The organism is Prevotella heparinolytica, assembly GCF_004342845.1.
GTDB lineage: Bacteria > Bacteroidota > Bacteroidia > Bacteroidales > Bacteroidaceae > Bacteroides > Bacteroides heparinolyticus.
On record NZ_SLXB01000013.1, the window covers coordinates 1 to 57671 of the forward strand.

Annotated in this window: 33 protein-coding genes, 1 tRNA gene and 2 pseudogenes (1 of these 36 running past the window's edge); 7 read left to right on the forward strand and 29 right to left on the reverse strand. The window is 46.9% G+C overall.

Annotated elements, in window-relative coordinates; translation table 11 throughout:
- The coding region (locus EV202_RS15160) for a hypothetical protein (RefSeq protein WP_207903435.1) at positions 1-218 on the forward strand (218 nt) is incomplete at its 5' end.
- A gap of 380 nt (positions 219-598) precedes the next feature.
- Here the strand turns inward: EV202_RS15160 and EV202_RS07750 are convergent.
- Both EV202_RS07750 and EV202_RS07755 read right to left on the reverse strand, forming a co-directional pair.
- A complete protein-coding gene (locus EV202_RS07750) occupies positions 599-940 on the reverse strand; it encodes a hypothetical protein (RefSeq protein WP_106068064.1) in 342 nt (113 codons plus the stop codon).
- On the reverse strand, positions 937-1245 hold the full coding sequence (locus EV202_RS07755) for an FtsB family cell division protein (RefSeq protein ID WP_106068063.1): 309 nt from the start codon (positions 1243-1245) through the stop codon (positions 937-939). The genes EV202_RS07750 and EV202_RS07755 overlap by 4 nt, the downstream gene beginning before the upstream one ends.
- Positions 1246-1385: 140 nt before the next feature.
- Here EV202_RS07755 and EV202_RS07760 point away from each other — a divergent pair, with 140 nt between their 5' ends.
- The 4 genes from EV202_RS07760 to EV202_RS07775 all read left to right on the forward strand — a co-directional run bounded on the left by EV202_RS07760 (position 1386) and on the right by EV202_RS07775 (position 7502).
- The gene (locus EV202_RS07760) at positions 1386-3224 is read left to right on the forward strand and encodes a DNA polymerase III subunit gamma/tau (protein WP_131926529.1); all 1839 of its coding nucleotides are present in this window, start codon (positions 1386-1388) and stop codon (positions 3222-3224) included.
- Positions 3225-3542: 318 nt separating this feature from the next.
- The gene (locus EV202_RS07765) at positions 3543-5243 is read left to right on the forward strand and encodes a tetratricopeptide repeat-containing sensor histidine kinase (RefSeq protein ID WP_234878263.1); all 1701 of its coding nucleotides are present in this window, start codon (positions 3543-3545) and stop codon (positions 5241-5243) included.
- On the forward strand, positions 5240-7198 hold the full coding sequence (locus EV202_RS07770) for a sensor histidine kinase (RefSeq protein WP_131926533.1): 1959 nt from the start codon (positions 5240-5242) through the stop codon (positions 7196-7198). The genes EV202_RS07765 and EV202_RS07770 overlap by 4 nt, the downstream gene beginning before the upstream one ends.
- Positions 7199-7331: 133 nt before the next feature.
- Entirely contained in the window at positions 7332-7502 is a 171-nt protein-coding gene (locus EV202_RS07775; RefSeq protein ID WP_106042007.1) for a DUF362 domain-containing protein, read from the forward strand.
- A 72-nt stretch (positions 7503-7574) separates the two neighbouring features.
- On the opposite strand, the gene EV202_RS07780 is transcribed toward EV202_RS07775, so the two are convergent.
- The 4 genes from EV202_RS07780 to EV202_RS07795 form a co-directional block, all read right to left on the reverse strand.
- A complete protein-coding gene (locus EV202_RS07780; protein ID WP_131926535.1) occupies positions 7575-8768 on the reverse strand; it encodes a pyridoxal phosphate-dependent aminotransferase in 1194 nt (397 codons plus the stop codon).
- Between the two features lie 81 nt (positions 8769-8849).
- The gene (locus tag EV202_RS07785; protein ID WP_131926537.1) at positions 8850-10064 is read right to left on the reverse strand and encodes a bifunctional 3,4-dihydroxy-2-butanone-4-phosphate synthase/GTP cyclohydrolase II; all 1215 of its coding nucleotides are present in this window, start codon (positions 10062-10064) and stop codon (positions 8850-8852) included.
- A 14-nt stretch (positions 10065-10078) separates the two neighbouring features.
- A complete protein-coding gene (locus tag EV202_RS07790) occupies positions 10079-11980 on the reverse strand; it encodes an LptF/LptG family permease (protein WP_131926539.1) in 1902 nt (633 codons plus the stop codon).
- Between the two features lie 76 nt (positions 11981-12056).
- Complete coding sequence (locus tag EV202_RS07795; RefSeq protein WP_106070365.1) at positions 12057-12443, reverse strand: START-like domain-containing protein; 387 nt, start codon at positions 12441-12443, stop codon at positions 12057-12059.
- Positions 12444-12698: 255 nt separating this feature from the next.
- Here EV202_RS07795 and EV202_RS07800 point away from each other — a divergent pair.
- Positions 12699-12775 (forward strand) — tRNA-Met (locus tag EV202_RS07800).
- A gap of 53 nt (positions 12776-12828) precedes the next feature.
- On the opposite strand, the pseudogene EV202_RS07805 reads toward EV202_RS07800, so the two are convergent.
- The 20 genes and pseudogenes from EV202_RS07805 to galA all read right to left on the reverse strand — a co-directional run bounded on the left by EV202_RS07805 (position 12829) and on the right by galA (position 51097).
- Positions 12829-16841: pseudogene (locus EV202_RS07805) on the reverse strand (hybrid sensor histidine kinase/response regulator transcription factor).
- A 788-nt stretch (positions 16842-17629) separates the two neighbouring features.
- Positions 17630-20872, reverse strand: coding sequence for a beta-L-arabinofuranosidase domain-containing protein (locus EV202_RS07810; protein ID WP_234878260.1), 3243 nt, complete (start codon positions 20870-20872; stop codon positions 17630-17632).
- A 190-nt stretch (positions 20873-21062) separates the two neighbouring features.
- Entirely contained in the window at positions 21063-22682 is a 1620-nt protein-coding gene (locus tag EV202_RS07815; RefSeq protein WP_106070362.1) for a RagB/SusD family nutrient uptake outer membrane protein, read from the reverse strand.
- A 30-nt stretch (positions 22683-22712) separates the two neighbouring features.
- The gene (locus tag EV202_RS07820; protein ID WP_234878261.1) at positions 22713-25634 is read right to left on the reverse strand and encodes a SusC/RagA family TonB-linked outer membrane protein; all 2922 of its coding nucleotides are present in this window, start codon (positions 25632-25634) and stop codon (positions 22713-22715) included.
- Positions 25635-26766: 1132 nt separating this feature from the next.
- Positions 26767-27951 carry an AGE family epimerase/isomerase gene (locus tag EV202_RS07825; protein WP_106070360.1) on the reverse strand — a complete coding sequence of 395 codons (1185 nt, stop codon included), beginning with the start codon at positions 27949-27951 and terminating at the stop codon, positions 26767-26769.
- A gap of 16 nt (positions 27952-27967) precedes the next feature.
- The gene (locus tag EV202_RS07830; RefSeq protein WP_106070359.1) at positions 27968-29341 is read right to left on the reverse strand and encodes an MFS transporter; all 1374 of its coding nucleotides are present in this window, start codon (positions 29339-29341) and stop codon (positions 27968-27970) included.
- Between the two features lie 132 nt (positions 29342-29473).
- Positions 29474-30652, reverse strand: coding sequence for a glycoside hydrolase family 130 protein (locus tag EV202_RS07835; RefSeq protein WP_131926545.1), 1179 nt, complete (start codon positions 30650-30652; stop codon positions 29474-29476).
- A gap of 49 nt (positions 30653-30701) precedes the next feature.
- On the reverse strand, positions 30702-31817 hold the full coding sequence (locus tag EV202_RS07840) for a glycoside hydrolase family 26 protein (RefSeq protein ID WP_106070631.1): 1116 nt from the start codon (positions 31815-31817) through the stop codon (positions 30702-30704).
- A 351-nt stretch (positions 31818-32168) separates the two neighbouring features.
- Entirely contained in the window at positions 32169-33632 is a 1464-nt protein-coding gene (locus EV202_RS07845; protein WP_106070357.1) for a TolB family protein, read from the reverse strand.
- Positions 33633-33639: 7 nt separating this feature from the next.
- Positions 33640-35394, reverse strand: coding sequence for a DUF6057 family protein (locus EV202_RS07850; protein ID WP_131926547.1), 1755 nt, complete (start codon positions 35392-35394; stop codon positions 33640-33642).
- Positions 35395-35401: 7 nt separating this feature from the next.
- Positions 35402-36010, reverse strand: coding sequence for a DUF4369 domain-containing protein (locus tag EV202_RS07855; RefSeq protein ID WP_234878262.1), 609 nt, complete (start codon positions 36008-36010; stop codon positions 35402-35404).
- 10 nt (positions 36011-36020) lie between these two features.
- A complete protein-coding gene (locus EV202_RS07860; RefSeq protein WP_125239087.1) occupies positions 36021-37142 on the reverse strand; it encodes a Rid family hydrolase in 1122 nt (373 codons plus the stop codon).
- An 815-nt stretch (positions 37143-37957) separates the two neighbouring features.
- Positions 37958-38794 (reverse strand): hypothetical protein, encoded by an 837-nt coding sequence (locus EV202_RS07865; RefSeq protein WP_125239088.1) that lies wholly within the window; start codon positions 38792-38794, stop codon positions 37958-37960.
- Positions 38795-38834: 40 nt separating this feature from the next.
- Positions 38835-40622 carry a RagB/SusD family nutrient uptake outer membrane protein gene (locus tag EV202_RS07870; RefSeq protein WP_131926549.1) on the reverse strand — a complete coding sequence of 596 codons (1788 nt, stop codon included), beginning with the start codon at positions 40620-40622 and terminating at the stop codon, positions 38835-38837.
- A gap of 12 nt (positions 40623-40634) precedes the next feature.
- The gene (locus EV202_RS07875) at positions 40635-43880 is read right to left on the reverse strand and encodes a SusC/RagA family TonB-linked outer membrane protein (protein WP_131926551.1); all 3246 of its coding nucleotides are present in this window, start codon (positions 43878-43880) and stop codon (positions 40635-40637) included.
- A gap of 411 nt (positions 43881-44291) precedes the next feature.
- Positions 44292-44743 (reverse strand): annotated as a pseudogene (locus EV202_RS07880) (cellulase family glycosylhydrolase); the annotation flags it as partial.
- Between the two features lie 52 nt (positions 44744-44795).
- Positions 44796-46172 carry a glycoside hydrolase 5 family protein gene (locus tag EV202_RS07885; protein ID WP_394364516.1) on the reverse strand — a complete coding sequence of 459 codons (1377 nt, stop codon included), beginning with the start codon at positions 46170-46172 and terminating at the stop codon, positions 44796-44798.
- Between the two features lie 80 nt (positions 46173-46252).
- Positions 46253-47533, reverse strand: coding sequence for an acetylxylan esterase (locus EV202_RS07890; protein WP_131926553.1), 1281 nt, complete (start codon positions 47531-47533; stop codon positions 46253-46255).
- A 63-nt stretch (positions 47534-47596) separates the two neighbouring features.
- Positions 47597-48484 carry an AraC family transcriptional regulator gene (locus EV202_RS07895; protein WP_164996267.1) on the reverse strand — a complete coding sequence of 296 codons (888 nt, stop codon included), beginning with the start codon at positions 48482-48484 and terminating at the stop codon, positions 47597-47599.
- A gap of 168 nt (positions 48485-48652) precedes the next feature.
- Positions 48653-51097, reverse strand: coding sequence for a beta-galactosidase GalA (galA, locus tag EV202_RS07900; RefSeq protein ID WP_131926555.1), 2445 nt, complete (start codon positions 51095-51097; stop codon positions 48653-48655).
- A gap of 409 nt (positions 51098-51506) precedes the next feature.
- Here galA and EV202_RS07905 point away from each other — a divergent pair, with 409 nt between their 5' ends.
- Positions 51507-53999: a GH36-type glycosyl hydrolase domain-containing protein gene (locus EV202_RS07905; protein WP_131926557.1), complete on the forward strand. Its 2493-nt coding sequence runs from the start codon at positions 51507-51509 to the stop codon at positions 53997-53999.
- A gap of 16 nt (positions 54000-54015) precedes the next feature.
- Here EV202_RS07905 and EV202_RS07910 read toward each other — a convergent pair whose 3' ends face one another.
- The 3 genes from EV202_RS07910 to EV202_RS07920 form a co-directional block, all read right to left on the reverse strand.
- Positions 54016-54300 (reverse strand): hypothetical protein, encoded by a 285-nt coding sequence (locus tag EV202_RS07910; protein ID WP_131926559.1) that lies wholly within the window; start codon positions 54298-54300, stop codon positions 54016-54018.
- 170 nt (positions 54301-54470) lie between these two features.
- Positions 54471-55007, reverse strand: coding sequence for an HU family DNA-binding protein (locus EV202_RS07915; RefSeq protein WP_131926561.1), 537 nt, complete (start codon positions 55005-55007; stop codon positions 54471-54473).
- Positions 55008-55334: 327 nt separating this feature from the next.
- Positions 55335-57671, reverse strand: partial view of a fimbrillin family protein gene (locus EV202_RS07920; protein WP_131926563.1) — the 3' portion only. Its footprint extends 501 nt past the window's final position; only the last 2337 of its 2838 coding nucleotides appear in the window; its start codon lies beyond the right edge, outside the window; the stop codon is at positions 55335-55337.

A 57671-nucleotide genomic window follows, 5' to 3' on the forward strand; every position in this document is an offset into this window, starting at 1 on the left:
AATATATAAGTGCGCGAGAAGGAAAGGGGGGAAGGGACGGCTTAAGGACGCTCCCCATGCAGGAGGAAGAGGAGGGAACACAAAGAGGCGACGGGATACGGAGAAGATACGGGGGAAAGCACGGAGAAAAAAAAGGGAAGGTGCGGAGGGGAAAAGGACACATGCACAACATGCGCCCATTTTATTTTACAAAAAACGGAGGAAGAAAGACCAGCTGACGACTGAGGCGGACTCACTCCTTGAACGAAAGGGAATCAGTCGGAGACTGAAACGGTTTCACTCAGGGACTGAAACGGTTTCAGTCGCCGACTGATTGTACCCCCGCCGGAAGTACTTCTGACAGGGGTAAAAGAGGGGATAAAAAAGAGAAAGAAAAAGAAATACAGAAGGTAAAAAAAATCACCAATAGAAACAAGAGCGAAGGAAGGAGGGCGGATATTCTCAGCAAGGAATCTGTATTGCTGAAAGAGAAAGGAAACAAATATCGTTTTGCGAAACTAAAAAAAAGAAAATCCGCAATTGAGTCAACTCCGTCAATGGCGAGCAACTTGATATATTCTAAAACTGTTCAGAATTCAGGTAATGTTGAGCACATTCTCTAAAAACCCTCTTTGGCTTCTTCCTGCGGAATCCGTACAGAAGTATAGAGTTCGAGCACGGCAGCGATTGTCAAGGAAACAATCCACTCGTTGCCATGCGTAAAGAACATAAATGCTCCTGTAAGTACCAACAGAAGCGCAGCGAATATTTGCTGTCGCCTCAGGCGCCTCACAACAGGCGTCTTACACTCGGAAGGAGAATTGATTTGCGCCAAAGCCACCATTGTGGCACCCACAGTATATATATAAGGAGAGAGGAACCATCCGGTGACATAAACGGCAGCTCCAACCAGAAGCATAACGGCTCCCACCGTAAAGAGGGCTGATATCAATTGTTTCATTCTTCTATATCTTCTTCAAACACATAAATATCTTCATTGGGCTTCTTCATCAGATACTTCTCGCGAGCAACCCGTTCGATGGCACCGGAATCGACAGCAAGCTCATTAAGACGCTCGGTGTTTTCTTCATATTCCTTACGGTATTTCTCAATCTCATCGCACAAGCGGCTTTCTTCCCTGGCATAACCCAAACGACGCACAATGCTGTTTTCATCCAGAAAACCGATAATCAAAACAAACAATGCAAGCGTAATCAGATACTTGTGTTTGCGGACAAAAGACCAAAGAGAAGCAAGTTTATCCATCGCAACATCTATTTAGCTATTAACAATTCTCGAACGCAGGTTGCCTGCAATGCAACTTCACGACACAAAGATAAGAGGAATAACCGAAAGATTTCTTTTTTTTGTGTACATTTGCACAAAAAGCAAAGAATATCCCGAATATGGAAAACTATATCGTATCTGCCCGGAAATACCGTCCCTCGACCTTTGATTCGGTGGTAGGGCAACACGCACTGACCACCACCCTGAAGAATGCCATCGCCACCGGAAAGCTGGCGCATGCTTACCTCTTTTGCGGTCCGCGTGGCGTGGGAAAAACCACTTGTGCCCGCATCTTTGCCAAAACCATCAACTGCATGAGTCCCACCCCGGACGGAGAGGCATGCAATCAATGCGAGTCGTGCACAGCCTTCAATGAGCAGCGTTCCTACAACATCCATGAACTGGATGCCGCTTCCAATAACTCCGTCGACGACATCCGCCAGCTGGTGGAACAAGTACGCATCCCACCCCAAATCGGCAAATACAAAGTATATATCATCGACGAGGTGCACATGCTTTCCGCTTCGGCTTTCAACGCTTTCCTGAAAACACTGGAAGAGCCGCCACGCCATGCCATCTTCATCCTTGCCACCACCGAAAAGCACAAGATATTGCCGACTATCCTTTCGCGCTGCCAAATCTACGATTTCAACCGGATCGGCGTGGAAGACACCGTAGCCCACTTGGCTTACGTGGCCTCGAAGGAAGGTATTACCGCCGAACCGGAGGCTTTGAATGTCATTGCCCTCAAAGCAGACGGCGGCATGCGCGACGCCCTATCCATCTTCGACCAAGTAGTCAGTTTCACCGGGGGACACATCACCTACAAAAGCGTGATTGAGAACCTCAATGTGCTGGACTACGAATATTACTTCAGGCTGACCGACTTTTTCCTTGAGAACAAAGTAAGCGACGCGCTGTTGCTGCTGAACGACGTCCTAAACAAAGGTTTCGACGGCAGCCACTTCGTCACCGGCCTTTCTTCCCACCTACGTGATTTGCTCGTAAGCAAAGACGCGGCAACATTGCTTTTACTTCAGGTGGGCGCCGGCATCCGCGAGCGTTATCGGGCGCAAGCGCAGAAGTGCCCACTGCCTTTTCTCTATCGTGCCATGAAACTGTGCAACGACTGTGACTTAAGCTATCGCACAAGCAAAAACAAACGCCTGCTGGTAGAACTGACACTGATACAAGCGGCTCAAATCACCACCGAGGAAGATGACTCGTCCAATGGGCGTAGCCCTAAACAAGCAATAAAACCCATATTCACGCAGCCTACCGCTACACAGCAGCCGCAGGCCGCCACTGCTGCAACTCGTCCGCAAACCAGCACGAGTCCGGTTTCCCCAGCTATTGCCCAAAGCGAAAATCCTCGTCCAAGCCCCCCTACCCGGAGTCAGGAAGCCAATGCCGATCCTTCTCATCCCATCCCCACTGCCATACTGATGGCACAAGGAAAAGAAGAAAAGAAGATTCCGGTGATGAAAAGCTCCAATTTGGGCATTTCCATAAAACATACGGCAACGGAAGAAAAACAGGAAAAAACGAACAGCGCCCCTCTTGTGCGCCAATCCCTACAGATAGAAGAAGACTATATCTTCAACGAAAAAGATGTGAACTTTTACTGGCAAGAATATGCCGGACGCATGCCCCAAGAGCAAGTGGCCATAGCCAAGCGCATGCAAAACATGCATGTCACCTTATTAAGCAATACCACCACTTTCGAAGCCGTGGTAGATAATGACATCATAGCCAAGGACTTCACGGCCATGATACCCGCCATCCAAGAGTACATGCGCCTCCGTTTGAAAAACAGGAAAATCACCATGACCGTACGTGTCAGCGCTCCTGCCGAACAAACCCGTGCTTATAGCAGAGTGGAGAAATTTCAAATGATGGCGCAGAAAAACGAAGCATTAGTACAACTAAAAGACGAATTCGGATTAGAATTTTACTAACCTATTTTCTAAGCAAAACGACATAATCGCCGCTTTTCAGAAGAGGAAAAAAATAAAAATATCGCATATAGTTTTATTTTTTATCAAAATTGTTTATTTTTGCCAATAAGAAATAAAAGAATATTTCCTTTGAGGGTAAAAGTAACCATATTAACATTGATAGGGCAAATCCTATTTTTCTTTGTCCAAACAATTTATGCCACAACAAACCCCGGAAAGCTGAAGGTTCTGAGTTTGTTTGTCGAAAAAGAAATACTATACAATGAGTCCACTCCTTTGGATAGTGTCATAGCATGGAGCGAAGACGTTCTTTCCGACATGAGTCCCACAGAGCACAAAGATCTGTATTTCCTGCTGCAACTACAATTGGCAGAAGCATATACCCTGCGCGGAGATATCAGCTTAGCTTCAGACAGAGCACAGCAAATGTATGAAGAAGCTCAGGCATCCAATAACCGGTTTGGCATCGCCATCGCCAATCAGGCTATAGGCAACGCCTATAACACGATAGCCCAATTATGCTCCAAAGCATTGGAATCATATCAAGACGCCTTATACGAACTTTCACAGGCATCGGACATCCCGGTATACAAAATGCGCCTACTGCTAAAGATTTCTCATACCTTGCAGTGCCAAGGACGCATAGAAGAAGCCCGAGAAGTGTTGAAAGAATTGGAAACGATGCTGTCGCAGACGCCTAATTATCCGATAGAATTTTTCTTCAACCTTGTGAAAGCCGACTGTGCCATCTCTCACGGATTATCGGAACAAAGCCATTTGAAAGAAGCTGCTGCATATCTGCACAAGGCAGATTCCATCTACCGGTTATATCCGGAGAAGTTCTACCGTTTTCATCTGGATTGTGTCACTGCCGACTACTATCGCCTCATGGGTAATAAAGATAGAACCTATTGGGATAAAGCCCAAAACATCTATTCCCACCTACAAGACGAATACAAACACAACAAACGCTCCATCTACTATCGCCAAACTGCTTTAGGAAAAATAAACTTGTACTATGCGCAAGGGAAAAACGCCGAAGCCTGCCGCATCTATCAGGAGCTATATCCGCTGATCGACACGCTTGCTTCTCAAAGCTACATCCGACAAATCAATGTCATAAAGGCCAAATACAAGGTAGACAAAGTAAAAATAGCCAGCGAGAAGATGTATAATAAGGCCATAATCAGCATTGTGGGAGGATTCGTTATTCTGGCTGCATTGTTTTCACTCCTCGCCATCCAACTGCACAAACAACGAAAGAAGGTAAAGCTATCTACCCGAAAGTTAGACCTATCGCGCATCAATGCAGAGAATGCCATACGAACCAAAAGCATGTTCCTCTCGAACATGAGCCATGAAATACGCACGCCCCTCAATGCCCTGTCCGGTTTCTCCGGTTTGCTGACCGAAGAAAGCCTGGACGCGGAAACTCGTCTTCAGTGCAACGAAATCATTCAGCAAAATTCCGAATTGCTGCTGAAACTCATCGGCGATGTCATCGATCTGTCGAGTCTGGAATTCGGCAAACTACAATTCAGCATTGCCAAACACGATGTCGTAAGCATTTGCAACAATGTGATAGACACAGTGAACAAGGTAAAGCAGACACAAGCCGATGTCTTGTTCATTACAAAACTGGAATCCATGGAGATAGAAACCGATAAATCGCGCCTGCAACAAGTACTAATCAACCTGCTGATAAACGCCACCAAGTTTACCCGGCAAGGCAGCATCACGCTGGAACTGAAGAAGGAAACCGATGAGATGTTGCTGTTCTCTGTGGCAGACACCGGTTGCGGCATTCCAAAAGAAAAACAGAGGAATATCTTCCGGCGCTTTGAGAAAGTGAACGAAACCGATCAGGGAAGCGGCCTGGGACTCTCCATAAGCCAACTCATCATAGAACACATGGGCGGAAGTATCTGGATTGATACCGATTATACCGAAGGGGCAAAATTTTGTTTCACACATCCCATCAATCAATCTGAAACAAACGGAAAGGAGGCAGGAAAATGAAACGGCTCTTTCTTATATTGCAAATGTTGTATTGGCTGTTGTCACCATTATTATATGCAGGAAATCACCAATCGCATACCAAAGACAGCTTGCTGCGTATCTATCTTTCCACCCCACCTGACTCTACCAGACTGCAAGTTTTGTATCGGCTGGTCGTATTAGAACAGCTGTCTCCCACTTTCCTATACTATGGAGACAAGCTGCTGAAAGAAGCTGCCGCACAGAAAGACTCGTATTACCGACAGAAAGCTGTCTTTGCGCACATCGCTTATTATTATAACCAATTAGACCGGAAACACGCAGAACAATGGATGCTCCGATTGGAGAAACTGGCCGAAGAAGAGAACTCATACGATTTTTATTTCAAAGGAAAGAAAATGATGATAGAGTTCGACCTCTTCAACCAACAAATAGAGTCGGCTTATGTAGAAGCCGAAGAGATGCTCCGGAAAGCCACAGAAATCAATAGTATCAAAGGACAGCGCGAAGCCCATCTCGCATTGCTTGGCGTATACTTCGACACAAACCGGTACAAGGACGGGGTAGCCGCATTGAATAAAGCCCTCGAATTAGGTACTGACAACATAAGCCTCGCAGACAAGAAAGACCTGCTGGTGAAAGCTGTGCTGGTTTACTCACTCCTTCGCGACAATGACCAGCTCTTGAACTATACAGACCAATTAAAAGCCGTAGTAGATGCCATGCAAAAAGACGGCGGTCACAGTATTGCCAATGGCCTCAGAAATGTCAATTTATTAATTGAGGTAGAGTATGCCTATTATTTTATACGTAGCGGTCAAGCAACAAAAGCATGGAAACATTTGCAATCGGCAGAAAAATACCTGAACTCTAAAACATTCATCCCTTATCAGATGCAGCGTCTCGGTGCCTATGCCGAATATTACCGGCTGATTGGGGAAAATGAGAAAGCATTGAACCATCTGAATGCAGCTATCGACCTTACAACCCCGATTTCGCTCGAAGACGCTTTGAGATATCAACTGCAAAAGGCCGATTTATTAGTGGAAATGACACGAACAGACGAAGCAATATCCCTTTACCAGCAGACTGCAAAGAAGAAAGATTCGTTATTCGCCGTTTTCTCTGCCACACAAACGAAGCAGATTCAAACATCATATAGTATCAACAGACTGATTTGGTATAAAGAGCACCGACAAAGAATCATTAACTATATCTTCCTGTTTGTGTCCATTGTTGTCGTCATAGCACTCTTACTCTATAACCTGCACATGTACAGAAACCGTAAGAAGCTGAAATTCGCAGAAAAAGAAATGCGCAGGCTGGCAGATGTTGCTGAAGAAGCCAATGAAGTGAAAAGCCGCTTCCTTGCCAATATGAGCTACAACATCCGCATTCCTTTGAACAATGTCGTAGGATTCTCCCAATTGCTATCCAATGAAAACGAAATAAGCGAAGAAGAACGAGATGAATATACCGGCATCATCCAAAGTAATGCACATGAACTAATACAATTAGTAAACGACGTGCTGGATCTTTCGCGTCTGGAAGCCGATATGATGAAGTTCCAGCTACAAGAGTGCAACTTACAGGAGTGGTGCAACGACTTACCGGGCAGAGTGCGGATGCAGAGCGAAGGTAACATCCACCTGAATATGCAAGCTGAAACAAATGATGCAAACATACATACAGATGTGAGACGTCTGACCGAAATCATGATGTCCATGTTGCTCTATCCTGTTGATTGCAACGAACAAAGGGATATAGAGATGGATATCATTCATCACACAGAAAACAAATTTGTAGAGTTCCGTATAAAAAACAGTCCATTGGCCGACCCGGTCTTTTCCTCCTCCAAAGTAACTGTAAGACGAAGAATCGGACAGCTATTCTTCGAACACTTTGGCGGAACATGCCTGATAGAGGAAGGAGCGGAAATCAGATGCACATATCCTGCAAATCAAGAAACTGCATAATTCCGCCCCTGCCTGTGTTATTTAGACTGCATACAAATTAGCGGTTTTTAATGAAGAACAGCAACAACCAACGGGGAAAACTGTTACTTTTGTCGAACTAATTAGTACTAATAACAATTTAAATCTAAAAAAAATGGCTTACGTAATTAATGACGATTGTATTGCTTGCGGCACTTGTATTGACGAGTGTCCGGTAGGTGCAATTTCTGAAGGTGATAAGTATTCTATCGATCCTGAAGCATGTACAGAATGCGGAACTTGCGCAGATGTTTGTCCGTCTGAAGCAATTCATCCGGGAGAATAATACACACCTCCTTAAAAAACAGAAGGCTCGGTTTCTTGCGAATCCGAGCCTTTCTATTTTTGCAATAAAACATTATTTCAATTCTGCCAATGCCTCCTTCATTCTACGAATAGCTTCAACTATATTCTCGTCACTGGTGGCATAGCTCATACGGATGCATTCGAGAGCACCGAAAGAAGCACCACCCACACAAGCTACATGAGCCACCTCCAATAGGTACATGGCCAAATCATCCGAGTTATTGATTGTACGTCCACCCGCAGACTTTCCAAAGAACGAATCGCATTTGGGGAACAAATAGAAAGCTCCTTCCGGTACATTCACCTCGAAGCCCGGAACTTCTTTAGCCAGTTTCACTATCAAGTTGCGACGACGCTCAAATGCCTTGCGCATATCTTCTACCGGTGCCTGAGTACCGGTATAAGCGGCTTCGGCAGCTTTCTGAGAAACAGAGCAAGGACCGGAGGTATATTGTCCCTGCAATTTATTACAGGCTTTTACAATCCATTCCGGTCCGGCAATAAAGCCGATACGCCAACCCGTCATGGCATACGCTTTGGAAACACCATTCACAATAACAGTGCGCTCCTTCATTTCCGGAAACTGTGCAATACTTTGATGTTTACCGATGTAGTTGATATGCTCGTAAATCTCATCAGCAATCACGATAACCTGCGGATGCTTTACCAATACGGCAGCCAGCCCTGCCAACTCCTCCTTACTATAAACAGATCCTGTGGGATTGGAAGGAGAACAAAGAATCAAAGCTTTTGTCTTCGGAGTAATGGCAGCCTCCAACTGCGCAGGCGTAATTTTAAAATCCTGATCGATGCCGGCAGTCACAATGACCGGCGTACCTTCGGCCAACTTCACCATTTCGGGATAACTAACCCAATAAGGAGCAGGAACAATCACCTCATCTCCCGGATTCACCAATACCAAAATCGCATTGCAAACCGACTGCTTGGCACCATTAGCACAAGAGATTTGTGCAGCAGTATATTCCAGACCATTTTCTTTTTTCAACTTTTCTACGATTGCATTACGCAAAGCCGGATAGCCCGGAACGGGAGAATAGCGAGAGAAGTTATCGTCTATCGCCTTTTTCGCAGCCTCTTTAATGTGGTCAGGAGTATTGAAATCCGGTTCTCCCACACTCAGGTTGATTACGTCTACGCCTTGAGCCTTCAGCTCCGCGCTCTTTTGAGACATAGCCAGTGTCGCAGATGGCGACAAACTGTTTAAACGATCTGATAATTGGTTCATTTTGTTTCTATTTAATGGTTGTTATGCTAATTCAGCTACAAAATAAGCGTTTTTATTCGACATATTAAAACAAAAAGACAGTTACTTATTAAAATGAAGCGTATGCCCCATACGTTCCTTTTTTGTACGGAGGTAACGTTCGTTATACTTATTCGGAATCGATTCAACAGGAACATTCTCCGTAATTTCCAATCCATAGGCTTCCAAACCGACGCGTTTCACCGGATTATTGGTCAGCAAGCGCATCTTATGCACACCGATCTCACGAAGGATTTGTGCTCCCACTCCATAATCGCGCTCATCGGCCAGATGGCCCAGACAGAGATTGGCATCTACGGTATCCAGTCCATCTTCCTGCAATTTATACGCCTTCATTTTTTCCATCAGACCAATGCCGCGTCCTTCCTGATTCAGATAAACAATCACACCTTTACCGGCTTTCTCTATCATCTCCATTGCTTTATGCAACTGCTCACCGCAATCGCAACGTTTAGAACCAAAAATATCTCCCGTCGCACAAGAAGAATGTACACGCACCAAAACAGGTTCTTCCAACTCCCATGTACCCTTGAACAAAGCTACATGCTCCAAGCCATTTGACTTCTGACGGAAAGGAATCAAACGGAAATGTCCATGCTCAGTAGGCATATCCACCTCCACACCTTTCTCTATAATAGATTCTTGTTTTAAACGATAAGCAATCAAATCGCGAATAGAAATCAGTTTCAAACCAAACTCATCCGCCATCTTACGTAATTCGGGCAAACGCGCCATGGTTCCGTCTTCATTCATAATTTCCATCAGTGCACCAGCCGGATATAGTCCCGCCAGACGAGCCATATCAATAGCAGCCTCAGTGTGTCCGGCACGCCGAAGTACCCCTTTTTCTTGAGCATACAGCGGGTTAATATGCCCGGGACGGCCAAATGTGGCAGGAGTAGAAGCCGGATCGGCCAATGCGCGAATAGTAGCTGCACGATCGGCAGCAGAAACACCGGTAGTACAACCTTCCAGCTTATCAATTGTCACAGTAAAGGGAGTGCCCAGCACCGAAGTATTATCCGACACTTGATGCGGCAGGTCCAGCTCCTTGCAACGTGAAACAGTAATCGGAGCGCAGAGTACGCCACGAGCATGTTTCAGCATAAAGTTCACTTTCTCCGGAGTTATCTTCTCCGCCGCAATTATCAAATCGCCCTCATTTTCACGGTCTTCATCGTCTACTACGACCACAAAATTACCGGCCTTGAAATCTTCAATGGCTTCTTCTATTGTATTCAATTTTACATTTTCCATAATCTATATCTTTTTTATCTATTTTCTCTTTTTTCTATTATCGCAATGACCTCCTCGTTCGTCTTGATAATCCGCTCCATATCCTTATTCAAGCGAATACGGAATATCCAGATACGGAAGTAAAAGAACAAGCCTATCGGGAAAAGCACTCCACAGAGCAAATTCAACCAATAACTACGAAACGGGCGGACATGTGCATGAATAGGAATAATAGGATAGTTGTTCAACTCAGTCAGCAAAGTGATAGATTTCGTATTCGACATTTCATCTATCAAGATTTCCAGCCGTTCGTTAATCTCTTCCATCACCTCATCCCTATTACCGGCCATCCACAACTTAAAATAATTAGGTGCACGCTTCAAAGCTTTCTTCTTGGCATATGCGCGACAATCAGCCGACAATGCCCGTAAGTCTCCGGGGATGCGTACATAATCGGGATCTTGAATGATGACTTCCTTGCGAAACAGATGGCGCACATTACGAATTCCCACTACCTTCTTGAACCAATTTATATAAGCATCTGCGTTCAACACCACAGAATCGCTATTCGCTTTGTAAGTAAGGAATGCCCCCAACGGTGCCAATACAGCCGTACTGGTCCACATTCCCATCCATACAACCCACTTACCGTCACGAGCCATCTTATAGCCCGTGTTATTGATGATATAATAAACAATGAAAATCAATACAGAAACAACTACCGGCATTCCCAACCCTCCTTTACGGATAATTCCTCCAAGAGGAGCACCAATAAAGAAGAAGATAAGGCACGCCAACGAAAGAGTCAGTTTTTCGTGCCAGGAAGTCATGTGCCGACGAAGGTTATTTTCTGTCATCGATATATCGTTGCTTTTAAAACTCCAATCGCTTCCGGCACCTTCGACCCGACCAATAGCTGTAGATATGATCTTCTGTTTCTCTACTAACGTAGCCATATTGAATATACTGTCCACACTGTACTCACCCAAATGAGCTTTTTCTATTTTCAATGTATCTTCCTTAGTCATACCGGTCGTAACCCTATATGTTCCCTGCATCGCCTCTTCGTAATATACACGAGCCAGACTGTCATTCTGAACTTGCATTGAATCAATGTCTATCTGCAGTTTCTTCATGTTCTTACTATTGGAGTAATTGCTCATGATACCGGCATCTACCATATTAAAATCCGAGTCAAACTCAATTATTGCATGTTTCTCACGAAAAGCCTCCCGGCGATAAGGCACATTTCTTTGATCCATGCTCTGCGACTTCAGGTTTTCAAACTGTTCGCCACTATATAAGTGTAAATACAAATGTTTCTTATCAGCAGTCATTTCCAAACGTCCCGAATCAGCTTTTATAATTTGGGCATTCTCAAAGCCCTTTTCAAAGTTATATATAAGGACATCATACAACATACCCGTGTCACGGTTCTTCCGTTTCACATACAGGTTATAACCATCTATTTCATCATAGAATACTCCTTCAGGGATATCAAGTTCAGGCGCTTTCTGCTTCATGGAAATAAGCAAAGTACCTAAATCAGTCTGGGCTTTAGGCCCTATCACATTTTGGAAATAAAAAGACAGACAGCAAATAAATACGATAAAGATGATCAGAGGCCGCATGATTTTCAGCAACGAAATGCCGGCCGCCTTCATGGCAAGCAGCTCAAAGCGTTCTCCAAAATTACCGAAAGTGATAAGAGCAGCCAGCAGAACAGCCAGCGGCAATGAAACAGGAACCAAGGTCAGTGCTGAATAAAAGAAGAACTGTGCCATGACAGTCATCTCCAAGCCTTTCCCGATCAGTTCATCCACATACCTCCACAAAAATTGCATCATGAAGATAAAAAGGCAGATGAAAAAAGTCCCTATAAAGAGTGTGCAGAAACTCTTCAGGACAAATATATCTAACTTTTTTATGCGCAACATTTTACTTGTTTCATGCAATAAGAACACAAAAGTAGCATAAAAAGGGGAGTAGAGGAAATTTTTAATCGAAAGTTAACTAAAAACCGCAAGTTCTACGCAAGGTATCTACTTGAGTCTCCCATAATTCACACAAATCAGCTACCTCGTCCGCAGCCGCAAAGTCGATTATTTCCAAAACAAAATCGTTAGTCAACTCATTATTGGTCATTTTCAGTTCAAAGAACTCGCGCTCATTCTCATCATCCATCCATTGAAAACGAATAAAAGAATAGGCTCGTACAGCCACAATCTCCGCATCTCGTTTTTCCGTCTTTCCCCAAAAGAAGGTGACAGTTTTGTCGTCCGATTGAACCCTATCGGCAAACCAGCCCTCCAAACCGGTAGGAGTACTTATCGCTGCCCAAAGAATGCTTTTAGAAGTTGCATTCAAGAGAAACTCCAAATGTATTTTTTCCCTTTCCATAGTGTATTCGTCTTTGTTATTGCGCCAGCCAAGATAAAAACTTTTTTCTAATTACAAAAAACAAATCCTCTATTTTATTTAGGTTTATCCTCCCTTGTAACTGTAACCAACTGACAATGTTCCACAAAGCTCCTTTAAAAAAGAGTATAATAATATAATCTCTCTCTCCGACGAGAGAAAAGAGATAAAAATCCCACAAAAGTTTTGGCATTTTAAATAAAAGCTCTATCTTTGCACCCGCAATCGAGAAACGATGGCGGGATAGCTCAGCTGGTTAGAGCGCATGATTCATAATCATGAGGTCCCCGGTTCAATCCCGGGTCCCGCTACCAAGTAAGATTTAGACTGTTGGGAGGCTTCCACTCTTGGCGGTCTTTTTTTCTTTTTATCCCTCGTTTGGCGTTATGGTGGGGCAATCAATTACGCCCCCTCCGCTTACAAACTCTCTCGGTTTTATGCCGAACTGTTTCTGAAAACATTTTGCAAAATAAGACGGACATTGAAACCCACCATGTAGCATATTTCACTAATCCGGTATTGATTCTCCATAAGCAATGCTGCCGCTTTCTTAAGCCTTACAATCTGAATCAGTTCATTGGGGGTAACATCTGCCAACGTTTTGATTTTTGCAAACAGCCCGGAACGACTTATGCACAACCGCTCTGCCAAAAAATCGACAGACAACTCCGGATTAGAAAAGTTCTGCTCTATAATCTCATTGATGCGAGTAAGAAATTTGTTATCCATCGTATTGCTCGCAACGCTGGTCAATGGTATCATAGGCATTTTCGAGAATTTGTTACGCAACAAATTACGCAAATCAAGCAGATTCTTGATACAGGCCTCCAGATATTGCACGGAAAAAGGCTTCTCTATATAAGCGTCCGCCCCGCAATCCAAGCCTTCCACCTTAGAGTCCACATCCGTCTTAGCAGTCAACAGAATAAGGGGAATATGGCTTGTGGTTTGATCAGCCCGTATCTTCCGACAAAGCTCTATTCCATCCATACGAGGCATCATCCAGTCGCATACAATCAAAGCCACATCATTCTCTTTCATCTTTTCCAATGCATCCAACCCATCTTCTGCAGTCAAAACAATATATTGCCCGACAAAACTATTCAAGAGAAAATGCCGCATCTCCTCATTATCATCTACAATCAACATCACCGGCCTATCTTTGGGGGCAATCACCTCCGGCAATCTTTCTGAAAGAATATCCTCCGGAATTGCAGGGTTAAGGATATCCGAACTTCCGTTCCCCGCCTCTGTCTTGCTTTGTTCTATAGGGAGCGTCACAATAAAGGAAACCCCTTTGTTTACATTCGATTCCACCTCTATGCAACCATTATGAGCTTCTACAATACTCTTCACGATGCTAAGACCGATGCCTGTGCCCGGCTTATTGTCCGCAGCCTGATAGAAAGGTTTAAAAATCCTCTCTTGCTCTTCCTTGCTGATGCCGATCCCATTATCCGTCACTCTGATGACAAACGTGCGCTGTTCGGGCTGTATCGTGCAAGATAAGAGCACCTTGTCTTCCGTATATTTACTGGCATTAGTCAATAGGTTGCTTATAAGTTTTGTAATCGCTTCGCTATCCACCATAGCCACAAAATCCACATCTGGATATTCCACGTCCAGCCGGACACCATGATGAGAAATAAAAGGTCCAAACCGTTCGCATACAGTTTCCAGCAATTGACGTATGTTTTGCCAAGCAAACCGAATAGTCATACCCTCTTGCTCCACCCTGCGAAAGTCTAACAACTGATTCACTAAGAATAACAATCTTTGGCTGTTACGGTTTATTATGTTCAAATCGTTACGTACTTCCATTGGGATCGGAACGGTTGACTTCATGATTTTCTCCAAAGGTCCTATGATAAGCGAAACCGGAGTACGTATCTCATGAGCTATCATTGTAAAGAACTTGATTTTAGCCTCGTGTACTTCCTTCTCCTTGGTCACTTTCAACCGGTTGATTTCCTCCGTATGTTTCTTCTCTGTCCATTTCAACAGAAAACGTATGAAGAAGGTCAACACGAAACATACTAATATGGAATAGATGATTTTGGCAACCATACTCCAATAAAAGGGCGGATAGATGATTATTTTTAGGGTGGCTTCCTTGTCACTCCAAACCCCATCATTATTAGTCGCCCTTACCCTGAATATATAATCTCCTGCGGGCAGATTAGTATAAGTAGCCTTATTTTGTGCCCCCACATAATTCCATTCCTTGTCAAACCCCTCCAATTTATAGGCATATTGATTCTTCTCCGGTGTGCAATAGCTCAACGAGGCATATAAAAGACTGAAAACATCCTCTTTATAAGAAAGCTCCAATTCCGTCATCGCACTCAAAGCCTTCGGAAGCAACCGGTCTCCTATTCTCATTTCCTTATTAAAGACCTCCAGACCGGTTATAACCACCGGCGGGAGTACTTTGTTAATCTTTATCTGATAAGGATAGAAAGCATTGAAGCCATTCACCGAGCCGATGTAGATTTTCCCATCTGAAGCTTTCAATACCGCATTTGGCAAAAACTGTTCACTCTGCAACCCATCACTGACAGAAAAAACCTGAGTTCCCTCTCCCGGTACATAACGAACCAGCCCTTTGGCAGTAGTCAGCCATAATACTCGCTGTTCCTCCACTATTCCACAAATATTACTGCTGGGAATATTCAAAGGAACAGCCTCAAACGCATCATGTTTCACATCATATCGACATAGACCATTCATCGTTCCAACCCACATATTCCCGTCACCGTCAATCAAGGTACAATTCACCTGATCGCTGAGTAAAGCACCAGAAATGCCGTCGTGTACGTAGTTCTTCCAAGTTTGTCTGTCCGGATTATATCTGAACAACCCTTTCCCTTGTGTAGAGAACCAAATGTCCCCATTCGCATCCTGATCTATATCAATGGTCAATGAACCTAAGTCCATCACTCTTGTAAAATTATCCGTTTTCCGATTATACAAATTTACTCCGGACATAGATGCCACCCAAATATTCTCATCACGGTCTCTGAAGATAGCGTAAGAGCTCGTTCCATCAAGCGTTGACGGATTATTCCGATAAGAAACATAGACTTTAAAGATTCCTGTCTGCAAATTCAGCACATTTACTCCTCCTGTATAAGTACCAATCCACAGATTATCATCGTCCATGCACAGTGCATGCACATTATGATAAGAAAGACTGTTTTCCTTGCCGCTTGCCCGATAACAAATAAATCTTCGCTCTTCCGGCACATAACAATTCAACCCTCCATCATCCGATGCAATCCATATACGTCCATATCTATCTTCACAAAAACGCCCGATAATAGTTCCATTCACCGAATTGGAGAAACGAGAATGAGCAAAGCTCTCAAATTGCCCCGTATTGGGCGAAATGTAATTCACTCCACCGTAATAGGTACCTATCCATACCCCTCCCTCACGGTCTTTCACAATAGGATAAACAAAGCGGTTGGAAATGGAATGAGGTTCTGTCTCATCTTCTGCAAACAAATGATGTTCTCCAGTAAGCGTATTGAACAATAGTAGTCCATCATCCGAACCTATCAAAAGCTGGTGAGGAGCATATTCCATCAAGGAATGGATATGCGATACTCCTTGCCCGGTTGACGGATGCAGGAACGTTGTCACTTTTCTCGTATACCTGTCCACTTTCTGCAACCCGCATTCCCAAGTTCCCAACCAAAGCACACGCTCCATGTCTTCCATAAGAGCCAATGAATTCGAACTCTGTCCATCCGTCTCATAGACAAGCTGATAAGGTTCAAACTTGTTTTCCGCCTTGTTCAACTTAGTCAGTCCTGCTCTTCCCCAATTTGTTACAGTCCATATCTGATTGTCCGCATCTACCATAACGGCAGCTACCAGATTATCCGCATCTCGAAACTCATATTGTTCCAAATAGCATTTGTTCGCATTATACTTGAAGACTCCTTGCCCCACAGTCGAAAACCACAAGTTTCCATCTTTGTCTTCCGCAATGCAACTGACAGTAGTCTTGAGGCTTATCCCACGCAAAGTAGTAACATTAAAAGCTCTTAGGGATTCCGTCTCATAATCATAGATCAAAACCCCTTTATCCGTTCCCACCCAAATCCGATCTCCCGTATCATACAACGCCGAAATGTATTCATTCTGCCCTTGCGGATTAGATTTATAGACTTTTATGTTAATTCCGTCATAACGGTTCAATCCATCATCACTTCCAAACCACATAAAGCCATATTTATCTTGTATGATGGCACGTACAGTATTAGAAGATAATCCATTCTCCACAGAGAAGTGGCGAAATCTAAAGTCTGCTGAAGCTACGACCGATACGCAAAACACGATTAGAACCATTATGATAAGAATCTTTTTTTTCATTCCTTTATTTATAAGATTTCGCTTCCCGAAATTTTAATGCAATAAGATCACCGAGCATTCTCCTTACCATTTCCCGGATTAATCCTGTGTCCGGGCAGGTATCTCCCATCGCGACCAATCATAAGTTTGTCGACAGGCTGTCTTTCGAGAGTGTAAAAATAATGCTTTCCTCATTATGTTTACACATTTCTTCATAAATAGATTTTCTATCTGCTTTTTCAGTCCCACATATGGGCAAATACACCGTTTTCCCTCTATGCCATCTCTGCATTACCTGAGTTCGGGATAAGAAACAGGTCGATAGTCTCATCCGCCGGCTTGTGTTCCAAAGCTAAACTCCACTGGTTATCAATAGTTTACATCTCCCTTGTCAGACACTTGCCTCTGACGGCTCAAACACTTGTGTCTGTCACGTCAGAGACTTGTGTCTGTCGGCTTGAACACTTGCCTCTGTCACGACAAAGGCTTGCGGCTGTCAGACAGGGGGAGAGAGCGGTCGGCCTGAAAGGCTCTCTTCTCTTCTGCCCAATCACCGTAAACCGGTGCATCCGGGAAATATCCGCCCGGCAGGATGCAGCACCGCATCTTTAGCAAAAGTAACCACTTATCCCGAACCCAGGTCTGTATTAGAGCAGTATTCACTCCGTATAAAGAGACCTCTATATGTACGAAGTAAGTACGGGATCTGCCCACAGCCTTAGCTGATACAGGTACTTCATGAGACAAACTTAAAGTGCTACCACGAACTCCAATTAAGTCACAACTAAAAAAACATAAAAAGTCATCGTTCATTGTTCCACCACTATTTTCAAACGAACTATAGCTGTCTCTATCATATCTTTTGTCCCACTACCGTCAGCTACGTATTTCATAACCATTCGAGCGTACTCCACAGCTTTTTTCAGAATCGGTTCGGTGGAGTCATCCACCGTTCCCACACGCCTTAACAAGGCTGATAAAGGACGTAAATCTTCCATCTCCGGCAAGTTGCCCGGACGCATTGCATTGATGGCCATATTCAGTGTTGCAGCCGCCGCATCAACTTCTTCTTGCGAATAAATCCTATCTTTATTATCATAGATATTTTGTGCTTCTTTCAGTGTATGTTGTAGACGAAGGAAGCCGAAATGTGCCCAAGGCGCATGCTCCGGAACTTTTACGGCAAGAGCTTTCCACCTCTCCTGCTCAGCTATCCGCTCCATACCAACATTCAGAAGTTCTTTCAGCGAACTCTTATCTACACTGCCTGCCATCACCAGAGCAGTAATAACATCTTTCAGAGCCAATGTTCGGCGATCGATTATCTCCTGCTGATTACCGCTATCCATCACCTCGTAAGCCGCACTAAGCTCTGTCTGCAAAGCTTCAAAACTGACCGTAGTATAAAGAGAAGAATCTTGGCCTTCGGCAGAACGAATAGCCGCTTGCAGATTACTTTTATCCAACCTGAAAGCATTCAATCCTTTTACTGCTTCGTCGATAGCCGCCATACTTGTCGAGATTTCGGTTTCCGTAACCATAAGTTTTCCCATTATTTTTTCTCCTTCTTTCATAGTCTTCTCCAGGTGTTTGAAACTTGCTTTAGTATAATTCTTCTTATTATAAGCCGTAAGCTCCCTCAACTTAGTAAATAAAGCCATCTTCAATTCCGAAGATGGAGAATCGATATGATTAATACGGAAATAATGGGTTGAATGGTCATGGCGGTAATAGTCCGGCAGGAATACGTGTCCACCCTGAGTAAAACTATATAAATTACCATCAGCGCCAGCCCCTACACCATCCGATTTCACTGTCACAATAGTAGCTAAGCGAGAATCGATATTCAAGGTGGCTTCCGACCAATTGTTTATATTGGTGGCCGTCATAGCAAATGGCCCATACATTAATGTCCCCACCCAAGAAGCTTCCGGTTGTGTTCCGCTCTGACCGGCTAACTCGACAGGAAGTTTATCAGGCCCATAGTCTATGTGTTTAGTGAACGGCATGGTTATTTCCACAACATCTCCTTCTTCCCAATGACGAGAAGGAATTACCACATAAGTACAAGGTTGATAATAACCGACCACCGACACCCCGTTTACTTTTACGTTAAATCCCTCGGTTGCCCAATAAGGTACACGCAGCTTCATCGAAAAGTCGGCTTTTCCACTCACCACCTTGACTGTAGAACTCTCCGCCGGCCATAAGCATTCCTGTTTCAACGTTATTCCTTTCTCTTTCCATTGAAGAGTGGTTGGCATGTATAAAGCCACCCATAATGTATTATCCGAGACGAAGCACGTAGCTTCCTGATATTTCACATGATTCTCAGATCCGGTACCTCCGCAGCAGGTAGATTGCGGCGTCTTGTTACCCCAAGGCTTAGAAGCATCCAGCCCTACCGCATACTGGTAAGTGGTCTGATAGCATGTAGGATGCAACGAACCGATAATCTGGTTATAAAGAGTACGCTCATAATAATCCATATACCGCGCATCGTCAGGGTTAAAGCAGTTTAGTTCCTTGGTCAATTTCAGCAGATTATAGGCACAACAAGTCTCATTGATATTTGGGTTCGGACGACTCTCTCCTTCAGAAACCCCATTCATGGCCATACTCAATATCTGGGAATAGGGTTGACGGAACATTTCTCCGTTACCCACACCACCGGTAGAATAGCGGTAGCGACCTTGTATCAAACTCCAAAAATTCTCAGACAAATTGTAATAGAAGGGGTTGTTATTGGTCAGATAACTTCTCAACGCACCGATAATCATCGGAATATGCTGATTGGCATGCCGGTTACGTATATCATCGATGTTTTTCGATAAAGGTTCATAAAAAGCCGGACTGTCAAAACAATTGGAAGCTTCTATCAAGCGCATACGCTCTTCCGGATTATCAACCATCTCTGAAAGACGTGCCAGAGATTCCCCGATGCCGCCTACCTCTCCGGCAATGTACATGTTCCACATTTCATAGCGATTGCCCGGGCGTGCCCTACGCTCATTTTGCGTACCATCTGTTTTTACATAAGTGCGATAGTGCATTCTGTTCCATACCCACAACCCCATGTCCTTGGCTATCAAAAGAGCCTTGTCGGCAACGGCCTTGTCATCCATGTAAGTGGCTATATCTATCAGCCCGGCCAATTGTTTGTGAATGGAATAGTAAGGCGCCCACACCCAATCGGAGTTGTTGTAGGCGCGATACATCTCTATAAGTGCCGGATGATGAGCCGGAATGGCATTCAGGTAACCATAGCCATAAGTGGCCCATTGAGTCTTGTACTTATCAAAGTCCTCCCACGTTCCTTTCATTTCCTTTAGCATCTCCTCGGGAGCAAAGTCACGTGCTTCAAGATACCTTCCCAATTCCTTGCTCCATACAAAAGTACGTTCCTGACATTCACGCAGTTCATCAACCATTCGGGTGATATTTCGCCGCAAAACAGACTTTTGCGCAGTGTCCGCAACAACAGCGTAGGCCAACGCCAATGCTGACATATAATGCCCCGAGCCGTGTCCTTTCAACTTGATATCCGGCGAGTCCCATCCGTCGGAACGAGTATACCCTTCCGTACTCAGTCCATATGTATCTCGATAATTATACAACTGCTGAGTAACATCCCAACCTACAATCTCTTTGATGGCCAAATCACGGTTCGACACCAACCGATTATTGCCGTCAATAATCACATCAGTCAACGGAAGGGTGTTTGCAATGGGTCTGGTAGGAGTTTCGTACCCTTCGCTTATCACTTCTATTCTTGCAGAAATAGGATAACCGTTAGCTGTTGTATCGTCGCCTATGATATGACCATTTATCATATATATGCTTCCAGCAGGATGAGTGCAAGCATCGGCCTCTTGCAGCTCCGTGGCAAGTGCGGCGTTGCTCCATTTGGTTTGGCGAAATCCGGCCTGCCCATCCGAATAAGTCACCCATACTTGATAGGGCAGTCGAGGCACCGTCCCTACAGGGCAATGAACAACTATCTGCTCTACCGAGGCGATGGTCCGCATCCCAGAATCACTTGTTTGTATCATCTTATAAATATCAAGCTCTCCCAAGCTCAAGGCAAATATATCAGCTGAGATTGCCCATAAGCATAATCCCATTATGAAAGAAAAAGATTTATTCATTCTTTTCTGTTTTTAGTAAAAATCAGTATAAGCCCAATCTCAATAAGCAAAATCGGGCTTTTACACAACATCAATTAATCATGTATCAATTCTTTTATCTGCCGGCATAACCCGGATTCTGTTGCAGATTAGGATTTTTATTCAAATCTTCCAAATGGATAGGAAATAAAATAGAATTTCCATTCAGATCATTCTCTACTGGGGCATGATTAAACCAACTCTTTTTTTGGAAAGTTCCAAACCGAATCATATCAATACGACGACGAGCCTCGGCTGCAAACTCCCAACCCCATTCATCATAAAGTCCACCTAATTCTACAGGATCAGTATTGCCTACGGAATCAATATTACCATTCTCATCAAGTGTGCCATATTGTATATGCGTATCTCCCTTCAACCAAGCTGCATCAACCATCGCTTTTTCCGGATGGGCTGATTCACGGAACGCACGTTCGCGAATTTGTGATACGAGATTAGCGGCTTCCGCTTCATTCTGTCTTAAACGGAGTAAGCATTCTGCTTTCATCAGCAATACCTCTGCGTAACGAAAATATGGGAAGTCATTGCTCAGCAAGCTTTTGGCTCCTATTTTAATTTCATATTTACCTATACGATAACCGTCATCTGTCCCTGTCTTATAGATACTCGGCAATCTATTGGGAAATGTTGTAATCAAGACCCCGTCGGGGCTATACTGGTCACCTTGCAACCAAGAGTATTTCAAACGCATATCACTCTTGTCATAGCTATTGATAAACTGGGGATTTGCAGCTGATCCTCCCCAAGGTGTGGACTGCATATTGAAAACTTTACGACTGTTTGAAGACAAGAACTTCATGTGTGCCCCGAATACCGGACCATTGTTGGTACCTGAATTGTAAACCTCATCGTATGGAATGGCGAAAATAGTTTCCACACAAGTAGCATTGTCTGTCTTGAAAATATCCGCGTAGTTCGATTCCAAACGGAATAAATTGCTATTGATAATCTCATCACATTGTTCCAGGCACTCACTCCACATCGGAGTACCTGTATACACACTGGCATTCAAATACATACGGGCCATCAGGCATTTGGCTCCCCACCTGGTAAGTCGTCCATAAGTAGTCTTATCTACAGCAGCAGACAAATCCGGTATCACCTCTTTCAATTCCCTGATAATGAAATCAAAAACCTCTTTACGGGCAGATTGCATAGGAATATCCTCACTGAATGCGGTCTGAATCGGGACATTTCCGTGAGTGTCGCAAAGAATCGAGTACCAGAGCGCACGAATAGCCCTTACTTCAGCCACGACTTTCGGTTTGCTATTTTCCGCAAAGAAGCCTTCATCGGCACGTTTTAATATCTTATTGGCATTGGCAATACCCTCGAAGCACACAGACCAAGTGCTTTGAGGTTGCCCCTGTTGGTTATCCCATGTATGCTTGTGCATCTGTTTGTAGGTACCGCCATCGTCCCATCCGTTGGGGCGAGTAGGGGTGACAATTACGTCAGCAGGCTCTTCTTGCAGGTCGAACAAGCCATACCAGTCCATAACATAGCGAAGTTTGGAATATGTGGTAGCCAACAGCGAGACTTCGTCGGCTTCAGTCGGTACATATTCTTCTTCAACAATTTCCGAATAAGGTGTCTCATCCAAGTTAAAGCAACCGCTCATGCCGAGCATTGCAGATGCGCAGAGTGCATAAGCGCTATATTTTAATCGTTTCATGACAGCTCTCTCTTTTATGTATGATTAGACTTAAAATGTAAGGTTAACGCCGAAAGTATACGTGCGATTGGTAGGATACTTGTCTCGGTTGTCCGTGCCAGCATCCAGCAATCCATAGCTGCTACTGCTCAATGGGACTTCAGGATCCATGCCTTTATAACCGGTGATGGTAGCCAAGTTCAGAACCGACGCATATACACGTAGATTTTTGACAACCTTTTGTTTGGGCAGCTTGATGGTATACCCTAAAGTTACATTGTCTATTTTCCAGTAGTCTCCATCTTCAATGTAATAACTTACATATCGTTGTTCGTCTTTCAGCTGTTTTTTTCCATAAACTTTGTCGAAAGCGGAATTCAAGCGGTTGTATTGGATTTCCGGCTTTGCATTTTCGTAATACATACGTTGAAAATTCAATATCCGGAAGCCAAAAGCCCCACGCATGTTTACGCTTAAATCAAAATTAAAAAAATTGAAAGTATTGTTCCAGTTCAGATAATGTTTGGGAATGCCGTTACCCAGAACCTGCCAGTCTGTAGCATCAGCCTCTGTTGCCAGCACATGTTCTCCTTTCTTGTTTTCAACCAGCCATAAGCCATCTTCAGTAATATCAACCGATTTCAAACCATAGAATGTGCCGATTGCCCTGCCTACCTGTACAATATGGGTGGTTGTCTGGATAGGCTCACCTGTATAACCGGAATAGAAATAATCCTGTGTCATGGAAAATTTATCGCTCGACAAAGCAACGATTTTATTCGTATTGGTAGAATAAGAAACGTTGGTATTCCAAGTAAAATTATCTGTCTGCACAGGAATGGCGCGGACCAGAATCTCCAGTCCCTTATTTTCCATTTCCGAGGCATTGGCCAGCATGGACGAAAACATAAAAGGCGGAACAGGAACAGGATAATCCCAAAGCGCATCTTTGGTTTTACGGACGTAATAGTCGATAGTACCTCCCACCCGTCCGTTCAATATATCCCAATCCAAACCGATGTTGAACTCATGCTTCTTTTCCCAGCGCAAATCCGCATTATTATTTCGAACCGTCTCCAGCGCTTTTACCCATGTGCCTTTATATAAGAAAGCGCCTTCATAATTCAATCCGGAAAGCGATGTGTAGGGAGCTGCCACATTGATGCCGGTCACGCCGTAACCCACACGGAACTTCAAGTTGTCCAGCCAATTCAAGTTCTTCATAAAGTTCTCCCTATCAATTCTCCATCCTAAAGAAATGCCTGGAAAATTACCCCATTTATGATCTTTACCAAACTTGGAAGAGCCTTCGTGACGAAGAGAAGCCATCAATAAATAACGATCATTGAAATTACAGCTGACGCGTGCAAATACGCCAATCAGTTTATCGGAACTCTTATAGCTGCTCATGGAGGCCTCGCCACGCTTCAATGCCATGCCAGCCTCCATTTTATTATACGAATAAGCATCTGTCGGGAAATCATAGTTAGTCATTGACATGTTGGAATTCGTATTGTCCTCATAATTGTAACCTACCAATGCACTGACATTATGCTTTCCAAAAGCTTTCTGAAAATGAGCCGTCAATTCTACCAAATTATTGTCGAAATCAGAATCATAGCGGTAGGCATAACCGTTACGGCCGCTCTTGGTGGTAGATACATGTTTCTTTGTCTGGTAATATCCGTCAGTGGTTGTTGTGCTACGACGGGCATACATAGCTTTCAAAATCAAAGACTCAACCGGTCGAAAAGTCAAGCCGCCATTGAAACGAATATTTTTACGCTTCATTTCACCAATCGTTTCACAGATATAGCTTACAGGGTTATCGTAGAAATACAAATCACGCTCAAACCAGTTACCCTCTTCATCTTTTATCGGCTCCGTCGGATTATGAATTAAAGCTTGCCGGTAGGCGTATGTATTCCAACTGCGAGGCATTGTATGCTGGCTCACAAATACACTGACGTCAGCAGTTAACTTATTGTCGTACATGGAATGACTGATGTCCATTCGGACATTCATAGCTTCAAAGTCTGTTTTTATAAAAGTACCTTGACGCTTGGTATAATTGGCCGATGCCGTATAGTTGGTGTTTTTGCTACCTCCTCTCAAAGACAAATTATGCGAATGAGAGACTGCCGTACGAGTCAGCTCTCCCAACCAATCGGTATCAGCACCGAAATCTTTCAGGTTGGCACCATTGAAAGCATACCCTTCATTCCATTTCTGACGAAGATCATCGGCGCTCATAAAGTCCGGCCTCTTTAAAATATTTGAGACAGACATGTATCCGTTATAATCAATAGTAGGAGGCATTTCTTTACGGCTTTGTTTCGTTGTGATAATAATTACACCGTTTGTACCACGAGTGCCATAGATAGCTGTTGCTGAACCGTCTTTCAATACATCTATGGATTCAATATCTTCCGGTGCTACCGTATTCAGACTGCCGGGCACTCCATCTACCAGCACCAATGGAGAAGTTCCTCCCTTCAAAGATGAAATGCCACGAAGCATTATTTGGGAATTTCCGGTAGGGTCTCCTGAAGGTAAAGAGATGTTCAATCCGGCCACTTTACCTTGAATTAGCTGTCCGGCATCAGTCACTGCTCCTTTTACGAAATTCTCGGCTTTCACGCTTGAAATAGCACTTGTCACATCCCCTTTCTTCTGAGTGCCGTAACCGATAACCACTACCTCATCCAGAAGCTCTGTATCATCTTGGAGTGTGACATTAATCTGGCGGTTATTCCCGATAATGATTTCTTGAGTCTTATAGCCAATATAAGAAAAGGATAATACAGAATCTGCATTCCGTACTTTCAGCGTGTACCGGCCGTCTATATTGGTTATCACCCCATTGGTCGTCCCTTTTTCAAGCACGTTGGCGCCAATGATTGGCTCTCCGTTCTTATCTTTCACAACACCTGTAACTGTAACAGATTGTTGCTGCACAGCCTCGACACCCATCGTTCTCACCGTTTCCGCGAAAATTTGTACGGGAGTGATTCCGACGCCTGTCACAAGAAAAAGACCAGTTGCAACCCGTAAGACAGCTCTGCCGAATAAGGCTCGTTTCTCATGTGTCTTCATATTACATCATCGTTTTAAAGGTTAATATTTCATTTTCAACTATTCTCCCGTCATCTCTAACCTAATATTGAAATTGTTATAGCAATCCATATCGGTGTAGCACAAAGAAAGAACTTTTTCTTTTAACAAAACGCAACAATAATCCACAAGAGTAGTAAAATAGTCGAAAAAACAATGCAGTAAAGTACTTTGGGAATTGTATCATCGGTTTGGACTATTTTTTAGTCAACGGAAAAGCAACTATCCCGACTCTGTTACAACGAGGATACCATGCTCTGATGCTTTCATACCAACAACTATCAGACGCATTCTCTCTTTGGGGGACAATTCTTTCATTATACTACCTGAGCTCGGGATAGATAGTTCCTTTTGCTAAAGATGAGGGGCTGCATCCTATCGGACGGATATTTCCTGAATGTACCGGTTTACGGCGATTTGGCAGAAGAGAGCCTTTTACGCCGACCGCCCCCCCTGTCTGACAGCTACAATCCTTTGTCGTGACAGAGGCAAGTGTTCAAGCCGACAGACACTTGTGTTTGACGTGACAGACACAAGTGTTTGAGCCGTCAGAGGCAAGTGTCTGACAGGGCAGGGATAAACAACTGATAATCAATGAGCATTGACTTTAAAACACAGGTGCCGGGTGAGATTATCGACCTGCTTCTTATCCCGAATCAGGTATTATACTATTCAGTCCCTTCGTTCACTCTTTTTTTCACTTTCTTTGCAACAGAAAAAAGTTATCCTATTATGAAACAGCATTTGCATAAAAAGCATCGTAATCTCTTTATTATTATACCTCGGACACAATCCGCTTGGCGCAACTCCGGAAAAGAATTATATGCTTGTCTCGCCCAATGGCAAGCTGAAAGTAGAAATCATCGCAATCGGTGGTCTTTCCTATCGGGTGACGCATGAAAACGATACAATACTCCCCTCTTTCCAAAACAGGAATGATGCGGAAGAAAAAACCTATACCACACGTAAAGAAGTGTGCATCAACCGACCGCTAAAAACGTTCCATGACTTCCATGCACATCCGTCCGTTGTGATAGGGACATTTCCAGAAGCCAGCTTTATCATCATCGGTGTTTATCGTACCATCTATGCGTACGCTCCAATGCCACTCTCCGTTCTTGTAATCAATCAGGTTCTTTTTGATGAACTCCCAGCAGCGGAGTGCTTTCTGCATGGCAACCTCGTCACCAAAATGCTGGTAAAGGTTTACATGGCCTACTATGTTCTCTGCCTGCACCCACCAATGGCGGTCCGCCTCATCTTGCTTCTTGTCCAAAAATGTTTCGTAGATCATACTTCCGTCGGACATCAGACCTTCGTCTGCAGCGGCTGCAATATATTCCACTAAAGGTTCTACTTTTGCCAGCACCTCCTTGTCGCCGAGCACAAGCGCTGCTTCATGTATCAGCCAAGATGCCTCGATGTCGTGCCCATAAGATACAATGCGATACTTACTCACCCAGTCTTCATTGAAAAACAAATCAAGATGACCGGTCTTGATGTTCAATATCTTATCTACAAAAATAGAAATCAGATTACGAAGTTGCTTCTCCAGCTGCGCGTCCTTCCATACTCTGAAGAGGTTTGTGTAAGGTTCCAGAATATGCAGATGAGTATTCATCGTTTTACACTCGTTCGCATCCTTGGCACTCAGGCGCATGTCGGCTATCTCACCCCACTCACGAGTCAAAGCTTCGCAATAACCGTTTTTCAAAGCATCAAAGCTGTGCCTCTCAATGCTCCCAAAAAGACGGATTGCATAGTCCAATGCTTCTTTATCGTCCGTGGCACGGGCATATTCGCTCAAGCCATAGATGGCAAAACCTAACGCATAAATCTGCTTCTTCGTGTCGAGCGGACGGTTTTCATTATCGAGCGACCAATAGACTCCGCCAAACTCACTGTCGTAGAAGTGGTCGATGATAACACGCTTGGCACGTGTGGCTACCTCCAGATATTCAGGTTTTCTCAACAAACGATAGGCTGCCGAGAAAGTCCATAGGATGCGTGCATTCAAGACTGCTCCTTTCTCTGCTTCGGGCTTCAGTTCATCCATTCCGGTGATGCGTCCATAGAAACCGCCATGCACTTCGTCCGTCATCTTTTCCATCCAAAAGGGAAGGATGTTCGAAACCAACTCCTTCGCCATCTCCTGCTTTATATTCTTTACATCCATTGATTTCGGTAAGCATTTATTTTCTTCTTTCTTTCAATTCGGCATTAATGGCCGCCATCCGGGTGTTGTTCAGCGGATAGATGAACATCACCAATGTGGAGAGTGCCGCAATAGCGGCAGGAACAAAGCTCATCAAATACTTCAGGCCGTCCATAGCTTCGGGAGTCTGCACGGCGTCTTCGGCTGTATTATAACCGAAAAGAGCCAGCAAGGCCATCACCGCCCAACCGGCAAATGCACCTCCGAACTTCTGTGCCATAGAACCTGAAGAGAATATCAGCCCCGTAGATGCCGTACCGTCCTTTTGCTCGGCATAGTCCGCCACATCGGCGTACATACTCCATACAAGCGGAGAGATGATACCGGTACAGATGGATATGAGGACTTGGAAAACCATCATCAACCACCACCCCGCTTCATTGTTCGGAACAAAGAAGAAGAGTATGCTGAACACTACCAAGCCAACCAACGAGAGGATATAGGCGGGTTTCTTGCCAAACTTCATCGAAAGGGGCACAGCCAGCGCCACACCAATCATGTTGCACACCTCGCCCACCATGAGGAACAGTCCGGCATAAAGCATCAGATTGAAGATGCCGAAATCGAGGAAAGCCGTGGCGCTGACATAATCCTTGAAGAAATAGGCAGCAGTGGCGCCACGCACTGTGTTAAAGAGGTTGGAAAGCAAGGCAGCACCGTTCAATATCCACCACGGAGAGTTGCGGAGAAGAGAACCAACATCCTTACTCACAGACTTGGAAGCAACGTTCTTGACGTGCTCGCGCGTCATACTGAAACAGAGCAAAAAGCCCAAGAAGCAGAGCATTGCAATACAAATCATGGCATATTGCCAACTGATGGAATTGCTGTAATTCATTCCCTTAAACCAGTTACACAACGGTTCCCATGCCCCTAACGCAATGAAACTCCCTCCATAGGCAAAGAACATGCGGTAGGAAGAGAAAACCGTTTTCGTATTCGAGTCATCGGTCATTACTCCCAACATAGCTCCATAAGGCACATTGATAGCGGTATATACGGTCATCATCAGGATGTATGTGACATAAGCCCATATCAACTTGCCCGTCGTACCCATATCGGGAGTCGTAAAGAGTAAGATACCCGCCACGGCAAACGGCGCTGCAACCCACAACAGATAAGGGCGATACTTGCCCCACCGCGTTTGAGTACGGTCGGCAATAACACCCATCATCGGGTCCGACACAGCATCCCAAATGCGTGTCACCAGCATGAGCAGTCCCGCATCGGCCAGACTCAATCCAAAGATATTCGAATAGAAGAACGGCAAATAATAGGAGAATATCTTCCAAAACATGGAAGATGACATGTCTCCAAAGCCATAACCGATTTTCTCTTTTAATGTTACCATAGTTTTTTGATGTAAGATATAAGATGTCAGACTTTAGACGTAAAGCATTAGATGAGATATAAGACGTTAGATTTAGACCTCTAAAACTCTGTTCTTTAAAGCCCAGAGGTTCTAACGCCTTATGTCTAAATTCTAACGTCTAATACCTTTCAAAAGATTTTTATCTATAAGTTTCTTCAAAGTCTCTACTGATGCCGATGAAGACAGACCGTCGGCAGGGGTATTCATGCAATAATCCACCAGTCGGTCGATGGTAGAAGTTGCCACATGCATCCGGGTATCGGAAGAAGCATAATAGATGAATACCTTTCCATCTTCGTCGGCAATCCATCCGTTGGTGAAAAGCACATTGCTTACGTCACCGATACGTTCCTCACCCTCGGGTACCATAAAAGCACCGGCAGGAGCAGCAATCAGCTTGGTCGGGTCTTCCAAAGATGTCATATACATGTAAAGCACATAACGCAATCCGGCGGCGCAACCGCGAACTCCATGAGCCAGATGCAGCCAACCTTTCGGGGTTTTAATGGGATGCGGACCTTCACCATTTTTCACCTCCTTGACGGTGTGATAGTAACGTTGGTCTATTATCTTTTCCTCCTTTACTTCGGCATGGGTTATATCATCCACCAATGCCCAACCAATGCCTCCACCGCTTCCGGCATCGATGAAGCCATCTTGCGGACGGGTATAAAGAGCATACTTGCCCTGCACAAACTCAGGATGCAACACCACGTTGCGCTGCTGGCTCTTGGTCTTCAGGTCGGGCAACCGTTCCCAGTTTTTCAAGTCCTTGGTGCGGGCAATGGCAGCCGTGGCCGTGGCCGACGACAAATCGCCGGCAGGTGCCTTGTTGTCGTGGCGTTCGGCACAAAAGATACCATAAATCCATCCGTCTTCATGGGCCGTGAGACGCATATCGTAAATATTCGTTGCCGGAATCACGTCTTCGGGCATTGTGACGGGATAGTCCCAGAAACGGAAATTATCAATGCCGTTAGGACTCTCGGCCACAGCGAAGAAAGATTTACGGTCAGCGCCTTCCACACGCACCATCAGCAGATACTTCCCGTTCCACTTGATGGCACCCGAATTCATCGTGGCATTCATGCCGATACGCTCCATCAAATACGGATTGGAAACCTCATCCAAATCATAACGCCAAAACACAGGCGTATGAGCCGCCGTCACTACCGGGTATTCATATCTGGTGAAGATACCATTTCCGCCTTCTATCGCCACATTCTTCCTTGTGATTAACTCTTCATGCTTCTGAAAAAGCTCCTCTACTTTTTTCTTAAAAACATCCATCTCTATTATCAAGTTTATATATTTTTATTCGATTATTTGCCATGGGGCTTCATTGATACAGATTGACATCTGCCGAAAACAGGGTTTTGGGATTGTTGTAAAATTCCACAAAATCTTCGGCCGACGTTTGCCTCGGATAGGGGGCATAATAGTGCGTCGTCTTCTCACGGGCATTACGCCACACCAGTACATAAGCCACCGGATATTTCTCCAATGCAGGGAGCAAGGTTCCCGTCCACCATCTCGCATCGGGAATGCCTTCATACCCTATTTCGGTCACAGCAATCACCTTATCGTGTGCTTTGGCCACTGTGTCTGTAACGGCAAGCGCCCTGTTCAATCCGGCCAAAAACATATCACGGTCAAACTGATATGTATCGAAACCTACGACGTCGATCAGTTCATCTCCCGGATAACGCTTCAGATATTGTGCCGTATCTTCGGGCTCTGCACCCGGAGAGTAGGCATATAGCGCATTGTTCACCCCTTTTGCCCGCAAGCTGTCTGCCGTCATATGCCACAAAGCCTTGTATTCTTCGGGTGTGCATAAGTTTTCTCCCCACCAGAACCAGCTTCCGGTATGTTCATGCCACGGACGGAAAAGAACAGGCACTTTGGTTCCTTCATCTGTTTGCAGCGAATTGAGAAAACTTGCCACCCCATCCAACCAAGCAGCAAATTTCGGGTGATTCTCTCCTCCCGGCAAAACGGATTTTACTACCGTATTATCCGAAACATCCCAGGCATCGCCTCCGGTCTTAGGATTACGCGCATGCCAACTGAGCGAAACCAACCCTCCTCGCCGATATTGGTTGACAATCTCTTGTCTGATTTTTTCAAAGGGAACTTTATCCAGATTGGTTTCATTCCCCAGTTCCAATTCTCCCAAATCAAAACTGATGACGGCCGGATAATCGCCGCACACACTCTTCACATCCGAACGGCCTTCGTCGCCTTCCCAGCCGATGCCGTAGACCGTATCATCATGATGACCGAACATGATGCCTTTTGAAGAAATTTTCTTCAAATTAGCCAGTAATTTCTCTGTTTCGGAAGTACGTGCGGAAGCAGCCTCTTCGTTCATCGCTTGTTTTTTGGAAGAAGGGCTGCAAGCGGCAAACATGCCTGCGGTAAGAAGCATTGCGGCAAATTTAAGTTTTTTCATATCCATGTTTTTCTATCTTGTATTGCAATAGGTATAACATTTGAATCTTTAGTGCAAAGATAACAGATTGCAGTAAGAGAAAATGATACAATTTTATCTCTTTGCTATATTTCCCTGACGAATAATCGATATACAAAACAATGGGGTCTGTATGAAAAGCTTGCCTGCGATTTATATACTCAAGATTTACATCGCTTAAAGTGCAAGGACAGCTTCCTTAAGGTGCGGGCTTACCTTCCCTGAGGTGTGGGCTTATGCCTCCTAAAGTGCGGGCTTATGCCTGCTGAAGTGTGGGCATATACCTTCCCCGTTGCATGCACACAACTACGCAAGCGTAAAGCACTGAAAATCTTAATGCCTCACTCTTACCGGAACACGCTTTGCAGAAACAATCTCCCGCTCCGCTTTCCGACGTTCCAGCTTCACGGGTTCGCAGGTGAAATCGGGTACATTGTACGAATAGGCCAAGCGGTCATAGTATTCCCACGGATTCTTTTGAGGCAACAAGAAAGGTTTGCTTATCATCCCGTTCTCGTCCATGCTTGCCAGATAAAGGCGGGTATAAAGCCCATCCCCTCTGCGGCTACTGAACACAAACCAGCGCGAATTACTGCTCCAATTATGAAAACTCTCCGTATCATTGCTGTTTACCTCTCTTATCGGGCGCACTGCACCATCTTGCAAATCCAGCAGCCATAGGTCGGCTTCTTTGTGCCAGATTGAAAAGTTACCGTAATCCGACAAGGTAAACATGATATACTTTCCGTCGTACGAAGGTCTTGGGAAAGAGATACTTTTTTTCATTGCCGCCGCATTCACCAGCGTATCCACCTGTTCGCCGAATGTCCCGTCTTCGGGATTAAAACCGATGCTGCACAGGTTGTAGCGTATCTCTTTGTATTCTGCCGGTATCTGTCTGGCCTCCGCAGCACAGAAATAAAGTTTACGTCCATCCGAGGAAAACACGGGAAATGTCTCGAAGACCTCTTTTTTCTGCAACAGAGGAGAACGCAAAAGCTCGTGTGTTTCCGGATGATACACCAGTACGTCCGATGCCAAGTCGAGAACTTCCACACGCTCCTCTTTCACCGTATGAAACGATTGACGCGTATTGTTGACCGAATAAGCGATATACTTCCCGCCGGGATGCCAATAAGGATATACGCACGCCGAAAGCGTAGAGTCCGTTTTCGTATTCAGCATTTCGCGTTTTCCATCAATCTGCATCAAGGTTCCGCCATTCTTTCCGCGAATGTGCAGGCTCAAATAATCGGGATTGGTTTTATTGAAAGCATGGCAATTCAGGCACATCCCGGTTACCATTGTATTCTCCAGCAAAGGACGCTCGTCGAAAGATGAAAGATTGCGCTCGTAAATGCCCATCTTGCTATACACCTCATAGCCCGGCGCCAACTTACGATATACCACTCCATAATCTATCGGATAAGGACTGACATACATAGGGAAAGGGCGGTACTGCCTCCATATTCCTCCTTGCCTGATACATACCGTAAACAAAAGGCTGTCTCCCTTGTTTGCTTCCAAAAGAGCCCGCCATTCGTCTTGCGAGAATGATACTTTTTTACCATCGATATGTATTCTTCCCGATTTCCCTCCGGCCACCGTCACATCCACACGCTCATGCTCTCCACCGATACAATCGAAGTTCATGGGAGCAATGGTTGCAGGGATAGTCACACCGATGTAGTCGGGATAAATGACCGGCCATGCATCCACCTTTTCCGGATTGGTCACCGGGTCACTGCAAGCGGCAAACCACAATATGGTCGTTATGCAAGCAACTACTCTTTTCATCTCCGTTCTATTCCTTTAATAACAAATAATTCCAGTATGTATTGCCGAAACGTGCCTGCAAAAGCTGTCGGGCATTTTGTTGGGAAGTATATATGCGCGCAAAGTCGGTTACGCGCTGTATCACTCCGGGCGAGATGCTCCAAGGCATCCCTTGGAAGTTTTTGTGTGTCTGCGTCCATACATATACCAACGCTTCTTGGTAGCTGCGGGGAATATGCTCATAACCGGCATCCCTGCCCAGAGGATAATATTTCATGAACCGTTCCAAATCGCGCTGTTGCAACACGTATGCCAGCATATACTCAAAAGCCATCCGGTTACGATGATTCTGTTGATACAACAGTCCCAACATAACGTCTATCTCCCGGTTACTGAACAAAAAGTCTTCCGTATATCGTATCTGCCTCAGCCAGCCCCATTCTTTATGAGCATTGATTCTCTCTTCATTATAAAGGTAGGTCATGGCATCTTCCGCCCACTCTCTATAAAAGAGCGTTTTTCTCAATGCCCGCAAATATTTGGCAGCAACCTCATACTGCCCGTTAATCAGGTTCGTTTCCGCCAAGCGCTTGTAGCAACGCCCGCTCTTATTGAAGTTGGGTATCGCTTCCATTGCTTCGAAAGCATGACGTTGAGCCGTATTGATCATTCCTAAATGATAATATGCCTCACCGATGGGCAATGGAGAAGTGAAGTCACGTTGAAATTCCGGCAACAGCCCTTCCGTACCGTTCTGGTAGAACTCAAACATACGGTCTCCCATCTGTCCGGTCTTTGCCAAAGCAAGATTCAGGCAGGTTACGGCAAAAGGCGAGGTAGGCGATTTCTTTTCAGCCGTCTCTACAACCTTCCGCCACTGTTTGTTACGCACCAGCTGGTCGTATCTCATCGCTTCTTCCTTGTCCATATCACAACCGGCGGCAACAAAGTAACAGCCGAACAAAGCCACCAATACCGACTGCACCCCGCCATATAACATCCGTTTCTTCGGCACAGGGAGAGCAGCCAATAGGAAAGGCATAAGAACCAGTAGAAAGGCAAGGCCTATCCCCACCCAAGGTATGACAGCCGGAAAACGGTAATAACCGATACCTGTCATCAATCGGGATATGGGGTACTGTGCCCAGATACTTGCCAACAACGGACAAGCCACTCCCCACAATCCAATTCCCGGAATCACACCCATACCGATCCGGAGATGCCTGTTTTCAGAGTTCGGACAGAGCTCACGCATCATCACCCAACTCATAAAGATGAAATGAACCGCCCCGGCTGCCCAATAGAGCAATGGAAGAACTACCAGAACATAAGCTATGCGCCCCTTCCTACCTTTCAAACGAGCATATGAATAGCATGCAACCAACGTAAGCAATAAAGCCACCACAAATGAGAGCATCACATTTTCGTCACCCATGAAATGCCACAAAACAACAACGGGCAAGAAGCTGAGCGGATAATAGACATCGGCCGTTCCTTGTTCCTTTGCCAATGCCCAAACCAAGCGCTGCAACAGCACATACAAAAAAGCCAGAATACAGGCACCTGCCTCTATATAATAATAGAACTGCGTCAAATATTCGGCGACATAGTCGGCCGGTCCGCCCGGCACAGCCATCCGTTCCTGCCAATAATCCATATCGAACAAGAAGAGCTGAAACTGCTCCTGATAGGAAAGGTGGGCAGGATAAACGTATCGCCAGAAAAGAAATACCATCGCACCGAAAAGGATCGACAGTCCGATCTTCCAGATACTTGCTGCCATATATTTTTTACCGAAGACTTTCATCCAATCGTTTTTGTTGCTCTTCCGTCAAGGTACTTCGCAAAAAGTTTTGCATGAATCTCCCCAACGTATTGTTTCCTTGTTCCTCCAAGAAGAGGAAATTCATCTCCCGTTCCTGTTCCCTTAAACTATCACAGCGCCGTACCATTTGTAACGAATCTTCTCCGGTAGCTGTCGGCAGCCTCTTCCGAATAAGACGATAGTCCATTTGCATCTTTTCCCTCTCTTCCTTCCATCTTTGCAGTGCATCGTTCTGCGGAGTCCCCGCCACAGAACCGAGTGTATCAGCCGTCACGTATATCGTACCCGGTTCTGTCACTACCAATAACTCTTGTATGTCGATACGCAAAAGAGGCCGTACGCGCAATACCTTCATTTCCTCTCCTTGTCCGGAGAAGGAGAAAGAGGCGTTGGCTATTTTTACGGAGTCTACCCGTCCCGGAGCATTCGCCATAGGTACGAGATATATCCATTCGCCATCGTACTTCACCGAAGGCAATGTACCTTCAATCACATAGCCATGTTTGGTATCTCCACAACCGGCTCCTAACAGGCATCCTATACACAAAAGAAATCGGAAACACAGTTTCATCATATCATCCGGATTAAAGTTTTCTTACCGCCATACATTCCATCTCGACCAGCCATCCCGGGCGGCAGACGGGAGCCAGCGTAATCATTCTCGGCACATTAGGGAAACGCATGTCGAACATTTCTTTTACCACGGTATAATCGGCCATATCGCGCAGATAAACAATGATATGCCCCAAATCCTCAAAGGAACAACCGGCCTCTTTCAACAAGGCTTCCACATTTTCCCACATCCGCTCCGTCTGCCGACGAACATCACCGGCATGCACTATTTCTCCACGGTTGTTAATGCTTGCCGTGCCGGAAATGAGCACCAACCTGCGGCCTTCATAATCCACAGCCGTGCCTCGTTCAAAGCTGACCCCATATTCGTAAGTGGGGCTGAGGTGGGTACGGGCATACAAATACTTGATTTGTCCGGGCTTCAATCCCTCTATGGCAAAAGCATCGAGCATCACCAATATTTTCGGGTCGGCATGCCGCCCGCCGATACCGGTGCTGGCAATGTAGTGTGTCTTTTCCGTCAGGTTCTGAGTAGCGAATACTTCATTGCGCGCCTTGACCACGCCGGCATAGTTGCAATCTACATTCTGCACAAATATCCAAGTACGCAAGCAGTTATCAGCCAAAGAGCAACCTTGCTCCATCAACTGCATGACATAATCATTGAACAGCAACCGCGTCTGATATTCCGAATTGGCTGCACGGTTAAAGCTGCCTCCCATCCATAGTTGACGGTATGCTCCGTGCCTTACTTCATAAAGTCCGTTCGACAACACTTTGGTCTGCACATTGGTTTGCAGATACGCCCACAAAGCAATTTTAGTTCCCCCCAACGGCGGTTGCTCCACCACAGACAGGGCGCAATCGGAGGTTTCCGCCATAGTAGCGAGCAACAGTTCCGACTGATTGGCAGTGTCGCTCAAGAAGAATCTTTTGAATACGGCTATGGCACCGGGCAACTCATTCTTCACTAAAACAGCATACGTATCCAGCACAGCATTCATCTGCTCGCAATAAGTCTGCTTCGGCTCGATGGCATGTATCATCACGTGATATTCTGTCACTCCGCCATCTACAACAAATGCAGATACTTCGGCTCTACCGGAAGGATAAGTGTATGAGGTATATTTCATATAGTTGATTCAATGTTATTTACCTACAAATATAGCCAATTATTACTGCCTGCTAAAACTTTTTCCGGATATTCACGGGACATTCTACTTTTTCTTCAATGCATCACGGCGTTTAAATGCGTCCAAGTAAGCCGATAAGCCCACAACTTCACTTTTCAGCCCTGCTGCTCTTTTATTCCCGAATGTCTGTTCGCACGGCACGAATATCTGTTCGCACGGTGCGAATGTTTATCCGCAGGTTGCGTTTTTATGTTCGCACGGCGCGAACAGAGATTGATTCAAGTTGCAAACAAGTTTACTGCTTGCCTCGCGCAGTTTTTTTCTTTGATTCCAACAACTTTATTCCTTATATCCAACGCATCAATCCATATAGGGGTCGCTGAGACTTAAAAGTGCATAGGCTCGGTATTTGCAGTATCTGTCGACAAGCATCGTGAACTGGATTACGAAACAGTAGGTTCTCCAAGATGCCCATCTCTCGGCTACCGGATTAATTCAGATTTATCATGGGAGGTTGGCGCTTACTTTTATAATAAAGAATGGCTGCATCTATTCACCGGCTTTGCAGGGACTGTCGGCATACGTTTGAAAATTTAGCATACACCAATAATAGCCAATATTCCATAAAGAGAAGAAAATTCCGGAAAAGAAGTGAAAAGGTGAATCTCACGACTCACCCTTTCCTGTTTTAACCATAAAAACTTGTATCATTCGATTTTTCTTCTGCAAACGCCAAGTGCCACGAACGACCATAGGACGAGTGTAACGACAAGTGCTTGCACAGAAATAGTCCGATTGACAATTCCCTCTTCTGACTACTTTCTCTTGAAGTTCCAGAACCAAGCAGTTCCCCAATCTCCGGCTCCCGGCTCGCCGGCACAAAGCCTGAGATGTTCGCCATCGGCTTTCAGTATCTGATAAACATACTGGGGAGCGTTTCCATGGTTTACCATAATCCCCATCAAAGGATAAGTGCCGCTGAAAGTCATGGTACCTTTGTCCCAACCGGCCTTAATCACGTCCTCACTCACTTTGACGGAACCTTTGTCGCCACGGCTCATCTCTACTCCGGTCAGGCTGATCTTCATCCATCCGTCCTTGCCGTCTTTGGGTAAACCTTTACCTGCGGCCTGTTCATCAATGTCTTTCAACTGAACAACCCACCAGCTGGGGCCGCTATTTTGCAGATAACCGCCATTACCCCATACACCATCGCCGGCAGTATCATCCCATACCCATGTATGGGTGGTAAACCCGCCGTTTCCATCGCCAAAGATGTCATTAAAGATGGCCGGCAGGTCGGTAAATTCCTTCACATTGATGCTTTTCGTTTCGGATTTCGTAATGGAGCCGTCCTGATTCATCGTAGTAATATAGAAATCAAGGCTGCGCGCAGGAGGCACAATCTGGCAAGTAGGTGCAGTGCCCATAGCCACACAGATATCGGTGCTCGCATCGTAAACCTTTACATAACGGGTGGGAGAAACATTGAACGTCAAGTTGTTATTCCCCTCGCTCTTGGCAGAGATAGTAAATGAATTGGTTAATTCTTCAGCGGTTATATTGCTGTTCTTTCCTATCTCGTCCACTATCGGGTCGCAGGCAGCAAAGAACAAAGACAACAACGGAGCTGCAAATAATATCTTTTTCATATCGTAAATTGCTTATTAAGATTAAACATTCGGTCGGGTTCTATTTCCATCCGGTGTACTCGCTATCGGCACCCGTCCAACCCTCATTCTGCACAACGCTTCCGATGGCAACTTGGCTTTCGGGCATCTTTTGGAAACCGGCCGTAGCCTTATAACGAACCGCATATCCTCCATTGTGGGCCGTATTCTTATCGGGCTGACCGCAATAATAAACCGGCTGATTATCTTGTTTGGAAAGTGCCTCGGCTGCAATATGCCAACGACGGATATCATTCCAACGAATACCTTCGAGAGCCAATTCCCAACGACGTTCGTTCTGCAAGGCCTCGAGCGAGTAAGAAGCAATGGGGGCGAGTCCGGCCCGTGCACGCACGCGATTGATGCCCGCCACATCCTCTTTCAGCTCGCTCTGCATCAACAATACATCGGCAAAGCGAATCAAAACCAAGTCATGGATGTTGTTAAGCTGCATATTGTTGGCTCCTTGAGTCCATCCCGAAGCACCATACATCAGATTCTCAAAGCAGCACACATACGGATTGTCTTTTACCGGAATCAAATTCTCCTGCGAACCATCGTTTATAGCAGAAATCGGCGACCACTTCTTAGAATAATAGTCGGTTTCCTGCACGAAGTCTGACCAACCGCCCTTTACATAAGTGGTGCTTTTCGACCAATCCACAATAGTGGCTTCGCGACGGATATCTTTCTCATCACGGTCGGCACTTTTCCAGTCATTCACCAAATTGGGAGCCACAGGGCCTGCCCCCCAACCTTGCCCGAAGGGGAAAGTCTTATCGTAAGACTGACCACCGCGTACACCCATGTGCAGAGCAACACCGTTGCCATAACCTATGGTAGTTTGCCAGTCGGCCAACTTATTGAACTTGATGGCGAACATCGATTCGAGATTAGCGGCATTATCGTCCTCTGCCCATTTCAGACCTTTCCCCTTGGTATAATTATAGTCTTCCACCGTATAGCGGTTGGTATAAGCCCAGAGGTTGCGGAAATCGGATACAAGTTCATAACCGGAGTTGTTCACACAATCGTCTACATAGGCTATAACGTTCTCTTTGGTCAGCGTCGTGCCATCGGGCAATGCCACCGAAGTAAGCGGTTTGTAAGTAGTGCCGGTCAAAGCGGCCATATCAGTTCCGTTACCGTACATACCGGTGTAGAATAAGAAAATACGAGCCATCAAAGCCTCTGCCGTGTACTTGTCTACGTGCCCGTCAGTCTTACGTGTGGCAGACATCATCTCAACGGCATCACGCAAATCCTGCAACATCTGTCCGTAAAGCACCGCCACATCACCTTGTGTCACCAGTTCGCCTGAAGGAACAGTCATCAAAGGCACATTGCCATACATGCTTGCCAAATCGAAGTGATAGTAAGCGCGCAGGAAGAGGGCCTCACCCAGGAATTGCTTCTTTATCTCTTCATCCATAGCCGTGTTCGGCAAAGCAGTAATCAATGTGTTAGCCCGGTTAATACCTTCATAACGCAACACCCAGAAATTGTTAGTCATGTCGGCATTATAGTTCGTAATCAAGTCCATGGCCTGCATCAGTTTATCATTGGTTCCGCCACCGCCAAGCGCATCGTCGCTGGCCAGTTGCGCATAGTATATAAATGACTCCTGCGGATACGCATGCGTGGCATTCAAGTTTTGATAGACACCTGCCAAGGCTGCAATACCGTCGGCTTCGGACACGGGGAAGTTCTCTGTGGAAAGCTCACCCATATTCTCCACATTGTCGATGTCGCAAGAGGCCAATCCAAGTGCAACACAAGCCGAAGCGAATAAGTAGGTTATATTTTTCATATATAATCAGTTTTAGAATTTAACATTAACACCAAACATATAGGTACGAGGAGTAGGATAGTTGCCTACATCGACACCGGTCAGCCAAGGTTCTTTGCTGCTAAGAGCACGGCCGTTCTCCGGATCCATTCCCTTATAGCCGGTAATGGTGAAGAGGTTTTGCGCTGCAGCATACACCCGTAACTGCTGGAACGGACAATTCTTCCAAATACGCTTAAAGTCGTAACCCAAAGTCAGATTTTGCAATCGGAAGTAGTCTGCATTTTCCACGTAAATGTCAGAAATAGACTGCCAATTCACGCCTTCATTCATACGGGCCAGCAAAGGATATCTATTTGAAGTACCCTCGCCATTCCAATACTGATAAACCTCGGTGGTGTAATTTTCTTGTTCGCCGTCGGTGAACTTACGATAAGAACGGGCCACTTGTTGTCCCAATGCAGCGAAACTTGTCACAGAGAGGTCGAAGCCCTTGTATCCGAAGTTAAGGCTGAGTCCCATCGTCACATCGGGATGAGGATTACCCAAATCGGTCTTGTCGTCGGCATTGATAACACCGTCTCCATTCACATCCACAAATTTCAGGTCACCGGGTTTCAGCGTATTACCTTGCAGCGAGTTGGCAGCGTTTTTATCTTTCAATCCTGCTACGTATGCAGCCAAATCTTCTTGATTCTGAATAACACCGTCGGTCTTATAACCCCAGAAGTAACCTATGGGATGTCCTTCCTCGAAGCGTGCCATATAGCCGGTTCCTTGCGCAAGATTGTCAAGCCCTCCATTGTTATACTTGCGGGTACTATTTACTTTGGTCACCTCATTCTGGTTGTAGGCAATGTTCCAGTTTATACCATAAGTAAAGTCTTTACCCACATGGTCATTCCAGTTAAGAGCAAGTTCTACACCACGGTTGCGAACCGTACCTGCGTTTTTCAGCTGTTCCGAGAATCCGGTAGTGGGTGTTACGGGAACCAGCAGTAACAAATCTTTAGTGGTTTTTTGATACCAATCGAAAGTAACGCCCAAACGACTGTTCAAGAAACGGGCGTCGAGGCCCATATTAATCTGTTCGGAAGTTTCCCAAGTTATATCGGCATTGGCCAAACGAGTAGGAGCGGCACCCGAAGTATAACCATCCTTATTATTTCCGAACGAGTAATTGGTCTTTGCATTGTAACCGAATGTTGCCTGATAAGCAAAGTTATCAACAGCATTCTTATTACCGTTTTGTCCCCATCCGGCACGAATCTTCAGGAAATTGAGCCATTCTTGTGCTTTTTCCATAAACTTTTCGTTCGAAACCACCCATCCGGCAGAGAATGAGGGGAAGTAGCCCCAACGCTTGCCCGGTGCGAAGATTGAAGAACCGTCGGCACGGATAATGGCACTGAACATATAGGTTTCGTTGAAGTTGTAGTTCAAACGGCCAAAGTAAGACATGCCGCGAGAGTCGCCATACGGACTTCCCGATACGGTAGCCAATGCCGTATTGTTCTTCATGAAACTCATATAGGCGTGTTTCAAATCGCCAAATACCGAATTAGTAGCCGTAGCATTCAATGAGAATCCGTAGTTGGGACGCGATTCGCCGTATTCGGTTCCGGCCAATACATCAAAATCGTGTCTGCCTACATTGAACTTATAATTCAATGTATTGGTGGTGCTCCATCCCCAACCTTGTCCTATCTGGTTGGTGGCTTGGTCGATGGAACGACTGTCGCCTTGATCATTCAGCTTGTAAGCGGGAAGATAGCTGCGCCATGACCATGAGCTTTGATTGTAGTTTAACTGACCGCGATAGGTCAACCCTTTGACGGGTTGTATTTCCAACCAACCGCTAACGTTAAGTCCGTAGCTGATACTTTTATTATTGGCACTTTGTCCGTTCATCATCGAAGCAATAGGATTGGTTGTGTAAGAATTAAAATTAAACCAGCCTTCCTTACCCGATTTCTTCAAATCCTCATAACCGAAGTATGCACCGTCTTTGTTATAAATAGGAATCAATGGGTTGGCCCGCAACATATTCGACAACATATTGCCATATTGATTTCCGTTGTCAAGGCCTTGTCTTTGAGAGTGCTGATAGTAAAGATTCTGACCGATCTTCACTACATCAAGTCCCGCATCGTTACGGTAAACGACATGCTCGGCATTCATGCGCAAAGTGAAACGACGATAATCGGATTTCGCCATATTGCCAAATACACCATCTTGATATTGATAACCCACACCGGAAGAAAACTTAGTGCGATCGGTACCGGAAGTGATATTCAATGAATGGCTGGTGGTAACGGCATTCTTGTTGCGAATAGCCTCAACCCAATTCGTACCCTCGTTCGCACCACTTTGGTAAGCAGCCAACAAGTCGGCATCTACAAACCGAGACCAATCGTGCGCATCCACGCCACTATTGAAACGAACCAAGTTCTGTATCTCCATATACTGTTTGGCATTCAGCATATCAGGCAACTTATAGACATTTTGCCAACCGATATTACCATCGTAGCTTACCTGAATTTTGCCTTCTTTGCCCTGTTTGGTTGTCACCAAGATTACGCCATTGGCGGCGGCAGAACCATAAATGGCACACGAAGCGGCATCCTTCAATACGTCTATACGCTCAATGTCGGCAGGGTTCAGGTTATTGATATCGCCTCCCACGCCATCAATGATATAAAGGGGTTTGGTATCGCTATTCGTACCGGCACCACGAATGGTTACTTTAAAACCATCACCCGGCTGACCGGAAACAGCTTGAATATTCACACCGGGAGACTGGCTCTGCAAAGCCCCCAAAGCCTGAGTCGTATTCAATTTTGCAATATCCTCTCCTTTCACTTCAACCGTAGCACCCGTCACCAGCTTCTTTTTCTGTACGCCGTAACCCACCACGACTACCTCGTCCAACAATTCGGAATCTTCTTTCAACCGGATATCGAAGTTAGCCTGATTACCTACCACTATTTCTTGTGATTGATAACCGATAAAAGAAACGACAATAACAGCTCCCGGCTGAACATTCAATGTAAACTTGCCATCAATATCCGTAATAACACCATTAGTCGTACCTTTTTCCAAAACATTGGCACCGATAACCGGTCCCATTGCATCTGTTACAGTACCTGTGATTTTTTTCGCTTGCTGCACAGCTTCGATTACATCAATCGACGCGGCGAAAAGTTGTGGAGTATAGCCGAATCCCAAAGTCGAACATACCCCTACAAGCAGCGCTGTTTTTCTGAAATTAAAATTCATACTTGTATCTTTCTTAGTTAATGAATTGGCGTTGCCACATCGGCAACAAATGTTTTTATATAAGGTTAAACTATTCTTGAGAAATAAATAGTCCTTATTAAATAAGGCAGGTGAATATTTATTATTCCTTTCTCATAGGCATTTTTCATTTTGTTAATGGTTCGTTAAACAGTATATGATGAGTTTTATTTCACTTTCCTTCGCGAATACAAATGTAAATTTTCAGCCTGAGACAAACAGACATTATTTTATCACATAATGATACTTCTTTAACATCCGTTATTATTTCACTTTCAGAAACGCCCCATCCGGCACTTTACACAAAGCGGTTATAGCCGAAACCCGTCTTTTCAAAGCAAGTTCTTGGCAATAGAGCAAAGGAATGATTGATTTAGCGTGAACGGGCAAGCGTCATTTCTTCAGTTCATCACGTACCATATGCCCCCACTCTTTCAAATCCCTCTCTTCCCAGTTTCCTTCCGAAGAGGCCGTAGGATAGAGCATGGAGCAAGTTTCATCTTTATCGGAAACAGACCACGCCACCCAGCTGATGGAATGCCGTTGCATCCATTCCAACCAATTCCGCCATTCTTCAGGATTTAAAGGGCCTCTCCGCTGGCTTCCATACCCGCACATTCGGAAACGAAAACGGGAAGCCCCTTGGACATGGCATAATCAGCCCTGTTGCGTAGCCATTGTCCATGGGTGTTGGCATAAAAATGAAGTGTGTACATGATGTTCTTGTATCCGATGATAGGGTCGTCCGCAGCCAGATGTATATCTTGATCCCAATGCGGACTACCCACAAGAATAACCGCCTCAGGCTCTATGGCACGAATTGCCTTGATGACTTCAATGGAATATCCTTATCCTATAAAGAGCATCAGCCAGCATACCGCCACGACAATTATCCAACTATTTTTCATTGTATTTCAATTTTAGGTTTTCCTCTTTGATTATTTCGATAGTACTGTCTGTTGCAAAAACAGAGTTCAGCCCCTGCTCCTCTTGTGCCGGATCGCCGGTATAGTCATCTCCTTTTTCCCAAAACACATGTCCGGGATTCTGTTCGGCAAAACCTCCCCATGCCCAGAAGTTGCATCCGGCAAACAGGCCGCCGCTTTCACGGTCTTGACGGATGAGGTCGAACACGTAACGATAATACTCGTCACGTGCCGTAGTCGGCACTTCTTTAGAGAACCGGAAACCGTCACGCGGAAAGCCGAATTCCTCAAGCACTATCGGTTTATGGAGTTTTCGGGCGACAGTCATGTGTTCGTCTATGTATTTCTTGGTATTTTCTTTGGCACGCGGAAGAAGTTCCGCCAGACTGTCCGCCTTCACCCATCCCCAATTATACGGCCAGATGTGAATATTAAGATAATCAATATTGGAGTCCGCATGGATTTTTCCGAAAAGCGCGATGTCGTTCTCGCATCCCCAAGCGCCTTCACTGCCCGAAGACACCATGTGGTTCGGATCGAGCGACTTGATTTGTGCAGCCACATCGGCCATCCAATGCGCAAAAGTTTCTTTGTTTTCCTCGGCAAAAGCGCGAGGCTCGTTGCCAATCTGCCAAGACATGATGGTGGGATCATCCACATATCTTATCTGATTATACCTATTTGTTCTTGTCACAATATACTTGACGTGATTGGCAAACAAGGCCTTCGCACTGTCCGACTGCGGAAACTGCTTTACATATTCCATATAGGCGGGCCATCCATCTATGGCAGGCACCACGGCATCTCCATGCCCCGTCCATTGCAGGTAAACGGAATAACCTCCGCTCCATTCCCACGAATTGTTCAAATAAAGAACGGCTGTCATGTCGCGTTTGCGCAATTCATTCATGAAATAATCCAGTCCGGCTAAAACAGTATCGTTGTAGACGCCGGGAGCTGTTTGCAAAGAGGGCTCTACCCGTGTCTTCACGCCGTTTTCACCATCGGCTCCCACCAATACGCGGAGGTTGTCCACGCCGATGCTTTTCAAGAAATCCAGTTCTTTGTGCAAACGCTCTCGATTTCCGCCTTCGCCTTCCGAGCCAAGAATGGCACCGTACCAGAAGTTGGCACCAATGAAATAATAGGGCTTTCCGTTGCGGACAAACTGTCCATCGGGACTGACCGTAATAAACGAATGTTCCGTATGTCGGGGAGTACACGAGAACAACAGGAGAAAGAGAAAAGACAAAGCTCCTCCTACCCCTCGTCTCTTTCTTCTCTCACAGAGAAAAGAATGAATGCTGTCTTGATTAGTTATCTTCTTCATGCGATTATTTTTATTCATATACACTTTCTATTGATTCTGTTTTATATCTGCTTCCGCATTCTCATCCTCTCGTACAGATTGCCAAGGCATCATTAATATCATAATGCAAGAAGTTTTTTTCGCAACCACTCCAGCCACTCGTCCCACTGCTCCTGATACCAGTAATGACCGGTTTCAAGATAAGGATGGAGTTCTTTCGAAGACGAAACCACATTATAGGCGGCATACATGGAGGTAGGAGGACAGACATCATCATTATATCCCCAACTGAACCAAGCAGGCACAGTCAACAAACGGGCAAAATTCGCCGTATCATAATAACGAACCGTTTCGAGTTCTTTCACATCGGGAGCACCTCCATAATAGAAATGATGAGGCCATCCACAAGCACGTTTTTTAAGGGAAGCCTCATGGTCGCACAAAGCAGGATGAACAACGGCCAAAAAAGTGACACGTGAATCGAGAGCGGCAGCTATCACGGACAAAGCGCCTCCCTGGCTGGCACCTGTGACACCTAAAGTCTGTCCGTTATATTGCGGCAGAGAGCATATAAAATCCACTGCACGCAAAACGCCCACAATCACACGGTTATAGTAAAAGGAATCTTTGTTGTCGCGACAGAAAGTCCAGTAATTATTCAACGCGCCGCTTGCCAGCGCATCATACACCGATTGCTCCATCGTCACGGGAATGCCGTGAATCCCTATTTCCAGTGTTATCACTTTTCCGGGAGCGGTATAGGTATCGCCCATATAGGGGCGCACACCCGCACCGGGCACACGCAGCAATGCCGGATATTTCCCCTCTTTCTTAGGGATGCTGAGGACACCGTAAAAACGGCCTCCCCACTCCTTGGTGCGGAAACTCACCTGATAGACATTATCTGTCATCGTACAACGTTCGGGAAGTAAAGTCATCACAGGCTCCAGCGGAGTGTTGCGCGCCTGTTTCAGGGTATTTGCCCAATAATCGCGGAAGTCGGCAGGGAGTTCGGCAACCGGTCGTAACTGTTCGGGGGCATAAGCAGCAGTCGCCATGCCTTCGTAAGTGCATCCGCCCACATGTGCTTTGACTTTACAACGAAAGAAACCGGAAGTTTTCATCACTCCTTGAAGTTTCAGTGTGCCGTCTTTCAGCAACACATCCTTTTTTGTCTCGGTGGGATACATCTCCGGCCCCAGCTCGTAGTCGATCCTTACATCAGACAAAAGATTCCGGGCCTTTATCACCCTGACAGTAAACGTACACTTCTCATTCAGCCTATAAGTCCAGTCGGTACGATCGGGTGAAACCACCACACGAATTTCATTGCCGCGTATCTGCGCAATAATAGTCAGCCCACAGAAGAGAGACAGTAAAAACAGATAAATTCTTTTCATAATATCAAATCTTTCTAATTGCAAAGATACTAATCTGCAATAAAGGAAAACGATACTATTTTATCATATTACCATCTTCTTCTTTCTATAATTCTCACGAAACTCTTTCGGGGAGCATCCTTTTTTCCGCTTGAACATCCTGTTGAAGTTGGAAAGATTATTAAATCCGCAATCATAGCAAATCTCGGCAATGGTACGGGTGGAATCGACCAACATACGAGTGGCAAAGCCCAAACGGAAATCTATAAGATAGTCAGAAAGCGTCTTACCGGTACGCAGCCTAAAGAAACGACTGAAGGAAACGGGTGTCATACCCACCATGTCTGCCAACGTATTCAGCCGTACTTCCTCCTGATAATGCTCGGCGATATACTTCTGCACTTTCTGCACGCGACGGCTATCGGAGAAAGTCTCTATTTTGGCAAAGGAAGACGAAGACAACATCCGTGCATCACTATACAGCGACAGCTCGTAGAGAATACGCAAGAAACTCATCACCGCATAAAACCCTTGTTCTTCAGAAGCCAGTTTGTCCAGCCAATTGTACACTTTCATGATGGCCTGCATGGGGAAACAAAGACCGCATTGAGCACGCTCCAACATTTGCCGGATACTGTCGAACTGACTCTTATTGATAAAGTTCCCGAAGAAGAGATTCGAAGAAAACTGTATCGTAATCTCCCGGATGTCCTTAGAAGTACATTCGTGTTGCTCCCACACATGCTCCAATTCCTTGCCGGTAATCAGTACCAAATCATAATCTCCGATGATTTCAGCCGAATCGCCCACTACCCTGCGCACACCGGAGGCATGCTCCGTGAAGTTCAGTTCGTACTCGGCATGGCAGTGAATGGGATAAGTGAATTCCGTTTTATGCCGATCGGCTATGTAAAAACAATCACGCTCGGATAGGGGCGTAATCTCTCGCATTATATAACTTTGGTTCTCCATCATGACTACAGGTTAATATTGTATCATTTATATTCCGGTTCTCGCTTGCCGTTACAAATCTAAGGTATTGCAAAGATAGCCATTACTTACAATACCGGACAGCATTATTTGTTTCTTTCAGATGGAGAATTTGTTATATCTTCATGCAGCATTCCTCTCAGAATCCGCTTATTCCTGCACCTTCAGCACGAAGGATGCGGCAGGTATATGCTCCGCACCGACTGTCAACACGGCTTCTCCCGCCTCGCCGGTACTTTGCAACAGAATTTGGGCAAGCCCGTTGAAAGCCTTCACCTGAAAAGTACGGGCAGAAGCATCCATAGGACGTTCTGCATCCTGATAGGCAGGGTCGCCATTGCCCACTCCGAGAATGCGTACCGGGCCGGCAACGGTAATCGCCAACTCATCGCAGGCAGTGGGCACAAAACGTTTCTTCTTGTCCTGCAACTCTACACGAATAACGGCTACATCCCGTTTATCTGCCCGGGTAACCGTACGGTCGGCCGTAATGGAAATACGATTCGCGGCATCGGCAGTTTCAACCTTTTCCGTCAACATCTTCCTGCCGTTTTTGTAGCCCACGGCTTTCACCGCACCGGGACGATAAACGGTCTTCCAAGCAAGGTATCCATTCTTCTCCATCGGTTTGCGCCCCAGACTTTTGCCGTTCACAGCCAGTTCCACTTCGTCGCAGTTGCTATACACCCACACGTCGATACTATCCCCCTCATGTCCGTGCAGATTCCAATGGGGCAGAATGTGCAATACCGGTTCGTCCGTCCACCAAGATTTCAGATAGTAGGCTTCATCTTTGGGGAATCCGCAATAATCCAACAGGCCGAACTGCGACCCCGTGGCCGGAAACTTCATGGGATTAGGCTCTCCGCGATAGTCGAACCCGGTCCAATAGAAAAGGCCGGCCAGATATGGACGTTCGTCGTAGAACTTCCAGCCCCGCTCAATGCAATTCAGCAGACTGTCCGGCCCGTTTGGCCTGCGGTTATGGGCCATCATGTGCCCTCGGTCGTGAGCATCGAAATAGATGCCTCGCGTGCCGCAACCCGTGGTTTCTTCCGAACCGAGCGCCCGCCGTTGCGGATAGTCCTTGCGGTGCTGCTCCACGGGATGTTGCAGGATATAATTGTAACCGGCCACATCGGCGGGAATCAGAATAGAAGGGCCGCTGCTCGATGCAACCGTCATCGGGCGCGTAGGGTCGAAGCGGTGGCAATACTCACGCATTGAAGCCGCTATGCGTGTTCCGCTCTCCTCCCATTCGATGCCCCACTCTTCGTTGCCCACGCTCCAAAGGATGATGCAGGGATGGTTGCGGTCGCGCTCAATCATGCGCCTCAACAGGCGGATGTGTTCTTCGTTGACTCCCGTCAGGCGGTTCTCCTCTATGACAAGAATGCCCATCCTGTCACACGCATCCAGCATTTCGGGTGTCATCGGATTGTGGGACGAACGATAGGCGTTGCATCCCAAAGCCTTCAACTGCCTGAGGCGGTACACCTGCAAGGCATCGGGAAGCCCCGTTCCCACTCCGGGATGGTCTTGGTGCATATTCACGCCTTTCAGCTTCAAAGGCTCACCGTTCAGAAAAAAGCCTTTGTCGGCATCGAAACGCACCTCGCGGATGCCGATTGCAGTGACGAACGCATCTACCTGACGGCCATTCTGATACACCTCTGTCTGCAATGTATATAAATAAGGTGTATCCACACTCCAAAGGGCGGGGTCATCCAATTCCATCTTGCCTATGCTGAGGTTCCGCTCCTTTGGCAACACCTGCCCGCCATCGGTTTCACAACGCGCAACTTCCTTGCCTTCGGCATCTTGAAGGACGTGGCAAAGGCGATATGTTCCCGCTTCTATTCCTGAATTCTCCACCGTTGTTTCTATCGTCAGCACGGCCTTATCAAAAGCGGGAGAAAGCTTGCTATGCACAAACGTCCCGAAAGGAGCCACATGCAAAGGAGCCGTTTTGTTGAGCCACACATGGCGGTAGATGCCCGCCCCTTCATAAAACCACCCCTCTTCGAGCGTGGCGTCGGCGCGAACGGTTATCAGATTCTCACCGCCATAGTTCAGGTATTCCGTGATGTCATACGTCTGTGTGGCATAACCGCTCGGCTCGTGTCCCAGATAGAAGCCGTTTATCCAGACACGGGCATCACGGAAAATGCCGTCGAACTGAAGATAGAGATGCTTGCCAAGGTCTTCTTCGGGAATGGTGATGGTCTTCCGATACCACCCCACGCCGGTTTCGGGATATTTATAACCCACCGTCTTATAACCGTGGCTGTGGCTGGCTTCGGCTGCATAAGGCAAGTCCACCGCCCAATCGTGCGGCAGGTCGACACTCTTCCATTCCACACCCCATTTGGAGGCATCGAACTTCAAAGAATAAGGGCCTTCATTATGGATAGAAGCCGCTTTTGTCAGATAGTTGAAATATTCCGTTCCGCAACCGAAATCCTTCTGCGGAGAAGCGGCATTGCCGAAAGCAAACTGCCAGCCGTCGTCCAGCAATATGCGTTCGCGAACGGATTGAGCGGAAAGAGAAAGTGAAGCAGCGCAAAGCATCAGCAAGGCAAACAAGTGTCCCATAGCAGTCATTTCTATTTAAAGTTCTCTCAATAAACATCGTTCCGGAACATTCTCAGGGAGATTTCGAAGCCGGCCCATATCACCTCCCTGCCACCTCCGTATCCTATAAGTACGGAGCAGATACGGAGGTGGCATGGGGTTGGTCTATTGCAAAGATAGAGCAACCCTGCCGGATTCGTCTGTATTTTTTTATCTTTTTCTGATACAGAAGCTCTTGAAGCCGGAAAAAGCCCTCCGGCAACTTGGGGCAATCGGAGAAAAGTTTATAAATTTGAACCGCTTTACCTCCCGGAAAGCACAAGAGCCTGCCGGGGCTTTGTCCGGCATTGGTTTGCGTCTGCTTCCGGAGGAAACGGCAAACAAGATTTAAAGGCACACAGATTGTTTCATCAACCCCTACCGCAAACGTATGGAAAACAAAAGATTCGGATATTTCGACGACCAGAACCGCGAATACGTCATCACCGACCCCAAGACTCCCTGGCCATGGATCAACTATTTGGGCAATGAGGATTTCTTCTCGCTCATCTCCAACACCGCCGGCGGCTATTCTTTCTACAAAGATGCCAAGTTCCGCCGCATCACCCGCTATCGCTACAACAGCGTGCCGATGGACAACGGTGGGCGTTACTTCTACATCAACGACGGCGGCACCGTATGGTCGCCGGGATGGAAACCTTGCAAAACACCGCTCGACAGCTACGAATGCCGCCACGGCATGAGCTATACCCGCATCAGCGGAGCAAAGAACGGCATCGAAGCCGGCCTGCTGTTCTTCGTTCCCCTCAAGACATGGGGGGAGGTGCAAAAGCTGACACTGAAAAACCTCACCCGACAGACGAAGCGCATCAAACTGTTCTCCTTTGCCGAATGGTGCTTATGGAATGCCGCCACGGACATGGAGAACTTCCAGCGCAATTTCTCCATCGGAGAGGTGGAGGTGGACGGCTCGGTCATCTATCATAAGACGGAGTACAAAGAACGCCGCAACCACTATGCTTTTTACAGCGTCAATGCTCCCGTCGACGGTTTCGACACCGATCGCGAAACGTTTATCGGACTATACAACGAATTCAGCCTGCCCGAAAAAGTGAGCGAAGGCAAGGCCGGCAACAGCATAGCTCACGGTTGGAGTCCCGTGGCTTCGCATTACATCGAGGCAGAGTTGAAACCGGGCGAAAGTCGCGACTACATCTTCTTGCTGGGCTACGTAGAGAACGGGCAGGACGAAAAGTTTGAAAGCAATGAAGAGAAGGCCGCCCACCACAACCCTATACTGCAAAGCGTATCGAGTGGCGCACTTATCAACAAGAGCAAAGCCGAAGCCATGATTTCGGCACTGGACACCACAGCCAAGGTAGATGCCGCCTTTGCCGAACTGAAAGCTTATTGGGACAGGCTGCTGGACGTCTGCGTGGTGAAGTCCCACGAGGAGAAGCTGGACCGCATGGTCAACATCTGGAACCAATATCAGTGCATGGTCACTTTCAACATGTCCCGCTCCGCCTCCTTCTTCGAGAGCGGCATCGGACGCGGCATGGGTTTCCGCGATTCCAATCAGGACCTCGTGGGGTTTGTGCACCAAATTCCGGAACGCGCCCGCGAACGAATCATCGACATTGCTTCCACCCAATTCGCCGACGGCGGATGCTACCACCAATACCAACCGCTCACGAAGCGCGGTAACAACGACATCGGCGGCGGATTCAACGACGACCCGATGTGGCTCATCTTCGGCACAGTGGCCTACATCAAGGAAACAGGCGATTTCGGCATCCTGCAAGAGCAGGTTCCGTTCGACAACCGCGAAGGCTCCGAGCTGTCGCTCTTCGAGCACCTGCGCGTATCCTTCAACCATGTCATTGAGAATCTGGGACCGCACATGTTGCCCCTCATCGGCCGTGCCGACTGGAACGACTGCCTGAACCTGAACTGTTTCTCGTGGGATCCGAACGAGTCGTTCCAAACCACGGAGAACATGACGGAAGGTTCCAAGGCGGAATCGCTGATGATTGCCGGCCTGTTTGTGGTGTGCGGACGCGACTATGCGGAACTATGCCGCCACATAGGCTGCAACGAGGAGGCCGCACGGGCGCAAACCTGCGTAGACAGCATGGTGGAGGCCGTGAAGAAACATGGCTGGGACGGCGATTGGTATCTGCGTGCCTACGACTACTTCGGCCGCAAAGTCGGCTCAAAGGAGAATGAGGAAGGACAAATCTTCATCGAGTCGCAAGGATGGTGCTCCATGGCGGGCATCGGACTGGAAGAGGGCATGGTGCAGAAAGCGCTGGATGCCGTGAAAGAACGGCTGGACTGCGAGCACGGCATCGTGCTCAACAATCCCGCCTTCACCAAATACGTGGTCGAATATGGAGAAATCTCCACTTACCCTGCGGGCTACAAAGAGAATGCAGGCATCTTCTGCCACAACAACCCGTGGATCATCATCGGCGAAACCGTATTAGGTCGTGGAGACCGCGCTTGGGAGTATTTCCGCAAGATATGCCCGTCGTACACGGAAGAGCGCAGCGCCCTGCACAAGGTAGAACCCTACGTCTACTCGCAGATGATTGCGGGGAAGGATGCCGCCCGTCCGGGCGAAGCCAAAAACAGTTGGCTGACGGGAACTGCCGCATGGAACTATTACGCCGTCACCCAGTTCATCCTCGGCATCAAACCTGCCTACGAGGGTTTGGAAATCAATCCCTGCATCCCGGCCCATTGGAAGAGTTTCAGCGTAAAGCGCAAATTCCGGGGAGCGGAATACCACATCACGGTAAAGAATCCCGACGGCGTCTGCAAAGGAGTCAGGACAATCATCGTCGATGGCCGGCCGGCAGAGGGCAACACGGTGAAACACCTTCCGGGCACACACAACGTGGAAGTAATAATGGGATAAAACGAGAAAAAGGATTCTACAATAACACGTTCGATATCACATGTGCCGTAGCTTCTACTATCCGATACCTGCGGCACACCTCGAGGACTATTTTCTGCGGGATGTCCGTCACCATCGGCCGTGTCCTTCCGTCTTCGCCGGTCACGTGGCGCAACGGCAGTTGCGGGTATATGGCGTGCAATATCAGGGCCGAGCGGTCGTAGGCCGTGAACGCCTCTCCCTTCATGTCGATGTTTATAAGGCTGTTTTTGCGGAATTCCGCCGCTTCCTGCATTCTTTTGCTGATTCGATAGGATTTCATGGATAATGGCGCGATTAGTGATGAGTGATGAGCGGTTAGTGATAAGTGATGAGCGGTTAGTGATAAGTGGTGAGTTGTCAGCGGTGAGCGATTAGTGCTGTCCGTGTGGCTTCGAGGCTTTCTGTTTTTCACTCACCACCCACTAATCGCTCACCACCGGCAACCAACCGCTAACCGAGCGGATTCTCTCCTTGGCCGCCCGAGCCGCCGGGAGTACTGCCGCCCGTACCGCCGCCCGTGCCGCCCGGTGCAGGTGTGGGCAGTCCTTTGGCTTTGCGGTAGTCGGCCAGCGAGGCGTAGTTCACGCCGGCTTCCAGCACGCCGCCGTTCTCGAAGCTGAGGCCGTGCAGAATCTTGTCTCTCAGTTCTTTGGCGGGGGTGAATACCACACGGGGCGATTTTATCATCAGCCCGGCGTTGAACTTGTCGATGTCCTCCACACCATCGCTCTTGAAGGTGAGGCGGAACGTACCCATTCCGGGCACGTTCACCGTGTGGCCCTGTTGCAACTGTTGGGGGATGAATGCCGCCAGCAGCTCTATGGCCGCCTCCATCTCTATGGGCGCGGTGGTGGTGTTTGCCGTGGCCGCGCGGGTCAGGGCTTTTTGCTCCAACGGCCGTGAGCTGTTGGGCACGGCATACCACTTGACGGGTTCACTCTTCTTGGTCGGGTGCTTCTTCTGCACCAATTTGTAACTGATACTCATGTTTTACAAAGTTTTAAATGTTTGATGATTAATGATATGATTCTCGTTCGACGCATTACCGCCTTATTCTTTACATGCCCTGTCGGGAGGCCTCCGGCAGGGGTGGTGTTCTCTCGCCGTATCGACGCCGCCCATGTCGCTATCATGAGGTTGCCTGCCTCACTATGGTGACGTTGGCTATCTCGCCATAGCGACGTTGCCTGCCTCGCTATGGCGACGTCTCCATGCTCGCCATAGCGAGGCAGGCGGCCTCGTCGCGACAATGCTCTCATGTCTGCTATGATAGTATAAAAGGTGAATGAATTCCACATGGTCGCTTCGCTCCCTTTATTCTTCTTGCGCTGCCCTCACCTCGAAGCCGTAGCCCCGAGCGTTGCTGCTCAGCGGGCTCACGTAGCCCGAGTAGAAGTTCAGGTTCCACCCGTAGTACGTGAAGTTCGGCCCCGCCGTCCAACAGTAGGCGCCGCTCCCAATGCTGTAGGGCACTGCGGAACTGATGTTCCGATAGCCCGACGCAGGGAAGAAGACAGTACTACCGGTGTGGTTCAGTCTGCAATGGAAGTTCCAACCCTTATCCCATGGAAAAAGCACGTTGAACTGCGATTGAGTGGATGCATTATTTCCTGTTGTGGTAAAGCCCGTAAAGGCATTGCTTGGAGGAAGTTTATATCCTACAGGCGATGGGTCGTAGATGGTCTTCACAACAGGGTTGTCGTTGGCTGTGTAGACGGTGTTGTTCGCACTCCAAAGGTTGGCGTAGGTGTTATCCATTTCCCAACTTGTATTAAAAGTGTTAGGGGCAGTGATACCCGATTTGATACAAGCAGTACCGGTTGAGAAACTTTGAACAGGGGGAAGCTGATTGGTCTTGACGTTCCCATCGGCATCATACCAGGTCTTATTGATGCTGTTCGAGCTTCCGTCTGGATTCTCCAATGCCCCCACGAACGGGTCTTTGCGTCCCCATTGGAAGTAGGTATTGTTCCCAAGTTCCGCAATGGTATGCGCTTTCTGTTTCACTGTGATGGTTTGTGTCGCCGCCGGCGTGTATCCTGCCGTAGACCTCTGCTTGAAGCGCACCTGCACGGTGCGTTCGGCGTAGGCCTCCTCCTTTCCGTCGCACCAGCCGAGGCTGACGGTCATAAGCTTATACTTATAGCCCTGATAATTGGTGATTTCCTTGTCGGGTGTGGTTGTTCCCGTTGTTCCGGGCTTGTAGTCCGTCACCCAGATGTGCCAGCTCCAAAGCACGGTGTTCGCTGCGTCGCGCACCGCCACCACGGCATTGCCCTGCCGGATGGTGGATTGGTTTACGGTGAACTCAAGGAAATGCCTGTCGGAAGAGAGGGCCACGTTCGTAACAAGATTCGGCTCATCCTGCCAGACGAGCGTGCAGTTATCGGGAGTGCAGTTTGCATTGTTGTAAATGTATGGGTCGGTAATTCCGTTTCCGAGGTGGTTGATGAAGGTTGTCAGCACATTGCTTCCGCTTGCCGTAGAGGTGTAGGCCGAGGTGTTCCATCCCGGATTCGGGCCTCCGGGCACCTTGACATAATCCACCGCGTTTCCGTACACCAACGGCAACTTATACCTCCCGGCGGCATTCACTATGTAGCAGTTGGCCGTCCGCATGGGGGCGATATTGCCCTGCCCGTCGTGGGTGGAGAGGTCGTATATGTTGGTGTTTGTCCCGTCGTTCACCGGTGAGGCATTCTTCAACGCCTCGTTGTGCGGGTTGCCCGAGGTGCTTGTCTGCGCCGCCACGGTGGCGGTGTAAACATCACCTGATGTGCTGCTACTCCCTGTCCCGCTTGCGGTGAAGGCAGTGAGCCATGACGGTTTGGTGCTGCTCCAGCTCATTCCACCGTCCTCGGAGAACTCCGCCGTCCATCCAATCGGTTTTGCCCCCGTGGCACCTCCTCCCGTAACAGCAAGGTAGCTCGCCACCCCATACGTGTTGTTTCCTCCGGCGTAGGTAAACTCCGCCGGAGCAGTCACCGTCAGCGTAGGCGTCATCACAATGCTGCTCGTGCTGATGCGGTAGGTAATCGTCTTTCCCATGGGCCAGGTCTTCCCCGCAATGTTCGCCGTGAGGGTGCGGGGCGTGTTGGTCAGGCCGTCGGTGTACTTCACCTCTATCTGCGCCCCGGCGGGCAGGGTCTGCGGCAGCATCATGAACGTTGCCGCTTCGGGCGTCAGAGGCGTGTCGGGCTGCTGCGGGTCGGGCGCCGTGGCGGCGGGCGAGAGGGTCAGCTCGAAGTTCCTCGCCCCGCCCGGGCTGTTCCATGCCGGCGAAGCAGTCATCGGCAGGCTGCCCGTGCCGTACACATTCTTCAGCGTAATCTTCGACACCGTGCCCGGCAGCATGTCGTCGCCCGTGACGAAGCGCACGGCCGTCAGCGCATGCTTCATCGTCAGCGGCTCGGCCGTGTTCGTGTTTCCCGGCCTGTCGGTAGAGGCCGCCACCAAGAGGTCTTTCTGGTCGGCAACATCGGTCGGTACTGTGTACGACAGGTAAGGCGGGTTGCCCGAAGTCCCGTTGTTGAACGCCGTCAGCCCCGCACTGCCGTAGGGCGCCGAGGCAAAGAAACTGATTCTGCGTGCAGCTCCCGGCCAGTGATACTCGGTGCTCCAGGCATCGCTCTTCTTCACCTTCACGGTGCG

Excerpts from the sequence above, each read along its gene's own strand:
- EV202_RS07820 (WP_234878261.1), bottom strand. The coding sequence starts at position 25,634 with ATGGGTGTCGAGGCTGTGCAGCAACAATCTGTTACAGTTACAGGTGTT.
- EV202_RS07870 (WP_131926549.1), bottom strand. The coding sequence starts at position 40,622 with ATGAAAAATATAACCTACTTATTCGCTTCGGCTTGTGTTGCACTTGGA.
- EV202_RS07775 (WP_106042007.1), top strand. The coding sequence starts at position 7,332 with ATGGCTTACGTAATTAATGACGATTGTATTGCTTGCGGCACTTGTATT.
- EV202_RS07795 (WP_106070365.1), bottom strand. The coding sequence starts at position 12,443 with ATGGAAAGGGAAAAAATACATTTGGAGTTTCTCTTGAATGCAACTTCT.
- EV202_RS07850 (WP_131926547.1), bottom strand. The coding sequence starts at position 35,394 with ATGGCAGCAAGTATCTGGAAGATCGGACTGTCGATCCTTTTCGGTGCG.
- EV202_RS07835 (WP_131926545.1), bottom strand. The coding sequence starts at position 30,652 with ATGGATGTTTTTAAGAAAAAAGTAGAGGAGCTTTTTCAGAAGCATGAA.
- EV202_RS07780 (WP_131926535.1), bottom strand. The coding sequence starts at position 8,768 with ATGAACCAATTATCAGATCGTTTAAACAGTTTGTCGCCATCTGCGACA.
- EV202_RS07815 (WP_106070362.1), bottom strand. The coding sequence starts at position 22,682 with ATGAAACGATTAAAATATAGCGCTTATGCACTCTGCGCATCTGCAATG.
- EV202_RS07750 (WP_106068064.1), bottom strand. The coding sequence starts at position 940 with ATGAAACAATTGATATCAGCCCTCTTTACGGTGGGAGCCGTTATGCTT.
- EV202_RS07755 (WP_106068063.1), bottom strand. The coding sequence starts at position 1,245 with ATGGATAAACTTGCTTCTCTTTGGTCTTTTGTCCGCAAACACAAGTAT.
- EV202_RS07760 (WP_131926529.1), top strand. The coding sequence starts at position 1,386 with ATGGAAAACTATATCGTATCTGCCCGGAAATACCGTCCCTCGACCTTT.
- EV202_RS07825 (WP_106070360.1), bottom strand. The coding sequence starts at position 27,951 with ATGGATGTAAAGAATATAAAGCAGGAGATGGCGAAGGAGTTGGTTTCG.
- EV202_RS07845 (WP_106070357.1), bottom strand. The coding sequence starts at position 33,632 with ATGAAAAGAGTAGTTGCTTGCATAACGACCATATTGTGGTTTGCCGCT.
- EV202_RS07860 (WP_125239087.1), bottom strand. The coding sequence starts at position 37,142 with ATGAAATATACCTCATACACTTATCCTTCCGGTAGAGCCGAAGTATCT.
- EV202_RS07865 (WP_125239088.1), bottom strand. The coding sequence starts at position 38,794 with ATGAAAAAGATATTATTTGCAGCTCCGTTGTTGTCTTTGTTCTTTGCT.
- EV202_RS07885 (WP_394364516.1), bottom strand. The coding sequence starts at position 46,172 with ATGAATAAAAATAATCGCATGAAGAAGATAACTAATCAAGACAGCATT.
- EV202_RS07855 (WP_234878262.1), bottom strand. The coding sequence starts at position 36,010 with ATGATGAAACTGTGTTTCCGATTTCTTTTGTGTATAGGATGCCTGTTA.
- EV202_RS07830 (WP_106070359.1), bottom strand. The coding sequence starts at position 29,341 with ATGGTAACATTAAAAGAGAAAATCGGTTATGGCTTTGGAGACATGTCA.
- EV202_RS07915 (WP_131926561.1), bottom strand. The coding sequence starts at position 55,007 with ATGAGTATCAGTTACAAATTGGTGCAGAAGAAGCACCCGACCAAGAAG.
- EV202_RS07910 (WP_131926559.1), bottom strand. The coding sequence starts at position 54,300 with ATGAAATCCTATCGAATCAGCAAAAGAATGCAGGAAGCGGCGGAATTC.
- EV202_RS07770 (WP_131926533.1), top strand. The coding sequence starts at position 5,240 with ATGAAACGGCTCTTTCTTATATTGCAAATGTTGTATTGGCTGTTGTCA.
- EV202_RS07765 (WP_234878263.1), top strand. The coding sequence starts at position 3,543 with ATGAGTCCCACAGAGCACAAAGATCTGTATTTCCTGCTGCAACTACAA.
- EV202_RS07785 (WP_131926537.1), bottom strand. The coding sequence starts at position 10,064 with ATGGAAAATGTAAAATTGAATACAATAGAAGAAGCCATTGAAGATTTC.
- EV202_RS07895 (WP_164996267.1), bottom strand. The coding sequence starts at position 48,484 with ATGGAGAACCAAAGTTATATAATGCGAGAGATTACGCCCCTATCCGAG.
- EV202_RS07840 (WP_106070631.1), bottom strand. The coding sequence starts at position 31,817 with ATGAAAAAACTTAAATTTGCCGCAATGCTTCTTACCGCAGGCATGTTT.
- EV202_RS07790 (WP_131926539.1), bottom strand. The coding sequence starts at position 11,980 with ATGTTGCGCATAAAAAAGTTAGATATATTTGTCCTGAAGAGTTTCTGC.
- EV202_RS07810 (WP_234878260.1), bottom strand. The coding sequence starts at position 20,872 with ATGATACAAACAAGTGATTCTGGGATGCGGACCATCGCCTCGGTAGAG.
- EV202_RS07875 (WP_131926551.1), bottom strand. The coding sequence starts at position 43,880 with ATGAATTTTAATTTCAGAAAAACAGCGCTGCTTGTAGGGGTATGTTCG.
- EV202_RS07890 (WP_131926553.1), bottom strand. The coding sequence starts at position 47,533 with ATGAAAAGAATTTATCTGTTTTTACTGTCTCTCTTCTGTGGGCTGACT.
- galA (WP_131926555.1), bottom strand. The coding sequence starts at position 51,097 with ATGGGACACTTGTTTGCCTTGCTGATGCTTTGCGCTGCTTCACTTTCT.
- EV202_RS07905 (WP_131926557.1), top strand. The coding sequence starts at position 51,507 with ATGGAAAACAAAAGATTCGGATATTTCGACGACCAGAACCGCGAATAC.